We start from the raw sequence: 56833 nt of genomic DNA on the forward strand, positions 1-56833 counted from the left end.
GGCCGTCTATATGGTGACAGCGTGATGCTCATCGCGGTGTCCCGGGGTGCCATCGGCGCATCAAACAGACAAAGGCAAAAACGAGTGCTGTCCGGATCCCCGGTGATCACACCCGGCCCATCATTTTCCGACCAATACATCGGCTTCACATAGATCTGCTGATCGCCTTTGAACTTGGCGCAGCCTTCCTTGGTAAGCTCCACCATTTCACCGACTTTCATGGTCGGCTTTATACCGAGCGCAAGCGCAGAATCGTTGACGCGCAAGCAGTGCAGATCAATGTCGGGCATGACGCCATCGAAGAAACGGGCTCCGTCAAAAACACTTGACCCCAACCAGGAGGCATGGGTTCGCGGCCCCATGATAGGCGGATTGCCCGCGTGCCAAGTCCCGTCGATCCAGGTCCATGTGTCACTCCACCCGCTCATGCTTCCTCCAGTTTTTTCCTGTAGCCGACTGTCCTAGGGACCGACACAACACCGGGCACATCCCAAGGTCAATAGCTTACCGCATGCTTGAAAAAAGTTGCTTTAATTTTTCCTGAAATGGACGCAACTTGAGACAATTTACTCCATTCTTTAGTCAAAAACGGGAAATTTCTTCCTTCTGGTTGCTTTTCAGGAACTTGGACAGAATTGGAGACTGCCGCCACGCCATCGTGGTTGAGATGTTGACATCGAGATAGATATGTTCTCTATTTGTTCACATTCTTTAGAAAGAGGCCTGGGACATGGAACAGCGTATTTCAATGACAACTCTTGCAGTTCCCGATGTTGGAGCTGCCCGCAAATTCTTTGAAAGCGGCCTCGGCTGGAAAGTCAACGCCGCCCCCTCGCCTGAGGTCGTTTTCTTTCAGGTTATCGGAGGCGTGTTTGCGCTTTATTCGCGTGAAGCGCTGGCCAAGGAAATTGACCGACCGGTCACCGACAATCCGACCGGTGCGATCACCCTTGCCTGGAACGCTCGCTCCGAAAACGACGTCGAGGAGATGTTTGCCAAAGCAGTCAAGGCCGGGGCAAAACCGATAAAGACGCCCGAAAAAGCCTTCTGGGGCGGATACAGCTCCTATGTCGAAGTGCCCGGCGGTCACCTGTTGGAAATTGCGCACAATCCCTTCTGGACAATAACCCCGGAAGGAGCGGTAGAACTTCCAACATCGTAATCCGGCTTGAGCCTATGCCACTTTTGTCGCATATCAGCGTGCTTGACGCACGGTCCGCCAGAGGCTTCTCTGCCGCGGTTCATTTTAAGGCGATGGAGATCCGGGTATGGCACATGCCGCTTTTGTGTTTGACGCTTATGGCACCCTATTTGACGTGCATGCAGCTGTGCGTAAACACGCATCGAAACTCGGCCCAGACGCGCAAAAACTCTCGTCTCTGTGGCGTGAAAAGCAACTCGAATACTCCTGGGTTCGCGCTCTCATGGGTCAGTACAAAGACTTCTGGGAGCTGACACAACAGGGACTGGATACGGCTTTTGCGCTTGTTCCCTCGGCAGACCAATCACTTCGGGACGACTTGTTGAGCGCTTATTGGGAATTGGACTGTTATCCTGAGGTTCCCCAGGTTTTAACCGATCTGAAAGCGACAGGAGCAAAGATCGCTATCCTTTCGAATGGGTCACCTGCAATGCTGGAGGCAGCTGCGAAGGCCTCCGGACTGAGCGATCTGTTCGACGAGATCTTTTCGGTCGACGATCTGAAGACATTCAAGACCGACCCGCAGGTTTATGAAATGGTCACGACCCAATTCAGGATCTATCCTGAAGAGGTTTCCTTTCAGTCGTCCAACCGATGGGATATTGCCGGTGCAACTGCATTCGGCTTTCGCACGGTCTGGATGAACCGGACAGGCATGCCGGACGAATATCAGGACCTTGCCCCGAAGGCCGTGCTTGCGGACCTGACAGGCTTGATCGCCCTGGGCTAAGTTGCTGCTGAACGAGACCACCGGCAGGGTTTCCCTGCCGATGATTTTACCTGATTGGTTTTCCTTGATCAAAACGAGCGCGACAAGCCGATCATGAACCTATGATTGCCGGATGTGCGCTTGACGCTCGTGCCGCCGTAATTTGCCTTGTCGTCGACAATGCCTGTCACACTGTAGTCGGCGCGAAGTCTCCATTTGTCCTTCACGGCAACCTCAAGACCGGCTCCCAGCACAGGGCCGAGGGATACGGAGGAGCGTTCCTTGCCATTGGCTTCAAGGCTGTGTTCCGTTGCAGCCAGACCGACGCTGACATAAGGCATGAAATTTCGGATTGGCAGCCCCGCCCTCGCCTTGGCACTGGCAGTCCACTTTGCGCCGGTTTTGACATTGCCCAAAACTGAATGCCGGGTTGTCTCGCGCCCGCCGAGATAAGTGGCACTGCCCTCAACACCAAGCACAAATCGAGACACATGCCAGTTGTAACCTCCAAAAAGGCCAAAGGCAGCATCCAGTCGTGAAACGTCCTTCGTTCGCCGATTTGCCTTGACCTCCGTCACCGTTTGAGACGGCCCTGCCTCAAACCCCAAATAGGGTCCCGCCCAAATAGACGTGGGGGCTGGAATGGGATCGAAACCAGGTGCCTCGAAGTCTCCGAGATCGGCCGCCCTGGCTCCCGAGACGAGCAGGATCAGCACAACACACAAAATGACAGGCTCTATCAGCCAGTGACAGCGTAGTTTCCGCAGGACCGGGGAACGCCGCAGTTTGGCCGGAACAAAAAAAACATAATTGGCAAAAGAACTTACCATCGAGGATCTCGCTTGAGTTTTGAGTCTTACCTCGCTTCACAACTTTCATAAATTAATGTGAAACGATAATTTTAAAATTGATAGCGATAATTTTTTTGTCAATAGCAATATCAAAATTATTGCATTTCGCTGGCTTGCGCTGTAGACACACCACCAAGTGAGTTACCTATCGGAGCAACCAATGAACGATCAGGAATGGGCAGAGAGAGAAATACGGCTAACGAGAATCCGAAGGCTGTCCGCGTTCATGAAATGGACGGTGACTCTGGTTCTTGCCCTTATGGTATTGCTTGGCGCGGTAATTCTTTTTGAAGTTGCCATGCCAAGCAATCTGTTGATCGACCCGAATGAAACGATCGACATTGCAGAAGTCGAACGCAAGATTGGTGACATTCCATACGGCCAACGTTTGGGAATCGCTGCGCTTCTTTGGGTAGCGATCGCCTGCCTTTCCCTGTCGATCTGGAATATTCGACAGGTTTTCAAACGTTTCCAGATGATGGAATTTTTCTCTCCCAAGACGCTTGCCAACGTCATTTCCATTGGTGTCTGGCTGATCATCTTTGCTGTTTTTGACCTGATCAGCGATCCGATTGGTTCGGTGATCCTGACCTACGATCTGCCTCCTGGTGAACGCTCTATGGAAGTCTCGCTCGATGGCGCGGAAATTTTCTGCTTCATCCTGGGCGCGCTCATGCTTCTCTTTGGCTGGATCCTGCGCGAAGCAGCCCTGATCGCCGACGAGAACCGGCAGTTCGTCTGATGCGGGACTGGAGATCAATCAGATGATGCGAATGGAAGCGGTTGGCGGGTCTTCACGCCAGCGACGTATTCGGTTCCTTGCAAGGTCCTTGAAATGGGGTGTATCGATCTGTGTGCTGGGGTTGGTGATTATCGCTCTTGTGAGTGTGCTCTCCATCCTTGTTCCCTCGTTCGCAGCTCAGATAGGTCAGGCTGCCATTTCAATCGATGAGACAGAACGTTTGCTTGCCGACATGCCAGTTGGAATGCGCGCAGCTCTGGCGACACTCGTCCTTGTCACACTCACACTTGTGTCCGGCGCGCTCTGGAGTTTGCGAAACCTGTGTCAGCAGTTTCAAAAAATGGATTTCTTTTCCCTGAAGACTTCAGAAGCCATTGTAGTCCTCGGTATCTGGCTTATCTCCTACGCCGTTTTTGATGTGGCCAGTGAACCAGTTACCTGGCTCATCCTCGGGCTGGACTTTGCAGGTGGCGAAAGGATTATTGACGTCGCCGTTGATGGTGAGGAAATATTTTGCATGATTCTCGGAGCACTCCTGCTCCTCTTCGGATGGATCATGCGCGAGGCCGCTCTGCTTGCAGAAGAAAACAGACAAATAATATAGCAACGGTGCACCGGGAACCCATCATGCCAATCATCATTGAACTGGATGTCATGCTCGCCCGTCGCAAGATGCGTTCAAAAGAGTTGGCCGAGCGCATCGGAATCACGGAACAGAATGTCTCGCTGCTCAAATCCGGCAAGGTGAAGGGCGTGCGGTTTGAAACGCTTGAAAAGATCTGCGAAGTGCTGGACTGCCAACCAGGCGATATTCTGATCTATGAGCCAGAGCCTGATAGCTGAACCTGCACGCATCGTGAGCAAACACCTCAATACAAGGCTCTCCTGCCCCACTCCCGTTTGAGCAGCAAAGCCTTTATCCATCGAGGTCGCTATTCGGCGGCTTCCGCCGACCCGTACCCCAGCTGCTCATTCAGCTTGCCGATCAGTCCAACTGCGGCTTCGGCGATAACCGTTCCCGGCGGAAAGATCGCGGCGGCTCCGGCTTCATACAAGGCGTCATAATCTTGCGGCGGGACAACACCACCAACCACGATAATGATGTCTTCCCGGCCCTCTTGTGCGAGCGCAGATTTCAGGGCTGGGACCAGCGTCAGGTGACCTGCTGCGAGCGATGAAACGCCGACCACATGGACGTCATTTTCAACAGCCTGACGGGCGGCCTCTTCCGGTGTTTGGAACAAGGGGCCGATATCAACGTCAAAGCCAAGGTCGGCGAAGGCCGAAGCGATCACCTTCTGGCCGCGATCGTGGCCGTCCTGGCCCATTTTTGCGACCAGAATACGCGGACGGCGGCCATCATTGTCCTCGAAGGCTTCAACAAGCTTTTGCACCTTGTCCATGGTTCCGGACATCTCGCCTGCCTCCCTTTTGTAGACCCCGGCAATAGACTTGATTTCAGCCTTGTGTCTGTCAAAGACCTTTTCCATGGCGAGCGAGATTTCGCCAACCGTCGCCATCGCGCGCGCAGCCTTGACGGAAAGGTCGAGCAGATTGCCATCACCAGTTTTCGCACACGTGGTGAGAGCTTCAAGAGCGGCCTGTGTCTCCGTCTCGTTCCGTTCTTCACGCAAACGTCTCAGTTTGTCGATTTGAGCGGCCCTGACCTGAGCATTGTCCACTTTCAGAACATCGATCGGCGGTTCGTTTTCGGGCTTGAACTTGTTGACACCGACGACCGTCTGAGTACCGCTGTCGATACGTGCCTGTGTCTTGGCAGCGGCCTCCTCTATGCGTAACTTCGGAATACCCTTTTCGATTGCCTTCGCCATGCCTCCGAGCTGTTCCACTTCCCGGATATGAGCCATTGCCTTCTCGGCCAGATCGGCGGTCAGTTTTTCAACATAAAAGGAACCGCCCCAAGGGTCGATCACCTTGGTCGTTCCGCTTTCCTGTTGCAGGAACAACTGTGTGTTGCGGGCAATCCGTGCCGAAAAATCTGTCGGCAGGGCCAGGGCTTCATCCAGTGCGTTTGTGTGCAGGGACTGCGTATGCCCTTGCGTTGCCGCCATGGCTTCAACACACGTGCGAACCACATTGTTAAACACATCCTGAGCGGTCAGGGACCATCCTGACGTTTGCGAATGAGTGCGCAGGGACAAAGACTTCGGGTTTTTGGGTTGGAAGTTTTCTTCCATCAATGTCGCCCAGATCAGGCGCGCAGCCCTGAGCTTGGCAACTTCCATGAAGAAGTTCATTCCAATCGCCCAGAAGAATGACAACCTCGGTGCGAACCGGTCAATATCCATTCCCGCGGCCACACCGGCACGGGCATATTCGATGCCGTCGGCAATCGTATAAGCGAGCTCCAGGTCTGCGGTCGCACCGGCCTCCTGCATATGATAGCCGGAGATGGAGATAGAGTTGAACCGCGGCATATTCTGCGACGTGTAACTGAAGATATCCGAGATGATCCGCATCGAATGCTGCGGGGGATAGATATAGGTGTTGCGGACCATGAACTCCTTCAGAATGTCGTTCTGAATGGTTCCTGAAAGATCCTGTTGCGCGACACCCTGCTCTTCAGCCGCAACAATATACAGGGCCAGAACTGGCAGAACTGCACCATTCATGGTCATGGAGACGCTCATCTTGTCCAGCGGTATGCCGGAAAAGAGTGTCCGCATGTCATAAATGGAATCGATGGCCACACCGGCCATGCCGACATCGCCCGATACCCGGGGGTGGTCGCTGTCATATCCCCTGTGGGTGGCGAGATCGAACGCAACCGACAGTCCTTTTTGACCGGCTGCCAGATTGCGCCTGTAAAACGCGTTCGAATCCTCCGCCGTTGAAAAGCCCGCGTATTGGCGCACGGTCCAGGGCTGCTGGACATACATCGTCGGATATGGGCCGCGCAGATACGGTGCCAAACCCGGCCAGGTATCAATGTGCCTGAGACCCTTGGTGTCGTCCGCCTCGAACACAGAAGGTACGTCGATGTCTTCCGGCGTCCTCCAAGCCATTCGATCGGCTTTTCCGACATTCGGCAGTACGTTGCGGAACGGTTTGTCGGAATAATTCGGGATCCTGCTCATCCCCGGACCTCCAGATCTGTCAGCGCGGTGTCTGCAGCCGTATTGAGCCGCTTGTGCGCGGTCTCAAGCAACGAAAGCAGATCGCAGCCAGCGTAAAGGTATGTGTCAATGCCAGCTTCAGTATAGCTCTTTTCCCGCTCGCCAGGCTTGCCGGCCAGGTAAAGATGGCTCGCGCCGGCCTCCTTGAGCTCAAGAGCGACGGCTATTGCCTCTGTCTCATAAACCGCATCCGATGACACCAGACACGCCAGCGGTGTGCCGCTTTGCTTGAAAGCAGCAATCAGCTGATCTCGCGTTTCAAACATTTGCGGACCAACGGCCTCTATTCCCCCGGCTGCAAAGGCGTTCACGGACCAGGTCGCCCGTGCCGTAAACTGTGCAAGGCTTCCAAGGCTCGCCAAGAAGATTTTCGGTGGGGACGCGTTCTGTGCTTCGTAGTCTTCTGCAACTGAGCGCAGGCGTTCAAAGGGCTCTGCGATCCGTCCTGTGTCCAGTGTTCTGAGGGACGTGTCGCGTGGCACAAGATCGAGACGCATTCCAAGCTTGCGAAGAGAGTGCCCCTGCAACGCGAGGGCTTTCAGGGCATTCAGCCTTTCACCGTTTCCAGGTTCCGGCAGATCTCCCGGAGGTGCCTCCAAGTCGCTAATGTCTTGAGGTTTTGTCTGAAGAACCTCAACGGCTTTTTCTGACAGGTCCGGAAACTCGCTGACCCCGGTAACCGGCCTCTTTCGCCGCGCAACTTTCGCCTGCAAATCGGTTCTTGCAGCCTCAATCTGGTCGTGCACCAAACCGGATCGTATTGCGTTGACAAGGCCGCCAGCGGCCTCGATTTCCTGGAAAAGCTTCCAGGCCACTTCGCAAAGACTGTCGGTTCTGCCTTCAATCGCACCTGAACCAGCTGATGGGTCCATGACCTTTGAAAGACTGCTCTCCTCAAGCAAAATCGACTGGGTGTTGCGAGCAATTCTGCGCGCAAATGCATCGGGCAAACCAACTGCGAGCGTGTGCGGCAGCACACAAATACTGTCCGCTCCACCGACGCCGGCTGCAAAGGTTGCAACAGTGTTTCTCAGCAAATTGACCCAAGGGTCTCTTTGCGTGAGCATTCTGAAAGACGTGCTCATGTGCAGCTGCATAGAACTTTGCGGCAACCCAGCACCATCCAGAACGCAGGCCCACAGAGCGCGGACGGCGCGAGCTTTCGCAATGGTCCCGAATTGATCAGCTTCTGCAATCAAGCTCATTGAGATGCGGTCCGACCAGTTCTCCGGCGGGAGATGCGTGTCTTCCAGCATTCGAAGGTGTGCAGCCGCGGACGCCAGAACAAGTGCCAGCTCTTGTGCAGGTGTTGCCCCGGCTTCGTGCCAAACACGGCCATCGGCCTTCATCAGGCGAACCGGGCTGCCCAACCCATGCGCAGCCCCGACAGCATCACGAAAATGCCGAAAGACATGTTCCATATCTTCAAGCGCAACACCGTTCTCTGCAATCCAGCTGTAGGGATCGAACCCTGCTGTGATGTTCACGGTCGCTGGATCGAGTCCTTGCTTCTCAAGATGGGCGAACAGCGCTGCAAGAACCGGCATGTTCTCACGGCCTGCGTCGAACCTGAGACTGATCAGGTCCAATTGAACGTCTTTCAGCAGCGTTTCAATGGAAGCGAGATCTTCCACTTGAATGCCGCTACCATAAGAGCTCGATGCCCCGAAGAAAATGAGATCAAGGCCGCTCGCGCCACCGTTGAGGTCATCAAGGATCTGCAGATTGGCCTCGGAAGGATCGGGGATGTCTATCCTTTGGACAACGCTCCAGTCAGCATCACCCGCGCGCAACAGCTTCGAAGCCGTATCAGAGCGCCGAGGATAAAGCGGCGCCGTATCGAAGCCATCCTCAGTTTGCCCAAACAGCCGGTCTCTCGACTGGCCCTTCAGTGCCTTGTCGACGGATGCCCACCAGGCGTCTTCATCGGCGCTGTAAAAGCTGTCGGGTCCGGTGAAACTGTTCGGCATTTCAAACTCTCCCTGACCGATTACTACCTTGAAAGGTCCGGTCGCAAGTCTCGTTTTAGTCGCTCGCTACAAGGCTTGGCAACTCAGCAGAAAGGGTAGGTTCGCCGCTTCCAACAGCTGTTGACCGTCAACATTGCCGGCAAGATCGCGAACACTAGAAGAGTGTTTGCTGGAGCTCGTTCAATAATGCTGGTTCCCGGCACCAAGATTTTTTCGAAGTTCTGAGTCGATCTTGCATCGCTTCAGATCGACATCTTTCGAGCCACGCAACAAAAATTGCAGAGATGCATAGTAACTTGCCAATTTTTTGGCGGAATAAGCAAACTTTGCCAGTTTTCCCTATTGGTACGATCAACAATTGTATTGTAGCGTAATGGTGCCGACGCATGGGAAGTTCTACCCTTATAATAAATGCGCGGCATTCGGGTTCAGTCCTCTTCTCGACAGGGTTTAGGCGGAACGCGTTACTAACCCATCGGCGGACGAAATCGGCTTGCGCCCTTCGTTCGCAAAAAAAGCGGCGCAAAAGCCGCAAAGGATGTGCACAATGCTTGATCAGACAGAACTAAAGAGCAAACTGAGAGCAATTTCTGAAGCCAACGCAGCGCACCATGTACTCGACATTCTCGAGTCAAATCTGCGCCGCATGGGGGCTACCCACATACTGATCACCGGTCTGCCTATGCCAAACCGGCCGATTGACAACCTGGTGCAGCGTTTTCGCTGGCCCGATCAGCGCAATGACGGCATCGAAAGCACTTCGCTTTCGGCCAATGACAGCGCATTAATGCTGGGCCTCGGCTCGAACAGAGCACGCGTCTGGACCATCACGGCAGGCGACATGGAACATTCCGATCTCCTGGCTTCTGCAGGTGAAAGCAGCCAGATTGTCGTTGTTCCCGTAACCGAACTTTATCCGTTCCAGGCCTTTGTCTTTGCAAGCGGCCCTTCGCTTCAGGTCAACAAGTATGATCTTTCGAACCTCGAAGTCCTTGCCGCTGCGGCCTTCTCCAGGCTGCGTGAGCTCGGTGTCGTGTCAGGACAGCGCCCTGGAGCTCTTTCGACACGCGAACGCAGAGTGCTTGAACTGACGGCCTATGGCAAAACGGCCGGTGAAATCGCCGACGTTCTCGATATTTCACAACGCACCGTTCATGCCCACCTGCAAAATGCCAGCGTGAAGCTGAACGCCTCCAACAAGACACACACAGTTGTCGAGGCACTGCGCTACGGGCAGATCAGCGTTTAGACATACTTGATCGCACCAGCAAAACTGGTTACGGCTTCACAACAAAAAAGGCGCGCAAATTGCGCGCCTTTTTCTTTCAAAATCAAATCACTACCGAGATTTCTTAATAATTCATCATAGGAGGCAGTTCTTTCGCCTGCTCCACCCATTTGGTGACCTGTGATTCACTCGGAACCTGGCGCACGAGTTTTTTGTCCTCGTTGACCTCTTGCATCTTGGCTGCAAGATTGGCTGCGTTACGGTGCTTAAGTTCCTTCACCGTATCGACACCAGCGGCCTCCAGAAGTTCGGAATACTCTTCACCGACACCGCTGATACGCATCAGATCGGCCATATTGGCCCATTTCAAAATGCGCTTGCCTTCAATACCCGTCTCGTCTTCAAGCGCTTTACGGCCCTTCGGATCCTTGGCACGCTCCAGATAAGCTTCGGTCGTCTTGATACCGAGCTCACCAAGCTTGGCAGCATATGTCGGGCCGATGCCCTCGATTTCGTCGATGGAATAAGCCATCCGCACAGTACTCCCTAAATCAACCGGCAACCGAACCCTGGGACAGTCATAGGATTTGGCTCAGCCCCGGAATTTGTGAAACCACGTCATCCACAACATCGTCCCCCGCTTTTTCCTTAGCATAGGAAATGAGTTCTTTGGCAACACTTTGAACACCGTCCATATCGAGACCGGCACTATTCAACTCATTGAGAGCTGCCATGGCACCCATGCCACCGCCCATCATGCTGCCGAGGCCGCCCAGAAGACCTCCGCCACCGCCATTCTCTTCGCGTGCGTCCACCAGGGCCTGCGCTCCAGGAAGAGCATCAAAGATGAGCTGCATCTTGTCCTCAGGGCCTTCCTTGTTCAGGAAACCGAGAATAATGCCGACAGCATTGGTCGCCATGCCTTCGTCGATTCCTGCAGCTGCCATGATGCGATTGATGAGCTCTTCCATGTCGTTCTCCTAAAGCATTTCCTGCACCACAGACTTCCCGGTGCGAGTCAGACACCTCTATACAGGTCCGAAATTGGTTCCGTCGATGGGATAACACATCGCATGCGCGCATTTTTGAAAAGGCTTTGCTAGGCTGGCGTAAATCAATCGGATTCGAAGGAGGTCGGTGGGACGTGAAGGCAAAGGACAGTATCTTTATCGGTGCAAGCGGCAAGAATGAAACGCTGGCTCTTAAACTTGCAAATCGACACGGCCTGATCGCCGGTGCCACCGGGACCGGCAAAACCGTTTCCCTTCAGATTTTGGCAGAGGGATTTTCAAAGGCTGGCGTGCCCGTGTTTTGCGCCGATATCAAGGGAGACCTGTCCGGTCTTGCCGCCGAAGGTGTGTCAAAGGACTTCCTGGAAAAGCGTGCCAAGGAAGTTGGTTTGAGCAAAAGCTACGAATACAAGGCTTTTCCATCCGTCTTTTGGGATTTGCTTGGCGAACAGGGGCATCCGATCCGCACAACAGTTTCTGAAATCGGACCGTTGCTGCTGGCCCGGCTTCTGGAACTCAACGACACGCAGGAAGGCGTGCTCAACGTTCTCTTTGAGCTTGCGGATGACGAAGGCATGTTGCTCCTGGATCTGAAGGATCTGCGCGCCATGCTTACCCATGTCGCGGAAAGGGCATCGGAGCTTTCTTCCGTCTATGGCAATGTTTCCAAATCATCCGTTGGCGCTATACAGCGCCGCCTCCTGGTGCTTGAACGCCAGGGGGGAGAAAACTTTTTCGGCGAACCCGCGCTCGACATCCGCGACTTTATCCGCACGGCACCTGATGGTCGTGGCATCGTCAACATTCTGGCGGCCGACAAACTAATGACGTCACCTCGCCTATACGGCGTCTTTCTCTTGTGGTTGCTGTCTGAACTGTTTGAAGAATTGCCGGAAGTCGGTGACCCGGAAAAACCGAAGCTTGTGTTCTTCTTTGACGAAGCCCACCTGCTTTTCAGTGACGCTCCCAAAGCTCTCGTCGAGAAAGTCGAGCAGGTTGTGAGACTGATACGCTCAAAGGGTGTCGGCGTCTATTTCGTGACACAGAACCCTCTCGATATTCCCGAAACGGTGCTGGCGCAGCTGGGCAACCGCGTTCAGCACGCTCTTCGTGCTTTTACGCCAAGAGACCAGAAAGCCGTCAGAGCAGCGGCGGAAACCTTCCGGCCCAACCCGGACCTCGACACGGAACGTGTCATCACTGAGCTCGGCGTCGGAGAGGCCCTGGTTTCAACGCTGGAAGGCAAAGGTATCCCGTCTATCGTTCAACGCACGCTAATACGGCCTCCCTCGTCTCGACTTGGCCCTATCAAAAAAGGTGAACGTCGATCCTTGATCCAGTCCAGTCCAATATTCGGTCTCTATGAACGCACCAGGGACAGGACGTCAGCCTATGAGATCCTCATGGGCCGGGCCGAAGAAGAACAGCGGCAGGAGCAGCGCCGCCGCGACAAGGAAGACAGCTACGCCAAAAAACACGGCGAGCCGCGCCGTTCCCGGTCCGGATTCCAGCTACCTGACTTTGGCCGCGATGACCGACCACGCAGAGACAGCCGGCAACGCAGCAGCCGTCGGCGCAGTCAGCGCGATACCGTGCTGGAAGCAGGTTTGAAATCTGCGGCGAGAAGCCTGGGCACTTCGCTCGGAAAGGCTCTTGTGAGAGGACTTCTCGGTTCACTCAAGCGCGGCAACTGACACAAATGCCCGCCAAGTCACCTTCGCCGAACGATATTGAACGTCGCGCGCTTGGCATTTCAAAATGGTCCAATCTCTTCATGGCCGCGGCCGGGATCTTGACAGCATGGCTGTCAAGATCGGATGCCATGCTCGTGGACGGCCTCTATTCAGCAGTCAATTTCGTCTCGGCCATTGCAGCGGCACGGATTGGCGCCAGGGTCGGACTCCCTCCGACGCGGAGCCGTCCCTGGGGACAGGATTTCGACGAGGTTCTTTATGTAACCTTTCGAAGCCTCATCCTGATTGGCGTACTGGTCTTTGCCGCAATCATCTCCTGCACCAAGATCTGGACCTTTTTCAACGGCGGCACGGTTCCCGAACTCGTCTTCGGACCGATAGCGATTTATGCCGTTGTCATCGTCGCGATTTGCCTGGGGCTGGCTTACAATTTTCATCGCGCTTACCGCTTAACCGGGCGCCGCAGTGAAATATTGCGTACCGAAGCTAGGGCAGCGCTTATTGACGGCGCCTTGAGCATTGGTTCCGGAGCAGCGCTTCTATCCTTGCCATTCCTCAAGGGCACCCCGCTGGCACCTTACGTCCCGATCGGTGACGCGGTTATCGTCCTGGCTCTGATCCTTGCCATCATCTGGCAACCGCTCTCGACTTTTCGCAAGACTTTGGCTGACCTTGCAGGCGTCAGTGCACCAAGTGGCACTCACACCAAAGCCACCCGAACCGCGCGCGACCTGGCGGGTGAATATGGCTTTCATTTTCACCGTGCGGCTGCGCTTCAGGCGGGGCGCATGCACTTTGTTGCCGTCTACATAAACCCTGAGCGAGCCGTGGTTGCGAGTGAAATCGATGCATATCGAGATACTTTGTCGGCAAGGCTGGAAGACAGGATCGGCCCCACGCGCGTGGAAGTCATAGTGACGGCGAACGATCTTCTGGAAAAGAAGACGCCAAACAGCCGGCCTTCCTGACTGCGACTTAGCGGGAATTTGGGAAAGGTCGCCGTCGCAAAGGAATATCCAATTGCACTGAACGCCCGGTTGTGGCCTGTTAGGCGTTTCTGTAGGAGCTTGAGTCCCTCGGGCTTCGTGCAATCTGTTCCAATATCGGGGATCCGTTATGAGTTCCATCGACAAGGTTCTGGCGCGCATCGACGCCAACCTAGACACCAGCCTTGACCGTCTCTTTGACCTGCTGAAGATCAAGAGCATCTCCACCGATCCTGAGTTCAAGGCACCTTGCCGCCATGCCGCAGAATGGTTGGCGAAGGAGCTGACGGAAATCGGCATCGGAGCCTCTGTGCGCGATACGGCCGGACACCCCATGGTCGTCGGTCACAAGAAGTCCGGAAAGCCAGGGCCTCACGTACTCTTCTACGGGCACTACGACGTGCAACCGGTGGACCCGCTGGAGCTCTGGAAAAATGATCCGTTCGAGCCCAGCATCGAAACGAAGGATGATGGCACCAAGATTATTGTCGCTCGAGGCTCCTCTGACGACAAAGGTCAGCTGATGACCTTTGTCGAGGCCGCTCGCGCATTCATAGCCGAAACAGGCGACTTGCCCGTCGATGTGACCATCTTATTCGAAGGTGAAGAAGAGTCCGGTTCTCCCTCTCTCCAGCCCTTCCTGCAGTCACACAAGGACGAACTGTCTTGCGACCTCGCCCTCGTCTGCGACACCGGTATGTGGGACGCGAAAACACCGGCCATTGCAGTCATGCTGCGTGGCATGGTTGGCGATGAGATCATCGTCAGGGCCGCCAGCCGGGATCTCCACTCAGGCATGTATGGCGGTTCCGCACAGAACCCCAATCACATCGTGGCAGATGTCATTGCCGGTCTTCATGATGCCAACGGCAAAGTCACCCTGCCCGGTTTCTATGACGGCGTCATCGAAATGCCGGAAAATGTAAAGGCACTCTGGGAAACACTCGGTTTCTCGGTGGAGGAATTCCTCGGCGATGTCGGTTTGAAATATCCACGCGGGGAAAACGATCGAACACCGCTGGAGCATCTGTGGACTCGGCCAACAGTTGAAGTGAACGGCATGTGGGGCGGCTACCAGGGAGCCGGCTCGAAAACCGTGATCCCCGCAGAAGCACACGCCAAGTTCACCTTCCGTCTTGTCGGAGACCAGGACCCGGACAAGGTTCAGGAATCATTCCGCGCGTATGTACGCTCGAAAATTCCTGAGGATTGCAGCGTTGAGTTCATTGCGAAGGATGGCAGTCCGGCACTCAGGCTGGATTTCGATATGCCGGCCCTGGAAAAGGGCAAACGAGCGCTTCACGATGAATGGGGCAAGGACACAGCTCTCGTCGGCATGGGCGGTTCAATCCCGATCGTCGGCGACTTCAAACGCCTTTTGGGCATGGACACGCTGATGATCGGTTTTGGATTGGAAGACGATCAGATCCACTCCCCCAACGAAAAGTACAATCTCACGAGCTTCCACAAGGGCATTCGCTCGTGGGCACGTGTCCTCGACGAATTGTCAAAGGACTAAAAACCTGATCAACGGCCGTGTCGGGTGTCGGCACGGCACAGCGCCATGGAGAAGGCATTCATGAAATCCATCTGCGTTTTTTGCGGCTCCAGCTATGGCGCTCAGGAAGCCTATGGCCACGCGGCCAAGGAGACCGGCCGCGTGATTGCGGAAAACGGCTATCGACTGGTTTATGGCGGTGCCAAGGTTGGCCTGATGGGGACAGTCGCAGATGCAGCCCTGGAAGCAGGCGGCGAGGTAATCGGCGTGCTGCCACGCTCACTGCAGGAGAAGGAAATCGGCCACGAGGGCCTGAACGAGTTGTACCTTGTCGGGTCCATGCATGAGCGCAAGGCGCTTATGGCTGATTTGTCGGACGCCTTCGTTGCTCTTCCTGGCGGCGTTGGCACACTTGAGGAAATCTTTGAGGTCTGGACCTGGGGTCAGCTTGGCTATCACCAAAAACCGTGTGGATTTTTGAACATTGAAGGATATTACGATCAGCTGGTCGCGTTCCTTGATCATCAGACCCAGGAAGCTTTCACAAAACAAGCGATGCGCGACATGGTTCAAATTTCCGTCTCGCCGTTGGACCTGATCGGAAAATTCGAAAACTACAGTCCTCCTTCCACCCCTAAGTGGATCAAGAGGGACGAAACCTGACCATCCATCTTGTCCGATACCGCCAAGCCGCTACGGAAAGCGATACGAACTTTCCACAGGGGTGCGACCGGTCTTTGCAAACAAGACGTTAGTTGCTAAGTCCTCTGTCAATCGCGCGCACTATTGTGCCGCAACACCCTGTTCGAGATTGTTTTATGCGTTTCAGTGCTGTCGCTACTGCATGTCTTTTTGCTCTTATTGGAGCCGCTTGTTCGCCGACTGCTGATCTCGACGGGACTTCGGGGCGCCTGGTTCGCACGTCGGATCTGACCCTTGTTCACATCACTGAAGACAGCGTCGGAGGCATCACGCCCGCAACAGCCTACGGCTCGAAGTCGATCGAAAGCGCCTTGCCAGGTTTCACTACGGAAGGCATCCAGACCGCCGTTGAGGACAACACCGAATGGGCACTGGCCGCATTCAACAGCGATGGCTTTCAGGTCCTTCAGGTGTTCAAAGGAGACAACGGCAAGGTACGCACCGTGCACGGCGTCACGCACCATTTGCAGGGCCCCAATGGCGAGCGTATCGGCATGACCTTCTCTGAAGTGGGCACCGCCCGTTCAGACTGCCGGGTCGGCAAGAATCTCTGGCGCGGCATGGCCATTTGCAAGTCGCGCGGGCATCAAAACGTCCAGCTGGTATATGCAATTCCGGGCTACCAGGGCCCTTTCGACCAATTGCCCCCATCCAAGGACTTGTTTGACGCTCAAATGCAGAGAATTCTTTGGACGCCTAAGAGCTGACAAAAGCACAGGTGCCAGCGGCCACAGCTTCGTTGGGCCTCAAAAAACCAAACGTCTTCAGACGTGTGGTTTCGATTTGACCATCACTTCGCCAACCGGCCGCCAGACATTGCGCATCTTCAGTGTCTTTTCCGCAGTATCTGCAAGATCCATCAACATCGGCATCCCCCGGTCCTGAATGAATGGCAAAGACTTTACGTCTCCGCCTGTCCAGGGAAGGAATGGATTTCGGCGCATATGCCAGTGGATCTCAGATCGGACTGTTGGCTTGTCGGAAGGCGTTCGACCGTGAAAGGCAAAGGTATCGGCAACCACAAGCGTGTTCTCCGGAACAGCCATTTTAACCGGTTGCGGAAGACCAAGGTCTGAAAGGTCTTCCCGCTTGATCCGAAACGATCCGCTCGCATGGTGCGACCGCGGATCCTTTGCAGCCGTCAACGAACACTCATATTCCCAGTCGAGGCGGTCTTTGGTCAGCTTGTGTGACCCGGGCACAAAGAAAAAGGGACCATCGTCCTCACCGACATCTTGAAGGAAGAGCCAGGCTTTTGAAGTGGCATGGAACGTGTCCGCATGCGCATCTGATTGCGGGTCTTTCTTCTTCACCTTTTGCGGCTCAACAAGCACAGTTTGAATAAAACTGAGCGGATACCCCCCTTGTGAGGCAGCATAGCGGATCATGTTAAGCGCGCGCGAGTCGCGAACGGCCTGCGCCAGTGCCGGGTTTTTGCTCAGGAGTGATGGAGGCAGCATGGTCATCCGCGTGACGGCCTGTCCCTGCCGCATTTCGCGCGCTTCCAGCGCCTGATTGAATACTTCTTCTTTTAGCTGAGCGTAGACCTCGGCAGGCAGGAAATCATGCACAAGGAAATATCCGTTTTCATCGAAAAACGCGTGCTCTTCCGGAGCAACCAGCCGTGCAAGACGCGCCCTGCGGGCCGCAGCCATGTCTGCTGCCAGCTTCACCCGCTTTTTGTGCAAGCCCCAGGTATTCAGACGTTCGCTGCCAAGCAGTGGGTTTTTCCGTGGCGACTTGTCTGTGCCTGCCAGCCCAAGAACCCATAGCGGTGCTTTCAAAAAAGAAAGGGGTGTCATGCTGTACCTGAAAAATCGTTGATCGAATTTGGTGTTATTAACACGGCATCAGGTGAAACTGACAAGCGGGAATGAGCTTGAATCCGAATTTTGATCACACCTTGCGGACAATGCATCAACGTTCTCCCTTTTGCGGCAGTGACCTTTGCCCTTACCTGCGCTAAGCGTTGAACCATGGCTCAGACACTCGACCCTTCTCGCCTGCTAAAGGATCTCAAGAACGGCAACCGCGCCGCACTCGCCCGCGCCATCACATTGGTGGAATCCAAAAAGGCGGATCATCGGCATCTGGCACACCAGCTAATACAGGACCTTCTGCCGCTGACAGGCCGGGCCACAAGGGTTGGCATAACCGGTGTCCCCGGGGTCGGCAAATCAACAACGATCGACACGCTCGGATCCAATTTGACGAATTCCGGTCACAGGGTCGCTGTTCTGGCGGTCGACCCCTCTTCCACCCGCACCGGGGGCTCGATCCTTGGAGACAAAACGCGGATGGCGCGCCTTGCGGTAGACGAAAATGCCTTCATTCGCCCATCTCCGTCCGCCGGAACGCTTGGAGGCGTCGCCGCCAAGACGCGGGAAACGATGCTTCTTTGTGAAGCGGCAGGGTTTGACGTCATTCTGGTCGAAACCGTCGGCATCGGGCAATCGGAAACCACTGTTGCAGACATGGTCGATTTGTTTTTGGTGCTGATGCTGCCCGGAGCCGGAGATGAACTGCAGGGTATCAAGAAGGGTGTTCTTGAAATCGCTGACATGATTGCGGTCAACAAGGCAGAAGGTGAAGGGGCCTTAAGGGCTCGCTCAGCAGCTTCGGACTATCGGGCTGCCCTTCACATCCTCGCACCAAAGTCACCCAACTGGTCTCCGCCTGTGGTGACAATATCCGGTCTTGCGAATGAAGGTCTGAGAGAATTGTGGCAACAAGTCGCCCATTATCGCGACAAGATGCAGGCAACGGGTGAGTGGAATGACAAGCGCAGCCGGCAACAGGTTGCCTGGATGTGGGATATGCTGCACCAACGCACGATGGATGCCTTGAAGACCAATTCAAGAACTGCGGGACGTCTGGACGATCTGGAGGCAAGCGTAAGGGCCGGAAAAACATCCGTTTCACTGGCTGTGGACGAACTGGCGGGTTTGATCGGTCTGGAGAATTAGGGCCAATGCGAAGAGCAAACAAAACAATCCTTGTGACTGGTTTTTCACCCTTTCCCGGAAGCCCTGTCAATCCGACTGAAATGCTGATGCACCGGCTCCCAAAACGGCTGGGTGAAAGTCATCGCGGTGTTTCATTTGTTTTTGCGGTCTTGCCGACAACCTGGGCCGGACGCGAAAAGGTGACGGATCGACTGCGCAAAACCATAAAGCCGGACGCAATCATTCATTTCGGTGTTGATGGCACACGCCGCACAATCAATCTTGAAACTCGAGCCGTGAACCAGGCCGTGCGGGTACGCCCGGACGCCGTCGGGGATGCCCCAAAGCAACCCGAACTTCAGATCAACGGAGAAAGATCGCGTAGCTCTACGCTGCCAGCGCGCGCCTTGCTTGAGGCGGCCAGCAGCAGCGGTGCACCGGTAAGGCTGTCCAGCAATGCCGGCACGTACCTTTGCAACGCGACACTCTGGGATTCCATCGGCTCCGGCATCCCGAGTATCTTCGTTCACGTGCCAACGCTCCCCAAAGGAAAGATGGACACACGCCCGTCCCTGCCGCGTGTTGAGGATGCGGCGGTCCGCATCCTGCAAGAAACTGCGAGGCGATTGCAAAGCAGCTGACGTTGATCTGCAACTGTCGACGTCGCAGATCTAGTGACCATCCTGGTCGAGCAATCGCTCGACCTGACGGATACAGTCCCCCGCCATTTGACCTGCAAGGCCAGCACGTCCCAGAACTCTCAGACCAAAATAGATCGAGAGAATTCCGCGCGCAGTTTCTCTTGCAGCTGCTTCGTTCAGGCGTTGGTCGTCGAGCAGAGCGCGAAAAAAAGAATTCTCGAGCCGATGGACCATTGCCTGAAGCTTTGCTTCTGCTTCCGCGTCTTCGGCCGCCTTGTCGACAAGCGCATTACACAAAAAACACCCTAGTCGATCGCCGTTCCGCCGGACTTCTTCAGCAACCTTGCCAAACAGTCCCAAGATGCGGGCACGGCCTGATCCCTGATTGGGATCGGTCAAAAAAGCAGCTGTCCCGCTGATTACCTTGTCGTTGTATCTTTCAAGTGCGGCAAGGTAGATGGACTGCTTGTCTTGAAAGGCTTTGTAAAAGGACCCTTTCGTGATCTCCATGGCCGCAAGAAGTTCGGACAGAGAGGCCTGTTCATAGCCGACTTGCCAAAACAATCCCATGGCCTTGTCCATGGCCTCATCGGCATCAAATTCGCGCGGTCTCGCCATTCTACCTCCAAGATGGATCACTCACGGATCAGTCACGTGAGATCACGGCCTTGTGTTTTGTACCAATCGGTTCCTAATACTATATCAAATATACCGGACAGAGACAAACATTAGCGCCTTATTAGGTACCAATTAGTCCCTAATAAACGAGTTACAACCTTCTTTTGTTCGGCTGCCTGTTCAACACACGAATACTTACGTGGGAGAATTCTGAAATGTTCAAAAACCTGATCCGCGGCACCGCAGCTACACTTGTTGTCTTTGCCGGACTTGTTTCCGGTGCCCTTGCTGCCGGAGCTGATGTCAACGCGACGATTACGGGCCTTGCACTCCGCGGTGTCGACCCGGTCTCTTATTTCTCCAACGGCGCTCCGCAGGCCGGCGATTTCCAGATTACCGAAGTTCACAACGGCGCTACATATCGCTTCACTTCGGAAGAAAACCGCGACCTTTTCAAGGCCAATCCTGCTAAATACCTGCCGCAGTACGGTGGCTTCTGTGCCTTTGGAACGGCAATGGGCGTAAAGGTCGATGGCGATCCTGACCTTTGGAAGATCGTTGATGGCAAGCTGTACCTGAACCTCTCCCAGTCCATTCAGGAACGTTGGAACAAGGACATTCCGGGCCACATCACGAATGCCGACACCAACTGGACGGACATCAAGGACGTTTCCCCAAGCGATCTGTGATCCCCTCTTGTCACTTTAGCATCGCTTGAAACACCGGCCGGGCGCCCCTCCCGGCCGGTTTTTCTTATTCAACGTCATCACAAAAGCCCGTTCCGGCACGCCCTTTGCTGAGTTCAGGTCAAACCCTGACTTTGCCTCCCATTGTGGGACGCTCGAAAGCAATTGGCCCGTTAGATGACACGAGACTTAGCAAAACTGAGCCGCCGCACGTTTCTTGCCGGGACAGCACTGTGCCTTTCTGGGACAGCTGCCGCTGCGCAAATGAAAGTCGCCGATCTCAGGGGATCCATCGATTCCGCAGATCTTGGGCTGCTTCCAAATGCTGCCGATGATCAGACTGCTCAGTTTCAAAATGCTGTTAACAGGGCGGTGGAACGCGGACGGGCGCTTTTTCTACCGGCAGGAACTTATCCGGTTGCCAATCTTCGCCTTCCTTCAGGCACATTGATTGTCGGTGTCCCGGGCCGAACCCGTCTTGTCTATCAAGGTGGCGGGGGCCAACTGGTGCGCGCTGAAGGCGTTACAAATATCGGTCTCACCGGCATAACTTTCGACGGTGCTAACCGCTCGATCGGCGATTTCACAGAAGGCTTGTTGCATTTCATCGGCGTGCGCAATCTGGTGATCGACAACTGCGAAATCGCAGGTTCCGCCAAGATGGGCGCTGTCCTGGACCGGTGTTCCGGGCGGGTCGAAAACTGCCGGATTTCGGGTGCAGCGGAAGCCGGGTTGCGTTCCAACGAAGCTGCTGGCCTCGCCATTACAGGAAACACTGTTACTGATTGTGCCAATGGCGGTATCTGGATTCATCGCTGGCGTGAAGGCGAAGACGGAACCATTGTCTCCGGAAATCGGGTAGAACGCATCGGCGCCCGATATGGCGGCACCGGCCAATTCGGCAACGGTATCAACGTATTTCGCGCCCATGGTGTTATGATCGCCAACAACCGTGTCGCTGATTGCGCATTCTCTGCAATCCGGTCGAACACCGGCTCGAATGTCCAGATTATCGGCAATTCATGCCTGCGCTCCGGCGAGACGGCAATTTATTCGGAATTCGGTTTTCAGGGTGCCGTGATTTCCAACAATATCGTGGACGGTGGCACGACAGGCATCTCCATTGCCAACTTCATGGATGGCGGGCGTATGGCAGTTTGTTCCGGCAATCTTATTCGCAATATTTCCGAAACTGGCCCCTATCCGCCGGAAGTTGCAGGCTTTGGCATCGGTATTGCCGCAGAAGCGGACACGGCGTTGACCGGAAACATCATTGAAGGCGCTCCCAAGTTCGGAATGATGCTCGGATGGGGCCCCTATATGCGCAACGTGACCGCCTCTCAAAACGTCCTCAGAGAATGCGGCACGGGCATTGCCGTGACAGTCGTTGATGGCGCAGGCCCTGCGGTAATCACCGGAAACATTGTCCAGGGCTCGAAAAACGGTGGCATTAACGGCTTCCGCTGGCTGGAACGCGCCACAGGCGAATTGAACAACCACTCCGAATTTTCAAACCTGACAGTGAACGGCAACCAAGTAGCCGCTTGAAAGGCAAACGTTTAGCCGAGTGCAAATCGCAGGGACAGACAGGATAGTCCACCGTCGACTTTGCGCGCTTCATGGGTTGGCAGGACCACGGTCTTGAAGCCCGCTTTCTCAATAGCTGCCAGTGTTTTTGGGTATCCCTCCGGCACCAGGACAACATCATTCACACGAATGACATTGGCAGCGTAATCCTCTCCCTCCGCCACAACCACGATGGGCCGTCCATTGAAAAACCCACTCTCGGCCATGACACGAGTGGCAAGAATGACGCCATCGCCAAGTGTGGAACAAGCCGTCTTGAAGTGAAGAACCCCTCGGGGTGTTTCGCAGACTTCCGCTTGATACCCCCAATCACCAAGCAATTTCGCAAAGGCGTCAGCGCCATCCCTGTCGGTCCGTGCTGAAAGACCTATCAGGATAGTGTCGTCAAGCATCAGAACGTCGCCACCATCCACATGGCCATTGCCGGGCAGCACCTCCACCTTTTCAAAATGACCTTCCAGCGCGGCACGGATCTCCTTGCCTTCACCCAACCGGCTTTCTGTCCCGGGCCGCAACTGGATGGCGGCATTCGGCAGACAAAATGCCGGGTCTTCGACAAAGCAGCTGTCCGGATAGGCTTCAAGTGCAGGCAGAACGTCGACACTCAGCCCTGCCTCTTGCAGAGCCTTGATATAGAGCCCATGTTCTTCGCGAAATTTATCACCGCTCGGGTCGCCGCTATCGACCGCACGGATACCGTTGGCAACACTATTGGCCGGTGTCCGGGCAATTGCATGTGTAAACTGAAATGACAGACCGGCGCGATGCGTCATAACGGAACTCCCATGAACAAGACTTCCGCCAACACAGCCATTCGAAAGGCAGAAATGCAAGATGCTGCCACCTTGAAAACGTGCATTGAAAGGGCCTATGCACCAGTAAGACTGAAGCTGAGCGATCTGCCGGATGTTTCTGCCGGAATTGAGGAGGACATCGCCGGCAACGAGGTGTTCATTGCAGAAACCGATGGCTGCACGGCAGGCTGTGCAATTCTGTCTTTCGACGGATCAAGGGCACATTTGAGCAACATTGCCGTTGACCCGGATTTCAAAGGACAAGGCATCGGCAAGGCATTGATCGGCGCCGTTGAAGCTGCTGCAAGAGCAAAAGAAGTGCCCGTAATCCACCTTGCGACCCACGTTTCGATGCCGGAGAATGTCGCGCTCTACAGCCGGTTAGGTTGGCTGGAGACACAAAGAACCGGCAACAAGGTCCTGATGGAAAAGAGCCTTTAAAGATCGAAACCCTTTTAAGGCAGCGCCGCTTTCAAGGCACTCAAAAATTCATCAGTCGGCTTCATATGTCCCGCCTGAACGCCTTTGCGTGTCAAGATGGACGGATTGACGAGACTGTCCAGAAGCGCGGCCTCTTCTTCGTTGAGCTCAAGCACGGCTTCCAGAATGGTTGCCATGATGACCTCAGCCGCCCGTGTAGCTCCGTCGTCGCATTTGAGTGCAATTCCGAAGCCGAGTTCAGGCACTGAGCCGCAATAAACTCCCTCAGCTCCGGTTTTGACCAGGACGCGTCCGCGAAAGCCTTCCATGACCTTGGTACAGAAGCGGTCGGCACCGGCCACCATGTAAGGCTCATTGATGCAGGCGTTGTAGATTCGCTCGGCGGCCTCAGCTCGAAGTGGTTCAAGGCCTTCACCTGTGCCAAAGGATGCAAATGCCCGTGCGAAACCTCTCAAGGGCGAGGCATAGGTCGGGATGGAACAGCCGTCTGTGCCGCAAACGTCTTCTGAAAGAGTATCGCCTGTGAGTTGTTCCATCACCAGGCGGACCTCGCGCTGGACAGGGTGACCAGGCTCGACATAGCCACGCGTTTCGACACCCATGACTTTTGCAAGCCCCAGAAAGCCAGCATGTTTACCTGAACAGTTGTTGTGCAGTCCGGATGGCGTCTCGTCGGTCAAGATCAGCTTTGCCGCATCTTCCATGCGCTGTGGCCATTGCGGACCGCATTCCAGATCATCTTCGGTAAAGCCCGCCTTCATCAGCATGACCTTGGCCGAGTTGGCGTGCACTTCCTCTCCGCTGTGAGAGGCACAGGCAAGTGCCAACTCCGCGTCGTTCAGATCCAACGCATCGGCTGCTCCAGACTCAACAAGCGGGATTGCCTGCAGAGCCTTGATCGCGGACCTGGGAAACACCTTGGCATCGATATCTCCAAGGCTGCACACGATATTGCCCGAGGCATCTGAAATCGCGACGCAACCGCGATGCAGGCTCTCGGTGAGATTGCCGCGTGTGACATCGACCAGTACCGGGTTGTCCATAAAGTTTCTCATCTTGAAAACATGTCTTTTCAGGCTAGGCAGATTCGGTTCGTGCTGCAGTCAAAAAGGTCCTTAGCCGGATGAGCGCTTCGTCGATCACCGCATCCTGCTTGCAAAAACAAAACCGGATAAAGCCGGTCGGAGCCTCTCCGCCATAAAAGGCAGACACGGGAACAGCTGCAACACCTGCGTGCTTGACCAGTGTTTCACAGGCCTCCACGTCTGTCGCGCCAAGACCCAGGTTACCGATGTCACAAGTCAGGAAATAGGTTGCAGCACACGGTAGAACCGAAAAACCGAGGTCACTGAGGCCCTTGGCCATCCGATCTCGTTTCGCGGCCAGGTCTCGCACCAGACTTCCATAGTAAGCGTCATCTTTGCCAAGACCAAACGCAACGGCCTTTTGCAGATGGGGCGGCGTTGTGAACGTCACCCATTGATGTGCCTTTGCAATCGGGTCCATCAACGGCGCTGGCCCCGTGATATACCCCACCTTCCAGCCAGTCAGAGAAAAGGTCTTTCCTGCAGAACCGACACGCAATGTGCGTTCGCGCATACCGTCAAAGGCCATCAATGGCCTGTGTACCGCTCCATCAAACACGAGGTGTTCGTAGACTTCGTCGCAAATGGCATAGGCATCATGTTCTTTGCAAAGATCAGCCACCAGTTGAAGTTCGGCGTCGGAAAAAACCTTCGCTGTCGGGTTCATCGGGTTGTTGATCAGGATGGCTTTTGTCTTTTCGGAAAAAGCCTCGCGCAGCGCCGCCTCGTTCAACGCCCAGTTCGGAGGGGTCACCCGCACCCGTACGGGTATCCCGCCCGCTTGCCTGACCAGCGGCAGATAACAATCGTAAAGCGGTTCGATCAGCACAACCTCATCGCCAGGCGAGATGAGCGCGAAGATGCAGTCCGCCAGGGCTTCCGTTGCACCGGAAGTCACAATGACTTCGCTGCCGGCGTCGATATCTAGGCCATAGAACCTCTTGTTGGCCGCAGCCACGGCGTGACGCAACTCAGGTAAGCCCAACATCGGCGGATACTGATTTGGACCATCGATCAGCGCTTGAGCTGCCTTTTGTCGGATGTCTTCAGGCCCGTCCACATCAGGAAACCCCTGACCGAGATTCACCGCCTTGTGGGTCATGGCAAGCCGCGACATGGTCTCGAAAACGGTTGTATTGATACCGGTAAAGACAGGATTGGTGGGCTTCATGTTTCCTCCCGCAGATCCGGCGTTTCTACTGCGCGTCTGTCTCGCCGTCGAGCCTTTTGTCCAACGGGTTTTCACGCGTTGCGGCAATGAGCATTGGATTTGTGGAAGCTTGGTTTGACTCTGACGTGACCACGGCATCTGATACGCGGCACCAAGAAGTCGCAGCGGGAGACGGTCGATGCTGAGCGTGATCATCGGAATTCTGGCAATTGTAATCGGAGCTGCCGCGTTCATGCGCCGGACCGGTGCACCTGTTGGCAGCCACCGCCTCTTGAGGGTCGTCAGCAGCCGTGCCGTAGGTGTCGTCATGATACTGATTGGTGCCTTCATGCTTTTGTCGACATCTTTCATTCTCGTCGACGCAAATGGTGTCGGACACCTGAAACGGATCTATGCCTTCAAGGAACTGCCTGAAGGCCGCATCATCGCGCTTGATGGAGAAAAGGGCCCACAGGCGCAGATCCTTGGTCCCGGGTTTCATTTCATCCCGCTGGTCCGGGTCTTGTATGATTTTGAGGAATGGGACGTGGTGACCATTCCGGAGGGTTTCTATGCACAGCTTACTGCGCTCGATGGCAGTGCCATGCCGGCAGGCATGTTTATGGCACCTGCCATTCCCGATTCTGATGTTGGGGATATGCTCAAGGCAGAAAGCTTCCTGACAAAAGGGGGAATTCGCGGGCCACAGGAAACGGTTCTGAAGCCTGGGCAATACCGCCTCAATCGCTACCTGTTTGACATTCGCCTGGATGAGAACACTGACGCGACCATTATCCCGGCGGGCCATGTCGGCGTCGTAAAATCTAATGTCAGTCAACCCGGCATCAACTGCATCGAAGAGGAAGTCTCTGCATCTGCCGTGTCGCGCGAAGCTCTGACGGTACCCCTCGTTCCACGCGGCTGTGTTGGTATCTGGAAAGACCCGCTATTCCCCGGTGCCTACTACCTCAACCGTCAGGCGTATGAAGTTACTCTTGTAGATACACGCGTTCAGACCTGGGAATACAAGGGCGGATACACAAAAAGGATCATCGATCTATCCGTCGACCAGCAAGGCAATATTCAACAAAACGAACGCTCCGTTCAGGAACGGATACCTGAGGATGCCGCCGACAGGGCTGTCTTCGTCAAGGTGGAGGGATGGGACATCCCGCTTGAACTCAGGGCTTTGGTGCAGGTTGATCCTTCCAATGCTCCGGTTGTTGTCGGGTCAGTCGGTGGTCTGGGAGAAATTGAAAACCGGATCCTGACACCCGCCATCCGCTCAATTGTGCGAAATGTCGCCGGTGCTTCCATCAGGGTCCCCGACAAAAATGCGGACGGAACGGCCACGGATCCGCAAACTTATACCCTCCGGCCGACCCGGGTGCTGGACCTGATCGAAAACCGGGACGCTCTCGAACAGACAATCGAGCAACAGATCAAGGTGGAAGGCAACAAGGCCGGGGTCGACATCAGGGAGATCCGTCTGGGAGAACCTGCAATCCCGCCGGAACTGCTGGTTTCACGCCTGCGCGTTCAGCTCGCCGATCAGCTATCGAACGCATACGAGCGTGAGACCGACGCCCAGCAAAAACGCATCGAGACCGAGCAGGCCCGATCTACTGCGGATGAGCAGCCGAGACTGGTGGAAGCGCAAATTGCCGTTCAGGTTGCCAACCAGCGTGAACAGGAACGCGCAGCGCTTGGCCGGGCTGAACGGCAATATCTGGAGGAACTTGCCAGAGGGCAGCGGGCTCAGGTGGATGTGCTTGGCCAGGACCGCGTTGCGCTTCTGCAAGCTCTTGAAAAACTGCTGACGTCTCTGGAACGCAAACCGGAACTTGTCGGGCTGGTTGGCAAACTGGTCCCGAACACTGTTGTGGGCGGCGACAGCGGCTTTGCCGGTGCGGCTGCCCTACTGGGTGCCAGCTTGGGCGGGACTCAGGGCCAGGCTTCAAATCCCGGCCGTCCTGCGGCCCAGCAGTAACAAGGACCAGAGCCCGTCGTTAAGATGGGCCGATGTCGGGGCTGTTATACTGCCAGGCCATCGTTAGAAGGTTTGGATACGCCTTGAAAATTGCATCGCAACTGGTTCATTGGAAATGTGATCCGGTTCAGGATTTTCGGAGAAAAAGTGAATTCCTTGAAAACACTGCTGGCGATCATCCTGATCTTAGGTTCTGCGCAGGTCGTCTCCTCCCAGGAGGCCGGCGAAAGCGACTTCGTCTATGTGTCCGACCTGGCAACTGCGGGATATGAACCCTTCGCGGTCAGCAGTACCGCATCTGCCAGCTTCGGCATGAAAAAGGGAGCCACGATGTATCTTTGCTTTCTTGCCGACAACGACGCACGTTCTTTGAAGCGCCGCGAGGTCATCCGAAAGAGCTTCGAAGAAAAGGATGCGCCCAGAACGTTGCCAAACATTCCGGTTGTCTGCGTTCTTGCTCAATAGCGTCGAAAATTCAGAATCAGATCTGTTCTGGGTGCCTTTGCTCGCCTGAAGAATTGTCTACATCGCCGCGAACACCCCCGGTACAAATCCATTAGATGACATGAAGACCGGAAATCCCACATAAAGGTGTGACATGCCCGGCAGAAATCGAAAGTCTTTCAAAGACATTCCCGTTTAGTGATGACCAAGAATTAGTCGGTCTACGGAAGCACTTACCTCAGCAATGTCGGCCGGCAATTGGGGCAACAGAGCGTGAAGTCTTATGATCGGACCTTTCCATGGCTGGATAACTGCATGGCTGCTATCCCCACACAGCCTTGCTGCATTGCGGAAAATCGACTACAACGCCCTAAATTGATTTAGGTCAATAATCTTGCCGTACTCGGCCAAGTCAGACCTTCACCAGCAAACAAATACAAAGTGGAGCATGTCTTGTCCGCACGTGCCGAGGCCATTGCGCCTGTGAAATCGACAAAACTTGATGCCTCGCGCATCAAGACCGAACTGCTAGCAGGCCTGACCGTCGCGCTGGCTCTGGTTCCGGAAGCCGTTGCATTTGCCTTCGTTGCCGGCGTCAATCCGCTCGTCGGTCTTTACGCTGCTTTCTTCGTCGGATTGATCACGGCCTGCTTCGGCGGTCGTCCTGGCATGATCTCCGGTGCAACCGGTGCGCTTGCCGTCGTCATGGTCTCCTTGGTCGCCCAGCACGGTGTTGAATACCTGTTCGCCACTGTCGTGCTGATGGGCATCCTCCAATTGGGTGTCGGTCTGCTGAAATGGGGCAAATTCATCCGCATGGTACCGCACCCGGTGATGCTCGGATTTGTCAACGGACTGGCAATCGTGATTTTTCTGGCGCAGCTCGGGCAATTCAAGGTTCCGGATGGCGCTGGTGGTCTGACATGGATGACCGGCTCACAGCTCTACCTCATGCTTGGACTGATAGCGCTGACCATGGTCGTGATCTGGCTCTTGCCGAAAGTCACAACCGCGTTTCCAGCCCCCCTTGCCGGCATTCTGGTAGTCTCGGCACTGGTGCTTGGCTTTAATCTGGACACCCGCTCTGTTGGCGACCTTGCCTCCATTTCAGGCGGCCTGCCCGCGTTTCACATTCCGATGGTTCCGCTGACGCTGGAAACGCTGCAGATCATCCTGCCCTATGCCGTTATTCTGGCGGCGATTGGCCTGATTGAATCGTTGCTGACACTGAACCTTGTCGCTGACTTGACGAACACGAAAGGCGGCGCTTCCAAGGAATGTCTTGCCCAGGGTACAGCGAATGTCGTCACGGGTTTCTTCGGCGGCATGGGCGGTTGTGCCATGATCGGCCAGTCGATGATCAACGTGAAGTCCGGTGCGCGCACCCGCATTTCGGGCATTGCAGCAGCCCTCTTCCTGCTGTCATTCATCGTTGTCGCGTCTCAGCTGATTGAGCAAATTCCTGTCGCTGCCCTCGTAGGCGTAATGTTCATGGTCGTAATCGGAACATTTGCCTGGGCCAGCTTGAAGATCGTTCACAAGATTCCTCTGACAGACGCACTGGTGATGGTCATCGTGACCGGCGTAACGGTCTATGCCGACCTTGCGGTTGCCGTTGTCGTTGGCGTCATCATTTCAGCTCTCGCCTATGCCTGGAACGCGGCAAGCCGCATCAGTGCCCGCATCGGCAAGAGCAAGGAAGGATGGAAGGTCTATCGCCTGTCGGGTCCCCTCTTCTTTGGTTCCACGACCGGTTTTGTTGACCTGTTCAATCCGCAAAACGATCCCGACGATGTGGTTGTCGACTTTATCGACAGCCGTGTGGTTGACCATTCCGGCCTGGAAGCAATCGACGCGCTGGCATCGAAATATGAGGCTGTCGGCAAGCGCCTCCATCTCAGGCACCTGTCTCCGGATTGCCAGCGTCTGCTAGACAAGGCGGGCAACCTTGTTGAAGTCTCCGTCTTGGAAGATCCCGATTACGAGATTGCGGTTGATTACGGGCACACATTCGATGAACCCGAGCCGGCCAAAACAACCTGATGCTTTTGATGCATCAATCGACTTGAGTTTCAGACCCGCGGCACCATTCCGCGGGTCTTTTCTTTGCAATCCCGTTTTCACGCACCTGAGACCGCAACCCGGGCCGCATTTGATATTGGCTGACTGATCGCGTTCACTTGTCGTCGTCAATCTGCGAAAAGACAATGAAAGCAGGGATTCGGGGCAAACAGTGTCGCAGCGTAGAAAACTTTTCATCACACCGACTTTGGCGACCGTGATCGGCTCATTCGTTCTGGTGACTGCGGCTGCCATCTTGATTATCCAGGCCACAACGTCCTCGAAAGTTGTGCGACAACTTGGTGGTGAGCTTGTCGACATTGGCATGGATTCAGCCGAGCTCGCCTTTGTCGAGCAGCTTTATGCCGTGACCTTGACAGCCGAGTATTCAAGGGTCTCGGCAGAGCGAAACGAACTTTCCTTTGACAAACCCGAATTGCCGATCGTCTACCTCTACGGTGCGCTTGCGCCGCTGGAACAGGTCTCGTTCATGGTTCTGGTCGATCCCACGGGAAAAGGGGTTGATGTCGACAGAGGCGATGCTGACGGCACGCTGCTAGGCGGTGAAGTCGATCTTGCTGCAGAGATCCCCATTCTCATGCCCATGATCGAGCGCGCGGCGAAGCAAACGGAGGCTTTCTGGAGCGAAGCAGTCTACATGCCGAACCGGGAGCACACCTATTTCGTGTTCACCCAGCCGCTTTACAAGGAAAGACGCCACATTGGCACGATGCTCATTGGCACTTCGCTGGAAAGAATTTCCGAGATTGCCTGGCATATTTCAACCGACGACATCACGGTTTTCCTATTGAGAGAAAACACACACGAGGTCATCGCGCATCCTGACTTGCACAAGAAATTTGATGACCTCAGCGCAGGAACGCCACTCCTCCATGTCAAACACGTTCCGGATGATTTCCTGAAACACTTTGAGGAGATGCCGAAGCTGAACAACGCCTCGTTCGATATCGCCGATGACCTGGATCTTCATGTTGGCTACGACGATGAAGGCATCAAACGCTTCGTCATCATCGAAAATAAGAACGACAATCTCCAAGGGCTTCCCGTGCGTATCGGCGTGCACTTCCCTGCCCAGTTTCTCGATCAACCGCTACACCAGCTGGTAACCGCCGTCGCGGTTGGCACTGGTCTGCTAATGCTTTCATTGCTGGGTGCAGTCCTGCTGGCCAAACGCATCGCGCTTCCCATGCGGCGCGCATCCGGCGCAGCGAAGGACGTTGCCAATCTCGACTTGAATGCGGTTGAACCATTGCCCGCCAGTGTCATCAAGGAACTGGATGACCTGTCAAAAGGCTTCAACGCAATGGTCGGTGGGTTGAAGGCCTTCAATCGCTATGTTCCCAAGACGCTGGTGCGCAAACTCTTGAGCGAGGGCCGGGCGGAAGCGCCACCGGAGGAACGTGAGCTTGCGGTATTGTTTACTGACATTGCGGGTTTCACGTCTGCCTCAGAGGGCATGTCAGCCAGTGAAACGGCAGAATTCGTCAATCATCACCTGTCACTTCTCGGCGAGGAAATCACCCGGCAGGATGGTACGATCGACAAGTATATCGGCGACAGTGTCATGGCGTTCTGGGGAGCGCCGGAACGGTTGGATAATCCTGCCGAACCGGCTGCACGCGCGGCTCTCGGCATGGTCGGCGCCATTCGCAAAGACAATGAAGCCCGTGCAATGCGGGGCGAACAACCGGTTCGTGTACGTATTGGTCTGCATCTCGGGCCGCTGGTGGTCGGCGATATCGGGGCATCCGAACGCGTCAACTATACGGTTATTGGAGACACTGTGAACGCTGCCTCGCGATTGGAAAGCCTGGGCAAGGAAATCGATCCCTTGGCGGATGTGATCATCCTTGCTTCTGAAGAAATCACAAAAAGACTTGGTGATGAGGTCGCTCTGGAGCCCATCGGCTCCCGCAAGATAAAGGGAAGATCGGAACCCCTTGTCGTGGTGCGCCTGCTGGCATAGCAGCGCCCTGCCCTCATCCAACACGACTTCAGGCGGAATGGCGTTCAGAAAGTCATCATCATTGCGGTCATCAGGTAAGTTGCCAGACCGTAGAGGCTCAAGAGACTGACACTCATGAAGAGCCCCCTCAGACCGTCTCGACCAGCCAGATAACACCAGCTGTGGCCACAGCGCCCCACAGCAAAACCAGCGACCCAGACCCAACAGGCCGCAAGCGGCGGTGACACCAGGCTGAAAATCGCTGCCAAAAGAACAAAATAGACCGAATTTTCCGTAGCGTTGCGATGCGCATTGTGATGACGTTCGAGCTCCTGCCAACCAATTTGCGGAACCTGTTCGGGCGCGTTGGCGCTCGCCTCCCATTCTTCGGGCGTTGCATGCAGTCCAAATCGAACTCTGGTCAGCTCGGTCGCTGTCATCAACCAAGTATGATTGGCAAGGAGTAGCGCTGCACACACAATGAACGCAGTCAGCACCCCGGCGGACGGCAGCCCGATTTCAGCAGGCTGAACACCGAATGCAAACAGGTTCAGAACGAATGCGAAAAATATGAGGGCGAACGGATACCCCAGTATGAACATTCGAGCACGCTGTTTACGCGCTTCGGACACACCACTCATCTGAATTTCGCCCCTATCGACCGCAGCCGGCACATCGCCTGTCAAAATGCCGAAGAAAACCTGACTTAGGCACTAACCATGCCCGCGTCCAGTCACAGGCACGGTTTCAATTGAGCTTGCCGTGTAAAAGTCGATGGGTGCCCGTTTTCTAAAGATACTGAACGCCCGTGAGGCTCGAAATCAAGTCTGGATGCGATCATGGTCAGCCAATTCCGGCATCTGCGCAAACCGCTTCACCTGCCCCGGTCCCAGCCTGATCGGCGGCGTGAAGAACCTTGTCGAACTTGACGATGGCAAGGATCTTTTCCAGATCTTTCAACGAAATCAGACGGGCTTTCCATTTCTGGGTAAGCTGGAATTCGAACGCAACATCACTCAAGTCCTGCTCAAGCTGAAAAGCAAAGGCCTGAAGTTCTCCGTCCGCATTGGCGACCGCAACCTTCCAGTAGGACTGCGGGATGCGGACCTTCGTGACACCATCATCATCTACACCGGTGAAAATCGGGTCTTCGGCCTTGAGAACGGGCCCCGCCAACACACAGAGCTTTTCGGTCTTTGCCTGCTTGAAGATGTGATTTTCAAGTTGACCCCATTCACCACCTTCCCGGGATCTGTTGAACCCCTTGACCTGCGGCGTGCAGTTCGTGGAGTGGAACGTGTCTCCGTTTGCGAGTTGAACCTCCTCGTATGTCCGTCCCCACACCACCGCGTTGCGCCGGACCACATGGCCTTTGTCAAACGCTTTCCGGTCTTTGTTAAAGAACCTGTCCGGCAGTTGATGGTCACCGGGTATCCTCGGGTCGGCAAACCACTTCTCGCGATCATTGTCGGACGTGAAGCCGTTTAGGGCCTTCCGATTGTATTTGCGTCCAGGTTCGGGTTTCAGGCTGGATTTACGCGTGTCGACATTGGCCGCGGTGACAAGTGGCATACGTCGAAGTTTGTCCATAATTATCGAAAAATGATAATACTTCAGAAGGTTAGACCCATCGTCAAGTTTTGAAACCCGGTCCATATCGGTCACCTTTGGCACGGGAACATCAAGACCGATGAAGGACGGGTCATAGCCTGGACGGTTGGTATAGTCGTCATCATGCTTGGGTTCGACCATGCGTTCGATGGCCGGAGCCACCAGCGGCGGCCCGGCAGATATTGCAGCAGAAGTTTGCGCGCCGACCAAAGATGCAGCTCCTATCTGAACGTCTATCGTGATCGGGATGGTCCAACGGCTCGAGCCGCCGGGCCCTGCGGTCTGAACGGGTGTCTGGATTGTACCACCGCCACTGTCCAGTGACGGAGCTACCGAAGCGCTTTCGGCAATCCCATCTGCCTGCCTCCAATCTGACGACCACGGATTGGGGTCTTCGATGTTGCTGAGCGCATCTTCCCCAAATTCAAGACCCGCACCCACAACCTTGTCATCACGAGACAGTTCATAGGTTGGAACCGCAAAGTTCGCGTCCTTGTATCGTCCGGCAAAATGGAGCGCGACAATGTCGCCAGTGATGACATCCATGACGAGACTGCCAGATGCGCCACCGAGCGAACTTGCGTCATGCGTAACGCTATTGACCTGATCACCGTAACTGAGGATTTCCCGGCGGCTTTTCAAAAAACCGGGCAGCAGTCTTTTGACGTCGTAAATGCCCTTGAAGACACGGTTCTGAACCGCTGCATCGTTGCGCGGATCAAACGCCGGGTAGCCGACCAGAGAAATCTCTCGGCCTTCAAGGTCCTCCGGTTCCTGCATGGACAAAAGCAATGGGTCGACACCTTCCGGGGACCCTTCCAGCTGCAACAATGCCATATCCCAGTGCGGGTGGATCATTCGTATACCGATTACTTTCGCAAACGCACTCTCAGCAGATCCCGCTTCCTGCTTGTAATCGATCCCTGCAGTCTGACCTGGCCGGAAAGCCAAACCTTTTTCACCTAGTCCCGTTGCAAATAGCTCGGCTACATGGCGGTTGGTCATGATCAGATCATCTGCGACCAGAAAGCCTGTGCCGCCATACGGCAGATAGGGATGGTCCGGGAGTTCAATCCGTCCAGCAGCCGGCAAGGTCTTAAGAATATTTCGCCGGATGGTCTCATTCGTATTGAAATGCAGCCAGTCCTTGTGCTGGACGTTATAGGCCCCATTGGTCACAACAATTGCCGGACGTTTGTCGGGTACGATAATCGCTTCAATCAGGAAAGCTTCTTCTCGGTCGAGGTCTTGACCGCGGGCCAGTTTTTCAACGGCCGCATGAGCTTTTGCCCGCTCGTCATCGGCCCCGGCCGGGCCTTCGTCCATGCCACCGCCCATGCGCAGCGTCTCTTCGGGCTGGTCGGCCAATTCAGCAAGATCACCGCTTGAAAGCAGTGTTTCGAGATAATTCTTTAGGTCGGGCTTTTCCTTTGAAACAGGCATGTCGAGCTCTCCCTTTGCTCTAAAATGAATGGGTGGCCAAATCTTTGATGATAACTTTGGGCTCAGCGCCGAGAATGCGCCTCAGCATCTCTGTGTTTATTGTTGTGTCGTTGTCGAATGATCCGTGACGCACCGGGATTTCAGCGAGCCCGTTCGTGGTTTCGCGGTGCTCAAGAACACTGAAGGAGGCATTGATGCGCTTTAGTTGCGCAACCCAGTCCTCAGCGGACTTCCTGGTAACCCCTGCAAAAATGTCCTTCTCGAAGGCTTCCTTGAACTTGTCCTTCAAGGCCCATTCCAGACCCAGCAGCGGAGTCTTGTGGTCATCCTCGAGCGCCCGGCTGACCAGATAGAGAATAGATTTGCCGTAAAGCTGTTCCTTGCCGACGAAATCAGCCCTCTCCAACTCGTCATTCAAGAGATCGACATGGAGGCCACCATCCGCAATGACGTGTTTCTCGGTGTTGTGCCCATAGTAACGACCGGCAAAAGCAATGGTGCATGCTGGTGCCCAAAGCGTCACTGTCTTCACAGGCGGCTTTTTCTTGTCACCAAGTTTTCGCTGCCTGAGGTCTTCCAGGAAGTGTCCAAGCCAGATGGATCCGGCAGAGTGTCCGACCATATGCATCTCAAGGTCTGGAAAATCGTTCAAAAGAGTGCGCACATGTCTACTGACCTGGCGGATCGCGCCTTCGCCGAGTGCAGCCGAAGCTGCATTCTGCTTCATCTGGCCCCAGACCGCACGGCCCACCAATTGGCGGGCGGCGAGCTCGAATGTCCTGTCCCGCTTCTCCTTCAAGACATCGAACAGCCCCTCACTCCCTGCACGCCCCGGCCCCTCTGACAGGTCTGTGGCAAAACGCCTGAAATGATCTTCCCCGATAAATTTCAGGCTCTCCGCCAATCCCGTTTTCCAGACGAAGAACACAGGTGCAATTCCGTTGGCTTCAAAACAGGGGCCAAGCTTTTGCGCGTGCTTAACCGCTCTGTCTTCCCCGGTCAGGCCGCCGTGCGCAAAAAAGACGAGTTTGCGTACCTGCTTGTCTTCTAGCAACTGCCGAACGTTTTTAAACACGACGGCAAGTCCGTCATGTGCATCGGCTGCTTCCGGTAACCGGCGCAACAGCCGTCCGTCATTGCCGCTCACAACCGAGTGACGATAGGTCTTTGCCTCACTCCATCTTTGGACCGCCTCCAGGCCGGACCCGGCTGACGTACCGATTGCTTGCTCAGACACTGGGAGGTTGGCAAGTGGGGCACTGGGTTTGACGACGGCGACCTGATCGACCTCAACAGGGGCGCCGACGACCGCGACCCAGGCATCGAAGCCGTTGTCCACCCAATCCTTGTAAGGCAGCAGTCCAAAACCCTTGTAACCCCAGTCCGGTCCCCAGGAATTCTGCACGATAAAGCCATAGCGGTTATAGCCAACCAGTGCGAAGGCGTGCCCCCCTGTTGTCTTGTCACTGGTTCGTTGAATGACCGCCTTCTGCAGCGACGCGCACGTCTTGAGGCTCCAGCCGTCATGTACTTTGGCAGAAGCATAGATTGCATGCGTTTCAACGATCGCGGCCTGCATGTCGGCTATAGAACGTGAATCCACGCGGTAATAGGCACCCAGCGGGCGTTCGATCGCGTCAATTTCCCAGCCCGCCTTGGGCGGCACAAACTTGCTGTCGTCATAGGGAAACAGGTCTTTCCGGCAGACACCATGTTTGTGCCAGCCTTTCATGGCCCCCCGGCAACTTGATCCGCTGTAGTCCTCGCCGTCCCACTCATCATAGAGTTTGGCATTGTTGTAGAGCATGCGCTCGCTCACAAGGTGAGGCTTTTCAGCGGCTCTGCCGCGCTCGGTTTCCTCTAAGTAACGTTCCCAAAAGACATAGTTGATGACAGCCGCCAGGCCAAAGCCTGTGCACGCCCCTTCTGAGCCCTGGTTCAATATGTATCCGTCTTCGAGAAATCTCGGCAGAAACTGCTCCGCCAGCTCTTCCGGCGGATACTGTGGCGGCAGGAACGTCAAAGGCGGGCGATAGGGACGATCCCTGAAATCAACCCGGTCGGGTCTTACATCGAGGCCACGAAGTGTTCCAGAAAATGAATGCTTGACCGATGCCATTACCGATCACCTAAAGTAGTGTAAAAACAAATAAGCTACTTGAAGAGACTAGATCACTTCAAAGACAATCAGCAACCTTTGATAAATAAAATTTCAAAATACAACCTATTACGCAACGTCAGGTAGGTCTGCATTCTCAGCCATATCACCTGATCCTCGCCCTGATGTGACGTTGGTTGACCACGCAGGGCCTTCAATCGAAATGCCTCAAGCGCCACCTCATCAAGCAGCGGCGGGAACCTTCATCTGCGCCGATAAAACTCGTCTTGATGAAAAGGAACACGTCTCATGTTGAACCGTCGGCACTTCTTGTCACTGTCTGCCGGGATGGCGGTAGCCACGGCCACCGCGTCTCTTCCCGCTCTTGCGCAGGATCGCGCCAGATCCGGGCGCTTCAAGGGAAAAAGCCGTCATGTGACGACGGGGCATGCGGAGCTGTCCGGCAGCCGCGTCGTCTTGCAGAGAGATTTCACCTTTGATGGTGCCCCGGACGCCCGCATAGGACTTGGACGGAACGGGCGATACGATCCAAACACGGATCTCGGAGCCTTGAAGAAGTTAAAAGGCCAACAGTCCTACCGTTTGCGCGGTGGTATCGATGTCTCGAAATACAACGAAGTCTATGTATGGTGTCGCAAATTCGAGGTCCCGCTCGGTGTTGCGAAACTTGGCGGTTAAAGGCGCTCTGCGGAAGTGCTTCCCTATTCACAGGGGACACTTCCGCAAAAAGCCTGATCTTAGCGGCCCCAGTCCTTCGAAGCTGGTACCGGCACGGAAGCGTTGCGACTGAAAACAGCAAAGACTGCCTGTGCTGCGAGTACAGCCGCAACAACTGAAGCCAGACCAATTCCAAGGTCAACATATTCAGAAAACGGCAATCGGAAAGCAAAGTCGAATATCTCGATGAAGCTTGCCGTGAAGGCAATGAAAAGACCGCCTGCAATCAGAAGCACACCGCCGTCTCCAGAACGGTTTTCCGACTGAAAAGACTTCGACGCCAGGAAATAGCCAAGAACGACTGCTGAGAAGATGACTGTCGTCAACAACAAAATCCCCAAGGTGACGTACATACTCATGGCCCAACCTTTCAATGTTTTGTTGGTGCCGTTCTTTCCGCATACTTCGAGTTGGAAATCCCGACAGAAAAGATCGCATGGCATCAGAAAAGATCGATCTGCGCCGCGCGGCAGTTGGGAACCAATTGTGGCGATTTCTGGTTTGGAGGAGTTAATTGGTTTGCCGCAAATCATTAAATTTACGAAAGAAATCTGAATTTCCCCCAGCCTCTACAGGCGGACGAGGCTCCTGTGCTCGACAGGAACCCCGTAGTCCAGCCCGAGAACTTCTAGCGAACCAGAATGTTGCGAAACTGCCAGGGGTCATTCGGGTCGATATCTTCGGGAAAGAAACCCGGCCTGTTATCGAGCGGCGTCCAGTCGGTGTAGTATCCCTTGACCGGACCAAGGTAGGGAAGCTGGATCGCAAGGCAGCGTTTGTAGTCCATCTCGTCGGTTTCAACGATACCAGCATGCGGATTTTCCAGAGCCCAGACCATCCCGGCAATCACGGCCGACGTCACCTGCAAACCAGTGGCATTCTGATAAGGTGCCAGATTGCGCGTTTGCTCTACCGACAGCTGGGAACCGTACCAATAAGCGTTCTTCTTGTGCCCATAGAGCAAAACGCCAAGCTCATCGATCCCGTCCTGAAGTTCGTTTTCCTCTAGGACATGCAATTTGTCCTGGATCTTGCCGGCGGCGCCAAAAAGCTCATGAAGCGACAACACTGCGTCATTTGCTGGGTGGTAAGCGTAGTGACAGGTCGGCCGGTAGCTGACCCTTTTGCCATTCTCCAGCGTGAAATAGTCGGCGATTGAAATGGCTTCGTTGTGGGTTACCAGATAGCCGAACTGAGCTCCGGGTGTTGGACACCAGGTTCTGACCCTCGTATTGGCACCTGGCTGCTCCAGATAGATAGCTGCATTGCAGCCCTTCCTATGGCTTTTGGCGTTTTTAGGCTTCCAGGTCTCGTGCGTTCCCCACCCGAGTTCGGCCGGTTGAAACCCTTCTGACAGAAACCCCTCTACAGACCAGGTGTTCCAGAATGTATTTGCAGGCTTCGGTTCCTTGGCACGTTGTGTGTCGCGTTCAGCAATGTGGATGCCTTTGACCCCGGTCTTTTTCATCAATTTCGCCCAGTCTTTCTTTGACTTGGGCTCCTTGAATTTGACACCGGTTTCAGTTGCTACATCGACAATAGCCTTTTTGACGAACCAGGACACCATCCCCGGGTTTGCACCACAGCAGGAAACGGCGGTCGTTCCACCAGGTTTCTTCTTCTTTTCCCGGCGCACAGTTTCGCGCAGGGCATAATTGGTGCGATCGGCTGCCGTTGCCGTGTCGTCGAAGTAAAACCCGGGCCACGGCTCGACCACTGTATCGATATAGAGCACTCCAAGCTTGCGGCACAGCTTCATCAGGTCGAGCGATGACGTATCAACGGACAGATTGACTACAAAGCCCTGTCCCTCGCCTTCGCTCAGCAGCGGTGTGAGAACGTCTTTGTAGTTCTTTGGCGTCAAAGCCGTTTTCTGAAATTTGTAGCCACGATCTGTCACCAGTTTGGCGTCTGTGTCCACCGGGTCAATCACAGTGAACCGGTTCTTATCGAAATTGAAATGCCGCTCGATCAATGGCAGGGTCCCCTTACCGATCGATCCCAACCCAATCATCACCACGGGACCTGAAATAGTTCCATGCACCGGCCAGCTCTTGGCGGTTGCAGCCGGCCGAGGGGCGACTTTTTTGGCGACAGTCTTTCGTGGTGCGGCTGATTTGGCGGCCGACTTGCTTGCGCTCGCCTTCTTTGCAGTGACCGGTTTTGCCGAGGCTGGCTTGGTGCTTGCCGGCTTTGCAGCAGCGGGTCTGGAGCTGGAAGGCTTGGCTGTCGTCGGCTTGGCTGTCGTCGGCTTGGCTGTCGTCGGCTTGGTCGCCGCTGGCTTTACGCTGACTGGTTTGGCCGTTTTTGAAATCGCAGTTGCCGCCTTTGTTGCTGCAGGTCTAGCGGTTTGAGGCTTTGCGGCAGCTGCCACTTTTGCAACGCTCTGCTTTGTCGCTGCAGGTTTTGACCTACTGGTTACCTTTGGCGAACCGGCTCGCGCTTTTGTGGCCCTGTTTGCTGTTGCAGCCTTTGTCGCGGCTGGCTTGGCCGCCGCACGCTTGGTTGCCGCGGTATTGGCCGCCGCAGTCTTTTTCTGAACACCTGACGTTCCAGCACCTGCTTTGGCCCGCGCAGGCTGCCGTGCAGCAGTCGTCCCAGAGGCGTTTGCCCGTTTTGATGAAGCTTCGGTCGCTGCTGCCTTTGGTGCTGCCGGCTTTCGGCTGGCTCCAGTTTTGGATGCGTTGGTTTTGGAACCGGCTGCCTTTGTTTCAGAGGCTTTGGCGGCCGTCGGTTTCGGTGCTGCTGCGGCTTTCCTGGCTGCTGCTGGCTTCGCGGCCGCCGTCTTCACACCGGCGGCTTTGGAAGACGGCGTCTTTGCGGCCGCAGTTGGCTTTGGGGAAGCCTGTTTGGCAGGTTGCTTTGCTGCTGCAGGCTTCGCGGTTTGCTTGGTATTGGATGATTTGGCTGCAGCAGGTTTGCGCGCAGGAGATTTATTTGTTGCCGCCTTGTCGACAGCTGTTTTGGTTGACCGTGCTTTTGCTGCGGTCGTGCGTCGTGCAGCAGGTTTGGCGGCAGCTTTTGTCGTCCGGCTCTTCGGGGCGCCGCCTTTGGTATCATCGGTCATTCTCAAAACTCCAAATCTCTTCGTTTCGTCTCAGCGTTGTGTCAGCAACATCAGACGAGAACGTGGCATGAAAGCGCACTGATTGCACTTTTCTCAGGACTTGACGGTTTTTCCCTGAAATTTCAAGTCTGAAACGCCAATTATTAGGCAAACACAGTTCGCGCCGGCCGTCTTGGATCACGAGATTACGGGCAACACATACTTGAAAGGAACCAGCCCGGCCTGCTCTTGCACTAGAAGAACAGACCGTGCTGATGAAGAAACACGATAGCGCAGTCAGTCAGATAACAAAGGACGCAAGCGGCGCGAAACCGTTAAAACCAACCGAAGAGTACGTCGTGGTATAGGCCCCGCACGCTTCGATCAGAACCTTGTCGCCAATGCATAGGCTGACCGGCAGCTCATAGGGATCTTTTTCATAGAGAACATCAACGCTGTCGCAAGTGGGACCGGCAAGGACGCAAGGCGTGGTCCGGTCTCCGTCATGCGGTGTCCGGATCGGATATCGGATGGCCTCGTCCATAGTCTCAGCCAGACCGTGGAACTTGCCAATGTCCAAATAAACCCAGCGGGTTTCATCTTGTGCTGATTTACGCGAAATCAGAACGACTTCAGCCTCGATCATGCCGGCATTGCCGACCATGCCCCTGCCCGGTTCTATGATTGTCGAAGGCAGACGGTTGCCGAAGTGCTTCGTCAGCGCATGGAAAATGGCGTCGCCATAGCTTGGGACACCGGGAACATCCTTCAGGTAACGGGTAGGAAATCCGCCACCCATGTTGACCATCTTTAGCTCGACACCGCGATGCGCCATTTCCCGGAAGACTTTCGCCGCCATGGCAAGAGCGAAATCCCAAGCGTTGAGGTTCGCTTGCTGGGAACCGACGTGGAAGGAGACACCATGGGCCTGAAGACCCCGCCTGTGTGCATGTTCAAGCACGTCGGGCGCCATCTCCGGGTCGCAACCGAACTTGCGGGACAATGGCCACTCGGCTCCCTCTCCGTCGCACAGGACCCGGCAGAAAACTTTGGAGCCTGGGGCAACGCGGGCAATTTTTTCCACTTCTTCGACGCAGTCGACAGCGAAGAGCCGGACACCGTGTTGGTAAGCGCGCGCAATGTCCTTCTCCTTCTTGATGGTGTTGCCGTAAGAAATACGCTCGGATGCAGCACCTGTTGCCAGAACCATTTCGATCTCGCCGACCGAAGCACAGTCGAAGGACGATCCGAGGCTTTCCAGCAATGACAGGATTTCCGGTGCAGGGTTTGCCTTGACCGCGTAATAGACGGACGTGTCGGGCAAAGATTTGGCAAAGGCCTGGAAGTTTTCGCGCACAACATCCAGGTCAACAACCACACAAGGGCCGTCTTGGTCGCGTCGTCGCAGAAATTCGCGGATTCGCTCGCTCATTTGGGGGGCTCCCCTTTCAATCAAGGCTGCGGATACGCGCGATCTTTCAGCGCTCCGCAGGTTCACGTCGCAGGGTGCTGCGTGACGCACCGGGCCTCCTCCGGGATGGAACCGGAGGCCGGGTTGGACGCAGCGACGGTTGGGCAGCGCAACTGGAAACAGTGCAATGCTTTCCCGCGTCGGGAATGCCGTTGATTGGATCGGGAATACCGAGCCGCACGTCGGGCAATGATGTAACAAGTGCCTCTTCAGTGACACCGGAGATTGGAAACCCCGGCCGAGACCAAAAAAGCCCTCTTACGTCGTTGCTTTAAGCCGTCCGGATCTTGTCTGCCCCGCCCCTTGGCGGTTTTCCTGGCAGTGACCCCTTAAGAGATGTCCTGTTTCAGCATCCCATGAACGGCCTCGGGCACGTGCGAATTTGGGCGAGGCGTGTATGCGCCCGTTTGCTTTTCAGCGCAAGCAGAAATTTGAAATTCAGTGAAAAAGATCGAGTTGCTAAGTCACCCTCGTCCTATTCAAATGCCTTGAAACTTGTTGCAAGGTACTCGGCAAAGACTTTCACTCGGTGTGATTGCGAACGCCCGGGTGGAAAGAGCATCTGAAGCGGCTGTTTTGGTGTTTCGTGTTCCTGCAAAAGCCTCACAAGCCTGCCGGATCGGATGTCACTCGTGACGTCAAATTCAGACTTCAGCATAATGCCGCGGCCTTCCAGGCCCCATTGGCGCACGAGGGCACCATCATTGGCAGTCAGCGAGCCGTCAACACGCACCGATTGCTTTTCATCCCCTGAGATGAATTTCCAGACATTGTCTATCGATTGACCGAAACGCATGAGGATGCATGTGTGCTGTCGCAGATCGCTTGGTTTTAACGGCGCCCCTCTTCTTTCGACATAGGACGGTGACGCGCATACCAGCCTCGGCCTTGCCGGAAGTGCACGGACGCGCAAAGTGCTGTCCCCGATTTCGCCGAACCGGACAGCCAGATCAATGCCGAGACCGACAATATCGGCATATCCGTCTGAAAGATGCAGATCGATGGAGATGCCGGGATGTTCGGCCTGAAATGCCGCAATGGCTTCTGAAACGAGTGTCCGGCCAAGGTCGAGCGGCGCACTTAGACGGATAAGACCGGAAAGGTTTTGAGCTCCCAGTCTAATACGGCCATCAAGATCGGCTGCCTCGTCCAGCAGCTGGCGCGCACCAAGCATGAGTGTGCGGCCTTCTTCGGTCAGGCTCAAAGAACGGGTTGTCCTGTTAAGCAGAGCGACGCCATAGTGCGTTTCCAGCGCTGAAAGACGTTCCGATACTGTCGTCGGCGACAAGCCTGTTTGCCTTGCCGCGGCAGCCAGGCTGCCATTCTCAACGATTTTCACGAACAGGGCGATGTTATCAAGCAGCATTACTCGGCATTTCCGGATTATGAAATCGAAAAATGCCTCTTTATCCGTGAATGTCAAGTGAATAGGTTAGCGGCACTGACGAACACCAAACAGGAGATCAAACATGTCCCGACTGACAATTGTCGCCAATATCAAGGCTAACCCGGATCAAATTGACCTGGTGAAAGCCGAGTTGCTGAAACTGATCGAAATTACGCGCGCTGAAACCGGCTGCATCAACTACGACCTGCATCAGGACAACGAAAATCCCGCACATTTTCTCTTTTACGAGAACTGGGAAAGCCGTGAGCTGTGGCAGACACATATGAATGCGCCGCATCTTGCTGCGTATTTGAAGGCCACAGAAGGTGCCGTTGCCGATTTCACCCTCAACGAAATGACCCTGATCGACTAAAGCCAGCCGACATGTTGTGCGGGGCTTGGCAGGCACGCTACGGCCAATCCCCGCACCGGCAAAGGTATCTTCACCTGAAAAATTCTGTGCTATGTACCTGCGGTCTAATGGAGGACTTCATGGCTGCGCTTTCTCCCCCGGTTTGCGACTTCAATTGGCCCGCCCCGGCATTCAAATTGCCGGGCACTGATGGCAAGACATATGAACTCAACGACCTCAAGGATGAAAACGGCACCTTGGTCATGTTCATTTGCAACCATTGCCCTTTCGTACTTGCGATCCTCGACAAGATCGTGCGCGATGCCCAGGATTTGAAGGCAATGGGCATTGGCGTTGCTGCAATCTGCTCAAACGACCCGGTCGCCTATCCGCAAGACAATTTCGCCAACATGAAAAGGCTCGCGGAAACACGGGGCTTTCCGTTTCCGTATCTGCACGACGAAAGCCAATCCGTAGCGCAGGCTTATGGCGCGGTTTGCACTCCTGATTTTTTCGGCTTCGACAAAAACCTTGGGCTGCAATATCGCGGCCGTTTGGACGCAACGCGCATGAATGTCGTGGGCATTGACATGCGCCGAGACCTTTTTGAAGCGATGAAACAAGTCGCAGAGACCGGAAACGGTCCGCTTGAGCAGATCCCCTCGATTGGTTGCTCCATCAAATGGAAACATTGACGCCATGCAGATTGAAAAGCTCGACCACGTCAACTTGAGAACGAAGCAGCTCCAGACCATGGTTGTCTGGTACGAAAGCGTTCTTGGTCTGATGTCCGGTCCCCGGCCCGATTTCCCCTTCGCAGGAGCCTGGCTTTATGCGGGCGAACAGGCGGTGGTCCACCTTGTCGAAATTGAGGGCGATCATGCAGTTGGCTCTGAAAAAGAGCTGAGACTGGAGCATTTCGCATTTACCGCGACAGGTCTTGAAGAATTCGAACATCGCCTGCAGCACAGTGGTGAAGAATACCGCCGCTCCGGGCCACCTGGCCTTGATCTTGTCGCCTTCAATCTCTGGGACCCGGATGGCAACCACATTCACGTGGACTTTGTCTCCAACGGTTGAACCATCCGAGCATTTCTCAAGGTTTCAGGTGCTAAAATGTTTCTGAATGGATCAGGGCCTCTGGCACTCCCAGATGTTCGAGTTCAGCCTGTATCCCGGCCAGAAAGGCAGCCGGGCCGCAGAGCAGATAATGCACGTCATTTCGGGCAACCAGTGCCTTCAAGGCCTCACCTGAAATACGCCCTTCGACATCGAAGTCGCGCCCCTGTTCCTCGCCTTCGTTCGGCCTGCTGTAAAACGTCAGCGTCGAAACGCTGCCGCTTTCGCTGGCAATCCGGTCAACATCGCGTTTGAACGGATGATGTGCGCCATTGCGAGCCCCGTGCACGAACCAGCTTGCCCGATTGTCATCGCTTTCCACCAGCCAATGCACCATGCTGAGCATCGGTGTTATGCCGATCCCGGCACTCACAAGAACAATCGGCCTGTCATCATCTGGCAGTATAAAATCACCTGCGGGCTTCCGGCTTTCAAGTATGGCTCCCGGTTGCAAGGCATCGTGCAGATAGCGTGAAGCGAGCCCGTTGGTCTCCCGTTTCACGGAAATTCTATAGTGCATCCCATTCGATGAATTCGACAGCGAGTAAGTGCGCTGGACTTTTTCATCAAAGCCCGGGATTTTCAGCTCAATGGGAAGATGCTGACCCGCCCTGAAGGGCTCGAGAGTGCCGCCATCGCGGGCCTCAAACAGGAAGGACACCACGTCTTTGCTTTCCCGGTGTTTTTCAATCAACCGCAATGAGCGGGCATTTTCCGCATCCGCCTGCCAGCGCAGCCTCAAAGCCGCCGTCGTTTCGACAACGTCCTCTATGTCCAACGTGACAAGCTGGCGGGCCCCGGCAAAACGGCGCACGTCGTCGGATCCAAAGTCAATCGTTGCGCGCCCTGTCAACTGTAGCAGACTACCGCTTGCGAAATCCAGAAACAGGAAGCCGGCGCGACCGTCCTGCACGATGTTGCCCAACGTGTTGTAAAACCTGTTTCCCGCATAATCCGGGAAGCGGATTTTCCGATCGCCGAGCACCTCCACGAAACCTTTTTCACCGCCTCGATGGGAAGCATCCATCCCATAAGCGGGATCTTCGCCCTCCCCCTGGTATCCTGTTGCGATGAAAAACGTGTCGGCAGTTCGGATCCAGTCGATTTGCGACGGTGTCAGATCCTGCCCGCGCTGGACCATGGTCTCGAGCGGACCTTCATGCCACCAATAAGAGCGCTCACGGATGTATTGCGGACAATTTCCGAACGATTGACCAACGACGAAATTCAGTTGCCCTTCCGTGCCTCCAACAACGTGCCCATTGACCCTGTTGCGGCGTCGGGTGGCCAACTCAATGCCCAGAATGCCAATATTCGTTCCCGCTCTCAGAGCTTCTGCAAGCGGGTCCCCAGGCGTTGGCGAGGCGTCAATATCAAGGCGTGTTGCCTCCGGCGATGCAACGAACCCGGTATCGCCTTCCAGAACGGTCGCCCATGGTCGGCCCTGCCGATCGCGCGCGGAAACGATTAGAAACGGTTGAGCCTCAAAGAATTCGCGGTGTTGGTCCGGCATATGGTTACGAATTGCGCCTTTTGCCCAGCGCTCTATATCACGCTCCCCCATATGCTGCTGGACTTGCTGCTCGCCCTTGTGAAAGGGAGACCGTCCGCTGTCTGCAACAAAGCCGATGTCAGTCTTAAGCATCTGATTGTCTCCCACACGTGGAAAAAAGGGCCGGTCACCCAGTTTAGAGTGACCGAAAGTCCTTATGTCAGGCAGCCAGGCCAACCTTTGTTGCTGGCATCGCCACGAAACCCGGCAGATTTTCAATGCGCTTCAGAAGCGCTCTAACGGCGGGGTAAGGATCGAGAGACACGTTACCTTCCGGAGCATGCGCCACATAGCTGTACATCGCCACATCGGCAATCGTCGGACGGTTGCCGACAAGCCAGTCGCGACCATCCAGTTGGTCTTCCAGGAAGCTAAGCGCCTGTGCAGACACTTCTTTCGCGCGCTCTGGATCAAGCGGCACACCAAAGACGGTGATCAAACGGGCCGCACAAGGCCCTGCAGCCAATTCGCCAGCGGCAAAAGACAGGAATTTTTGAATTTCAGCTTCCTCAACCGCATCAGTCGGCAACCATTCGGGTGCGTATTTGCGAGCGAGATAAACAAGGATTGAATTTGAATCGGCAAGCACGGCCTCGCCGTCTTGGATGACCGGGACCTTGCCGGCCGGATTGAGTTTCAAAAAAGGGTCCCGCTTGTGCTCGCCACCCGCCAGATCAACATCAACCAGCTCATGCTTGATGCCTGTCAGATTGCAGAACAGCTCAACCCGATGGCAGTGCCCGGACAATGGAAAGCGGTGAATTTTGATAGAATTGGACATGATCATACCCTCGCGATCTTGAACCTCCTGCGGCTGCCGACCTCAATGCCGGACCGCTGATCGCAATATGCCAATTCTCCGATACGGAAATAATCCTCAATCTTGTTCAATAATTATGTACTATTTGGCGATAATATTGCCTGATGCTCCAATCAAGAGGCAGATTATGGACAAGATTGAAACGATCCGGGCCTTTGTGGCTGTGGCTCAGGAAGGCTCATTCACGGCCGCAGGTCGCCGCCTCGGGCATTCAACAAAGCTGGTCAGTAAATATGTCCGACATCTGGAAGGCCAGCTCAAAACCCAGCTTTTCAACCGGACCACTCGAAGCGTATCTTTGACCGATGTCGGAACGGCCTATCTGGAACGAAGCCGCCCGATCCTGGAGCAGATCGATGATCTGGATTCTCTTGTCAGCGAACGACAGAGCGCCCTTGCCGGCCCGATCCGGCTCACCGCACCGACAGGTTTCGGAAGCACCAAGCTGACGGAAGCTCTGGTACCGTTCCTGAACCGTCACCCTGAAGTTGAACTCGATATGTTTTTAACGGACAACCGAGTGGCGGTGGTTGAAGAGGGGCTGGATCTGGCAATTCGTATCAGCACACTCCGGGACTCCACTTTGATCGCGCGAAAACTGTCCGATATGCCCCTGGTCATGTGCGCCTCGCCGAATTACCTGGAACAGCATGGCCGGCCTCAACATCCTAAAGCCCTGCAAACGCATGTCTGTCTGGTCGACAACAATCAGCAGGACCTGAACACCTGGCGTTTTTATACCAACGGACAGGAGGAGACCGTCCGGCTAAGCGGTGCCGTCAGGGCCAATGCTCCCAGAGCATTGGCTGCGCTGGCAATTGGAGGATTGGGAATAACACGCGCTCCGCTCTATGCAGTCGAAGAGGCGTTTCAGGAAGGGAAGCTGGAAAGAGTGCTGCCTGACTTTGCGACGGAGAACTTCGGTGTCTATGCCCTCTACCCGCCCAACAGGCACCTGACACGCAGAGTGCGTGCCTTGATTGATCATCTTGCAGGCGAGTTCAGCTCTCGTTGGACGATTTGATTGGGCGTGCCCTTGGCGGAAACCAGATTTCGAAACATGCCCCTTGCACTTGCGGGCCAAGACGTATCGTTGCGCCATGCGCCTTGAGAAGGGCCTGAACAATCCCAAGTCCCATACCGGTGCCACCACTGTCGCGCCGGGTTGTGAAAAACAGGTCGAAAACCTGTTCGGCGTTCCCTGAGGAAATGCCTTTCCCGTTATCGCTGACACTTACCTTGAGCCCGTTCCCCTCAGCTTCCGGTGTAACAACCACACGATCCGCACCGTGCTGGCGTGCATTTTCGACGAGATTTGAGAATACGATTCTGGCGTTTTCCGCAGACATTGGCAGGTCTCCGTCTCCCTCGCAGTCAATCGCGAAACCTTCGGTATTTGTCTGTACCTCGGCGAGAACCATCTGAAGACGCGAGTCTCCTCCAATCTCGACACTGTCGGCGCGCGCGAGATCTCGGAGCCTGTTCAACAACAGAGACGCGCGCTCGGTATCGCGGAGAATATTCTTCAGGAACCTCTTTCGATCTTCGTCACTCAGACCATCGCTTTCTGCAAGCAGTTCCGCTGCGCCCTGGATGGCCGTCAAGGGAGACTTTAGCTCGTGGGTGACATGATTGGCGAATGTGTTGATATAGTCATTGCGATCAAACAGCTTGCGGGACATGTCGAGCATGCTTTCAGACAAGGCATGGATTTCCCGGTTGCCATGGATTTTCAACGGCATCAGTGCTTCGCGATCTCCCGCGCCAATCCGTAGAGAACGGTGTGTCAGTGCCTTGATCGGGCCTGAAATCGCGCGTGCAAAAATGTAGCCGACAACAAAGGTTGCTCCGAGAATGAAAAGCGATACCCAGAACACGGTTTCGCGTTTCCAGAACATTTCTTTCAAGATGTTGCTCGGCGTGCGCGAAGCATAAACAACGCCCGCAACCCTATCGCTCACGATAATCGGCAGCGCGATAAAAACGCGAACGCTTGTGCCGCGGCTTATGGAATATATCGGTTGCGGATTTTCAACGGCGCGCTCCCTGAGCACACTGGCATAATTGCCTTCCAATGCCGACCGAATTTCAGCGACATGCGCAAGGGATTGGCCAAGTTCATCCCGGCCGGCGATGACGGTTCCATTGGCGTCCAGAACACGAAAACCGGCAAGCGTCAGTTTTTGTGTGTTCCTGAGAATGGGGCCAAGTTCTTTTCCCACCAGTGCCGTTCCTGCATGCACTTCTGTCTGCGGCGCCAAGGGCTTGGGTCGTCTTGGCAGAACAAACGTCTTGTTCAGATCGAGGAGCGGCAATTGGGGCGTCCAGTTACCGCCCCCCCGACGCCCGGATGTTGTCCTGTCGTTGGAAGATGTGCCCGCGCGTTCAACCACTGGGCCCAATGGCAAATCAACGCCACCAATTTGTTCCAGACGCTGAGCCGCCATGGACGCAATGGCAGCCGATTGTGCGATCAGCTCGGCCTCCGTGGTCTGAACCAGCTGATTTTCATAAACCCTGAAAAACGCAATGCCGGCGAACGGCACAAGCAACATGATACAAAGCACGACAGCCACCACAAGAAAAAGTGGTGGTCGCCATTTGTCCCGGAAAGCACGCGATAGCAGCATTGGCGAGATTTATCCGGACCCAGCGGAGCAGTCGCCGAGGCGAAACCCGACCCCATGTACAGTTTCAATCGCATCTGAACACCCGGCAGCGGTTAGTTTTGCCCGGATGTTTCGAATGTGACTGTCGATGGTTCGGTCCGAGACGTGAATATTGTCCTTGTAGGCACTTTCCAGTATGCGCTCGCGGGTAAAAACGATCTTGGGCCGGCTCAACAGTGCAGCCAGAATATCGAACTCGATAGCCGTGAGGCTGACGCTGGCGTCGCTCACCGTAACCAGGCGTTGATCCTTCTCCAGCAACACAATGCCATGAGACATCGATGCTTCCGCCAATGAAGGTTCCTTGGGAGAAACGCCATAGCGTTTCAAAATGGCACCAACCCTGGCAATCAGTTCGCGCGGGCTGAATGGCTTGGTGACATAGTCATCGGCACCGAGCTCCAGCCCGACGATTCGATCTATTTCGTCGTCGCGTGCGGAAAGAAACAGGATCGGCACATCCGTGCTTCGCCGAAGGTGTCGACACACATCCAGCCCGTCCATTTCGGGCAGACCGATATCCAGAACGATCAGCGCAGGGTCCAGAAGGCTGGTTTTGTCAATCGCCTCCTTGCCGTCAGCTGCCGTTTCAAATGCGTAAGAAGCCTTTTGAAGCGCGAAACAGATCACTTCACGAATATTGGGATCGTCGTCGACGACAAGAATGGTTTTGCTTGGCAAAATTGACTTCCCGAAAAAGATATTTCCGCAAAATGCAGTGGAATAGTTACAAATAACTAAGGCAAGATCAGGTTTCCAGCCACCAGCCGTCTCGGCGTAGGCTGCGTGGAAGCGTTTTGTCCATCGTCTGGTTGTCTGGCGAGATCGGCCAGAGGGCCGACAGGGTGCAGCTGCCGTTGCGCGATCGCCAACTTGGCCGGTAAACACAAGGCCGTTCAATTGAATATCGGGCGAAAAAAGTGGTCTTTGAAGCTGGATATCTCATAGGTCCAGCGTGGCGACTTGGGCTGCAGTCGTCCCTGAGACGATGTGCAGATTTTGCACATTTGTCACCGATCGGGCAATGATGTACAAAATCGGCAGGCACCGCCCTGATAACACGAGAGAGACCCGTTCGTCGGCACCGACCGACCCGGATTGCTGCTCGTTTGGCCAACACAGTGAGAGTGCCATGTCCGAAACAAGTTCATCCTGCCTGACGCTCGGCCGCATCGCCGCGACTTTGGGTGTCAGCGACATTGCGCGCGCAAGTTCTCTCTACAGGTCCGTCTTCGGACTGGAGAAAGTCTTCGAAAATGGCAATCCCGTCGGCTTTGTCATCTTGCAAAAGGACGATGCCGAGCTGCATCTGACCTTGCAAAAGAACTACAAGGCTCCGCCATTCAATCAGGCGCATATCATGGTTTCAGATGCAGCAGTTGCGTTGCGGGCCTGTGAAGACAACAAGCTGAGGATCGTCAAGCGGCTCCAGAACAAGGACTATGGCCTGCGCGCCTTTGTCTTTGAAGATCCCGACGGAAACCGCATAGATGTCGGACAAGCAATCTGACCTGGGTGCTGCGTATTTTTGACCCAAATACCCGATTTGGTTTTTTGGCCCTGAGCAGCGATGCAGTGAACTGCAGCTCTTCGAAGATCCTGCGGCATTCCTTGCGCGCGTCCTCACCTCAAGTCAGCTCATCCTTGGCATTGTCCCGGTAACAAAACGCGCTAGCTCTCTTTGAAACCGAAGGCCAGAGCCCTTGAGAGGACGCGATGAAAAAACTGCTTGGAAGCCTGTTTGCCATTTCGATCGCAGCAACCCCTGCACTTGCAGAGCCACATCGCTATGAACTCGACCCGGAACACACAACAATCGCCTTCATGGTCGATCATCTGGGCTATGCCGACACGCTTGGCGTGTTCTTGGATTTCGCAGGCAGCTTCAGCTACGACATGGAGACGCAGACACTCACTGACGTAGAAATCACCGTCAATACCAAGAGCGTCGAATCATTCAACGAAGCCCGGGACAATCACGTTCGCAACAAGGATTTTCTGAACGTTGCAGAGTTTCCAGTCATGACATTCACGGCGTCGGAGGGAACCCCCTCCAGCGAGACGGCCGGCACGATTGAGGGCGAGCTTGAGCTGCTCGGGCAAAAGCACCCGCTTAAGCTTGAGGTGACCCTCAACAAGGCGGCGAACTACCCGTTCGGACATAGCCGCTTCACGCTCGGGATCAGCGCACGCGGGACGGTCATCCGTAGCCAATACGGAATGAACTATGCAGTCGACAACGGATTTGTCGGCGATGAAGTCAAACTGATCATCGAGACTGAGGCCATGCGAATGGAATGAGCGAATGACCGGTCAGAAGGTCAGATTGCCTTTTCCATCAGCGGCTTCAAAAGAGGATGAATGTTCGGGCTTTCCTCGCGGATGAACCGCAGCAGAGATTTCTCGTTCTCGTGCAACACGCCGTCCTGGCCTATACGGTTCACCAACCAGGAAGCCTCTTCTTCCGTGACGATTTCGTTTCGGGCGATTTCCTCTTCAATCGAAGCGCCTCGTTCAGCATATGCAGACGGCTTGCTCTCATAGGCATCGAGAACCCCGCCAAGGCCTCCACCAATCATTTTCTTGAAAAAACCGCCAAGTCCGCCATCAATGCCGCCCGGCGTCTCCAGCCAGTTTTCACGGGCCAGTGCGACATCCCGGGAGGGCGGAGTGAAACCCGACATGGCCATCATGTAGTTGGCAACGGCTTTCACGAAGAGTTCTGACCAGGCCGGGGCGTTTTCAGCCTCGACGGTCGCGTCGTTCAACTCAAACAGGATTTCAGCTTCAGCCCTGGATATGGCAGAGCCGCGGCTGCCAGAACCTGCATAAAGCACCCTGCGCAGCAATTCGACTTCAGCATCGCCGATAACACCCGGTTTCAGTTGCCCACCGGAACGTGTGGCGCCACGCCCGGTCAAGACGCTGTCCTTGACTGTGTTCAAAGCAAACAACTCAAGGCCTTCAGGCACTTCGCGCGCTTTCTCAAGCACATGCAAAACCGCATCCAGTTCGGTTGCCGAACACACCTTGCCGTCTGCGGTGATCTGACCGATCAGCCAGTCGGCATTGTCATTTGAAACGTAGCCCTGAGGACTGGCCTGATTGACGAGAATGTCGGCAATCGCCTCGGGAAAGAGCACAAACCACGCCTCGCAAAGATCGGGCGACGCGTTGTTCAGGTGAAAGAGTGCCGCGCCCTCTTCCAGCGACACAGCCATATCGCCGTAGATATATCTGCGCAACGTGACGACATCGTCTTCACTGACGCGTCTTTCGGCAATCTTTGCCGCAACGAAGTCGTTCAATCCTGGCTTGGCCATGGTGATCTCCCAATTTTGACGCGCGGACTATCGCGGGAAAATCTTGAGATTCACGTAACACGGGCAAAATCAGTCAAAAGGGGGAGCCGCAATTGCGGCTCCCCCTCTGTCCCCCCGCGGGTGTGGGTAGGAAGTGCGGGGAAATTCTGACAGACCATTTGATCAGAAGCGACTTATCCTCGCTGCTGTTTGCCGTGGCCCCGGCCTTTTCCCTTCATTTTCTTGCCGCCTTTGAAGTCGGCCTTGGTGATCACGCCATCCTTGTTTCGGTCAGCGCGATCCATCAGACGGTCAAGGCGCTTTCCATGCTCTTCGGCTGTGACACCAAGACTTCCGTCGGCATCGGCACGCTGGAACATGTCGACGATGCGGTTCTCATTGACCGACATCCAGATCGGCCCGAAGTCTTCCAGGGTGAACGATCCGCTTCCGCTCGTGTCGGCAAGTGAAAACAATTCAGCACGCTTTGCATCAAAGTCTTCACGGGTGACGGATCCATCTCCATCCGTATCAAATAGGCTCAGGAACATCCGGCCGGAACCGCCTCGTCCGTGCCCGCCACGACGTCCGCCGCGTTCGCCGCGCTCAGCCCGTTGGCCGCCTTCGCCAGCATTCTGTCCCCGTTGACCGCGGACACGTTCAACTGTGCCGTTTCCATCACGGTCAAGCCGGTTGAAAAGACGGTTGGCGGCTGCATCGTATTCTGCCTGTGTCACCGTACCGTCGCCGTCCGTATCCAGGAACTGGAACGCACGGACCATGCGATCGTTCGATCGGGTCAGGAATTCAGCCTTGAATTCTTCCAGGCTGATTTCGCCGTTTCCATCGGTATCCGCTGCTGCGAAGTTCTCAGACCGGACTTCGGCGATCTCTTCAGCTGTAATAACTCCATCCTTGTCCACGTCAAAACGCTCAAACAGGCGTTCGGCACGGCGTTCACCCCCGCGATGGCCCCGGCCCCAGCCGCGACCGCTTCGCTCACCCTTGTGGGCCATGCGCTCGCCGACCGGCTGTTGAATTTCTTTGCCCCCGTCCCCCGATGCAGGGCCACTCTGGGCAGACGCAGACATGCCGGCGGTTAGCGCGGTGCCCGCGACGCTCGCAGCCAGGGCGGCAATTGCAATCTTCTTGAACGGTTTCATTCCAACAACTCCTTGTTCGTTGATGAGCTGAACGTAGGAAGCAATTGTCGCAGGAATACCCTTCTATGCGGCTCGAAGTGTCGCCAACTGTCCCGTTTGGCCCCTGCGACACACTTTGATACAAACTCGGCTCGCACGTGGGTGCGCTTGTTATTATTTAGGCTTTAGACACAATGAAGTGGCGGATGGATACCAACCACGGGACCCGCCGCCAAACCGGAGACAAACGTGAGCGACCCGAGCCCGCATATTCTGGTGGTCGACGACCACCGCGACATTCGTGAAACGCTGGCCCGCTATCTGATCAAGAACGGCATGCGTGCAACGAGCGCGGAAAATGCCGCGCATGCGCGCAAGGCATTGAAAGCGGCATCCATAGATCTCGTCGTTCTGGACATCATGATGCCCGGAGAAGACGGACTGTCGCTGTGCCGGCACCTTGTTGAAACAGGCTCCTTGCCGGTGATCCTGCTAACTGCCATGGCCGACGACACTGATCGGGTCATTGGACTGGAAATAGGCGCGGACGATTATGTCACCAAACCGTTCAACCCGCGGGAGCTTCTTGCCCGGATTCGGGCCGTGCTCAGGCGAACGTCACTGGTACCAAAGGAGCGGGATCCGATTGAACAGGAGTTGCTGTCTTTTGACGGCTGGTCGCTCAATGTTTCTCGCCGTGAGCTGATGGACCCTGAAGGCGTGACCGTTGCGCTTTCAAGCGGCGAATTCCAGCTGCTCTGCGCATTCCTGAAACGGCCGAAGATGGTTCTCAATCGAGACCAGTTGCTCGACCTCACCACGGGACGTACACCGGCGGTTTTCGACAGGTCCATCGACAATCAGGTGTCGCGCCTGCGCAGGAAGATAGAAACAGATCCCAAAGACCCGAAACTGATCAAGACAGTCTGGGGCGGTGGATACATGTTTACCGCTGAAGTCAAAGACGGGACCGCATGAGCGCTTCTCAACGCATTAAAACAACGCTCTACCGGCTATGGCCCAAATCAATTGCCGCGCAATTGATTGTACTGCTCCTGGCAGCAATCGTTGCCGCGCAGGCACTCAGTGTATGGATTTTCCATGATGAGCGCCGCATCACCATGGTTGCCGCTGCACGGGACAATCTCCTGTCGAGAGCCATCTCGATCGCGACGTTGCTTGAAGAGACCCCTGAGGAGCTTCAACAGAAGATCCTCGACGCAAGCAGCAGCCGGTATGCCATTTTCTGGATTGGGGACACCCCTCTCGCATCGAAGCCCGGCGCCTCCCGGTTCGAGCAGCGGCTGCAAGGTTACATCAACAACAGGCTCGGGAGCGATTACATCGCGCATATCAACATACACGCGGACGAAAAACGGGGGCCGCGTGACCGTGACAGGAATGCCGACGGGAACCCGAGCTGGCGTGATGTTCCCAAGGGGGAAAGGCCCCCCAACCTCAAACGGATCATGAACAAGCCTGAAGATCTGTCGCTTTCCATTCAGCAAGCCGATGGCCGCTGGCTGAATGTTGCAACCAGTTATCGCCCTCCCAAGGGGGCCATCATACCGCTTTTGGTGCAACTCGGCCTAACGGCTTTGGCAGCCGTCTTGATCATTGGGTTCGCGGTTCGTCGAGTTACGAGACCGCTGAAGGATCTGGCCGTGTCAGCCGAGAAGCTCGGCCGAGGCGAAGACCTTGAAGCGCTCAAGCCCACTGGGCCGAAGGAAGTGCGTGCTCTCACAAGTTCTTTCAACGACATGCAGGATCGACTGACACGCTTTGTCAAAGACCGGACCCGCATGCTGGCGGCCATCAGCCACGACCTCAGGACTCCCATCACGTCGCTTCGGATAAGGGCCGAGTTTATCGATGATGACGAGAACCGGGAAAAGATGATCGAGACACTGGAAGAAATGGCGGCGATGACCGAGGCCACGCTGCGCT

55 protein-coding genes (2 of these 55 only partly in view) are annotated in these 56833 nt (G+C 55.2%); 31 read left to right on the forward strand and 24 right to left on the reverse strand.

Annotation, left to right across the window (positions count from 1 at the left end):
- Positions 1-428, reverse strand: partial view of a branched-chain amino acid aminotransferase gene (locus Q0835_RS25060; RefSeq protein ID WP_298965366.1) — the 5' end (the start) only. Its footprint begins 430 nt before the window's first position; the window shows 428 of its 858 coding nt (coding positions 1-428); the start codon lies at positions 426-428; the stop codon falls past the left edge of the window.
- Between the two features lie 302 nt (positions 429-730).
- On the opposite strand from Q0835_RS25060, the gene Q0835_RS25065 reads away from it, so the two are divergent.
- Positions 731-1162, forward strand: a complete 432-nt coding sequence (locus Q0835_RS25065; protein ID WP_298965369.1) for a VOC family protein — start codon at positions 731-733, stop codon at positions 1160-1162.
- Between the two features lie 106 nt (positions 1163-1268).
- The gene (locus Q0835_RS25070) at positions 1269-1931 is read left to right on the forward strand and encodes a haloacid dehalogenase type II (RefSeq protein WP_298965371.1); all 663 of its coding nucleotides are present in this window, start codon (positions 1269-1271) and stop codon (positions 1929-1931) included.
- Between the two features lie 68 nt (positions 1932-1999).
- Here the strand turns inward: Q0835_RS25070 and Q0835_RS25075 are convergent, their stop codons facing one another.
- A complete protein-coding gene (locus Q0835_RS25075) occupies positions 2000-2740 on the reverse strand; it encodes an outer membrane beta-barrel protein (protein WP_298818467.1) in 741 nt (246 codons plus the stop codon).
- A 181-nt stretch (positions 2741-2921) separates the two neighbouring features.
- On the opposite strand from Q0835_RS25075, the gene Q0835_RS25080 reads away from it, so the two are divergent.
- From Q0835_RS25080 to Q0835_RS25090, 3 genes are read left to right on the forward strand one after another with little or no spacing between them, the layout of a single operon-like run.
- Complete coding sequence (locus Q0835_RS25080) at positions 2922-3503, forward strand: DUF2975 domain-containing protein (protein WP_298818465.1); 582 nt, start codon at positions 2922-2924, stop codon at positions 3501-3503.
- A 22-nt stretch (positions 3504-3525) separates the two neighbouring features.
- Positions 3526-4107, forward strand: a complete 582-nt coding sequence (locus tag Q0835_RS25085) for a DUF2975 domain-containing protein (RefSeq protein WP_298965373.1) — start codon at positions 3526-3528, stop codon at positions 4105-4107.
- Positions 4108-4130: 23 nt separating this feature from the next.
- Positions 4131-4346, forward strand: a complete 216-nt coding sequence (locus Q0835_RS25090; RefSeq protein ID WP_298818461.1) for a helix-turn-helix transcriptional regulator — start codon at positions 4131-4133, stop codon at positions 4344-4346.
- A gap of 89 nt (positions 4347-4435) precedes the next feature.
- Here the strand turns inward: Q0835_RS25090 and scpA are convergent, their stop codons facing one another.
- The gene (scpA, locus tag Q0835_RS25095) at positions 4436-6601 is read right to left on the reverse strand and encodes a methylmalonyl-CoA mutase (protein ID WP_298965376.1); all 2166 of its coding nucleotides are present in this window, start codon (positions 6599-6601) and stop codon (positions 4436-4438) included.
- Entirely contained in the window at positions 6598-8610 is a 2013-nt protein-coding gene (locus Q0835_RS25100; RefSeq protein WP_298965379.1) for a methylmalonyl-CoA mutase family protein, read from the reverse strand. The genes scpA and Q0835_RS25100 overlap by 4 nt, the downstream gene beginning before the upstream one ends.
- Positions 8611-9157: 547 nt before the next feature.
- Here Q0835_RS25100 and Q0835_RS25105 point away from each other — a divergent pair.
- Positions 9158-9859, forward strand: coding sequence for a helix-turn-helix transcriptional regulator (locus Q0835_RS25105; RefSeq protein WP_298965381.1), 702 nt, complete (start codon positions 9158-9160; stop codon positions 9857-9859).
- Between the two features lie 103 nt (positions 9860-9962).
- On the opposite strand, the gene Q0835_RS25110 is transcribed toward Q0835_RS25105, so the two are convergent.
- Positions 9963-10370: a DUF4332 domain-containing protein gene (locus tag Q0835_RS25110; protein ID WP_298965383.1), complete on the reverse strand. Its 408-nt coding sequence runs from the start codon at positions 10368-10370 to the stop codon at positions 9963-9965.
- A gap of 46 nt (positions 10371-10416) precedes the next feature.
- Complete coding sequence (locus Q0835_RS25115; protein ID WP_298818451.1) at positions 10417-10809, reverse strand: DUF2267 domain-containing protein; 393 nt, start codon at positions 10807-10809, stop codon at positions 10417-10419.
- Positions 10810-10982: 173 nt separating this feature from the next.
- Between Q0835_RS25115 and Q0835_RS25120 the strand changes: the two genes are divergently transcribed.
- The 5 genes from Q0835_RS25120 (at position 10983) to Q0835_RS25140 (ending at position 16435) form a co-directional block, all read left to right on the forward strand.
- The gene (locus Q0835_RS25120; RefSeq protein WP_298818450.1) at positions 10983-12542 is read left to right on the forward strand and encodes a helicase HerA-like domain-containing protein; all 1560 of its coding nucleotides are present in this window, start codon (positions 10983-10985) and stop codon (positions 12540-12542) included.
- 5 nt (positions 12543-12547) lie between these two features.
- Entirely contained in the window at positions 12548-13510 is a 963-nt protein-coding gene (locus tag Q0835_RS25125) for a cation transporter (protein WP_298965385.1), read from the forward strand.
- Between the two features lie 148 nt (positions 13511-13658).
- Positions 13659-15047: a dipeptidase gene (locus Q0835_RS25130; RefSeq protein WP_298965388.1), complete on the forward strand. Its 1389-nt coding sequence runs from the start codon at positions 13659-13661 to the stop codon at positions 15045-15047.
- 60 nt (positions 15048-15107) lie between these two features.
- Positions 15108-15689 carry a TIGR00730 family Rossman fold protein gene (locus tag Q0835_RS25135; RefSeq protein ID WP_298965389.1) on the forward strand — a complete coding sequence of 194 codons (582 nt, stop codon included), beginning with the start codon at positions 15108-15110 and terminating at the stop codon, positions 15687-15689.
- A 155-nt stretch (positions 15690-15844) separates the two neighbouring features.
- A complete protein-coding gene (locus tag Q0835_RS25140) occupies positions 15845-16435 on the forward strand; it encodes a DUF1131 family protein (RefSeq protein WP_298818442.1) in 591 nt (196 codons plus the stop codon).
- Positions 16436-16492: 57 nt separating this feature from the next.
- Here Q0835_RS25140 and Q0835_RS25145 read toward each other — a convergent pair whose 3' ends face one another.
- A complete protein-coding gene (locus Q0835_RS25145; protein WP_298965393.1) occupies positions 16493-17530 on the reverse strand; it encodes a phytanoyl-CoA dioxygenase family protein in 1038 nt (345 codons plus the stop codon).
- 174 nt (positions 17531-17704) lie between these two features.
- Between Q0835_RS25145 and meaB the strand changes: the two genes are divergently transcribed.
- Positions 17705-18694 carry a methylmalonyl Co-A mutase-associated GTPase MeaB gene (gene meaB / locus Q0835_RS25150; RefSeq protein WP_298965396.1) on the forward strand — a complete coding sequence of 330 codons (990 nt, stop codon included), beginning with the start codon at positions 17705-17707 and terminating at the stop codon, positions 18692-18694.
- A gap of 5 nt (positions 18695-18699) precedes the next feature.
- Positions 18700-19314, forward strand: a complete 615-nt coding sequence (locus tag Q0835_RS25155; protein WP_298965400.1) for a peptidase C15 — start codon at positions 18700-18702, stop codon at positions 19312-19314.
- Positions 19315-19344: 30 nt separating this feature from the next.
- On the opposite strand, the gene Q0835_RS25160 is transcribed toward Q0835_RS25155, so the two are convergent.
- A complete protein-coding gene (locus Q0835_RS25160; protein ID WP_298965401.1) occupies positions 19345-19932 on the reverse strand; it encodes a TetR/AcrR family transcriptional regulator in 588 nt (195 codons plus the stop codon).
- 215 nt (positions 19933-20147) lie between these two features.
- Here Q0835_RS25160 and Q0835_RS25165 point away from each other — a divergent pair, with 215 nt between their 5' ends.
- Complete coding sequence (locus tag Q0835_RS25165) at positions 20148-20621, forward strand: YHS domain-containing (seleno)protein (RefSeq protein ID WP_298965404.1); 474 nt, start codon at positions 20148-20150, stop codon at positions 20619-20621.
- A gap of 174 nt (positions 20622-20795) precedes the next feature.
- Positions 20796-22166, forward strand: coding sequence for a TIGR03808 family TAT-translocated repetitive protein (locus tag Q0835_RS25170; protein WP_298965406.1), 1371 nt, complete (start codon positions 20796-20798; stop codon positions 22164-22166).
- Between the two features lie 11 nt (positions 22167-22177).
- Here Q0835_RS25170 and Q0835_RS25175 read toward each other — a convergent pair whose 3' ends face one another.
- Positions 22178-22978 (reverse strand): dimethylarginine dimethylaminohydrolase, encoded by an 801-nt coding sequence (locus Q0835_RS25175; protein WP_298965408.1) that lies wholly within the window; start codon positions 22976-22978, stop codon positions 22178-22180.
- Between the two features lie 12 nt (positions 22979-22990).
- On the opposite strand from Q0835_RS25175, the gene Q0835_RS25180 reads away from it, so the two are divergent.
- Entirely contained in the window at positions 22991-23440 is a 450-nt protein-coding gene (locus Q0835_RS25180; RefSeq protein ID WP_298965410.1) for a GNAT family N-acetyltransferase, read from the forward strand.
- A 14-nt stretch (positions 23441-23454) separates the two neighbouring features.
- Here the strand turns inward: Q0835_RS25180 and Q0835_RS25185 are convergent, their stop codons facing one another.
- Together Q0835_RS25185 and Q0835_RS25190 are read right to left on the reverse strand one after the other, a co-directional pair.
- Entirely contained in the window at positions 23455-24483 is a 1029-nt protein-coding gene (locus tag Q0835_RS25185; RefSeq protein WP_298965412.1) for an asparaginase, read from the reverse strand.
- Between the two features lie 34 nt (positions 24484-24517).
- Complete coding sequence (locus Q0835_RS25190; RefSeq protein ID WP_298965414.1) at positions 24518-25696, reverse strand: aminotransferase; 1179 nt, start codon at positions 25694-25696, stop codon at positions 24518-24520.
- Between the two features lie 178 nt (positions 25697-25874).
- Here Q0835_RS25190 and Q0835_RS25195 point away from each other — a divergent pair, with 178 nt between their 5' ends.
- The 4 genes from Q0835_RS25195 to Q0835_RS25210 all read left to right on the forward strand — a co-directional run bounded on the left by Q0835_RS25195 (position 25875) and on the right by Q0835_RS25210 (position 32157).
- Positions 25875-27665, forward strand: coding sequence for an SPFH domain-containing protein (locus tag Q0835_RS25195; RefSeq protein WP_298965416.1), 1791 nt, complete (start codon positions 25875-25877; stop codon positions 27663-27665).
- 147 nt (positions 27666-27812) lie between these two features.
- The gene (locus Q0835_RS25200; RefSeq protein ID WP_298965418.1) at positions 27813-28130 is read left to right on the forward strand and encodes a hypothetical protein; all 318 of its coding nucleotides are present in this window, start codon (positions 27813-27815) and stop codon (positions 28128-28130) included.
- A gap of 432 nt (positions 28131-28562) precedes the next feature.
- A complete protein-coding gene (locus tag Q0835_RS25205; protein WP_298818414.1) occupies positions 28563-30152 on the forward strand; it encodes a SulP family inorganic anion transporter in 1590 nt (529 codons plus the stop codon).
- A 190-nt stretch (positions 30153-30342) separates the two neighbouring features.
- Positions 30343-32157: an adenylate/guanylate cyclase domain-containing protein gene (locus Q0835_RS25210; RefSeq protein ID WP_298965420.1), complete on the forward strand. Its 1815-nt coding sequence runs from the start codon at positions 30343-30345 to the stop codon at positions 32155-32157.
- Positions 32158-32201: 44 nt separating this feature from the next.
- Here the strand turns inward: Q0835_RS25210 and Q0835_RS25215 are convergent, their stop codons facing one another.
- From Q0835_RS25215 to Q0835_RS25225, 3 genes are all read right to left on the reverse strand, one after another.
- Positions 32202-32777: an MAPEG family protein gene (locus Q0835_RS25215; protein ID WP_298965423.1), complete on the reverse strand. Its 576-nt coding sequence runs from the start codon at positions 32775-32777 to the stop codon at positions 32202-32204.
- A gap of 202 nt (positions 32778-32979) precedes the next feature.
- Entirely contained in the window at positions 32980-35190 is a 2211-nt protein-coding gene (locus Q0835_RS25220) for a DNA/RNA non-specific endonuclease (RefSeq protein WP_298965426.1), read from the reverse strand.
- 19 nt (positions 35191-35209) lie between these two features.
- Entirely contained in the window at positions 35210-37309 is a 2100-nt protein-coding gene (locus Q0835_RS25225) for a C1 family peptidase (RefSeq protein ID WP_298965428.1), read from the reverse strand.
- 288 nt (positions 37310-37597) lie between these two features.
- Between Q0835_RS25225 and Q0835_RS25230 the strand changes: the two genes are divergently transcribed.
- Entirely contained in the window at positions 37598-37987 is a 390-nt protein-coding gene (locus Q0835_RS25230) for a DM13 domain-containing protein (RefSeq protein WP_298965431.1), read from the forward strand.
- A gap of 59 nt (positions 37988-38046) precedes the next feature.
- On the opposite strand, the gene Q0835_RS25235 is transcribed toward Q0835_RS25230, so the two are convergent.
- Positions 38047-38385: a hypothetical protein gene (locus Q0835_RS25235; RefSeq protein ID WP_298965434.1), complete on the reverse strand. Its 339-nt coding sequence runs from the start codon at positions 38383-38385 to the stop codon at positions 38047-38049.
- A gap of 269 nt (positions 38386-38654) precedes the next feature.
- Positions 38655-40040 carry a homospermidine synthase gene (locus Q0835_RS25240; protein WP_298965526.1) on the reverse strand — a complete coding sequence of 462 codons (1386 nt, stop codon included), beginning with the start codon at positions 40038-40040 and terminating at the stop codon, positions 38655-38657.
- A gap of 73 nt (positions 40041-40113) precedes the next feature.
- Here Q0835_RS25240 and Q0835_RS25245 point away from each other — a divergent pair, with 73 nt between their 5' ends.
- Positions 40114-40380, forward strand: a complete 267-nt coding sequence (locus Q0835_RS25245; protein WP_298965438.1) for a hypothetical protein — start codon at positions 40114-40116, stop codon at positions 40378-40380.
- Between the two features lie 210 nt (positions 40381-40590).
- A complete protein-coding gene (locus Q0835_RS25250) occupies positions 40591-41175 on the forward strand; it encodes a hypothetical protein (RefSeq protein ID WP_298965441.1) in 585 nt (194 codons plus the stop codon).
- A gap of 198 nt (positions 41176-41373) precedes the next feature.
- Here the strand turns inward: Q0835_RS25250 and Q0835_RS25255 are convergent, their stop codons facing one another.
- Positions 41374-42504: a type III PLP-dependent enzyme gene (locus tag Q0835_RS25255; RefSeq protein WP_298965444.1), complete on the reverse strand. Its 1131-nt coding sequence runs from the start codon at positions 42502-42504 to the stop codon at positions 41374-41376.
- A 514-nt stretch (positions 42505-43018) separates the two neighbouring features.
- The gene (locus Q0835_RS25260; RefSeq protein WP_298965446.1) at positions 43019-43909 is read right to left on the reverse strand and encodes a LysR family transcriptional regulator; all 891 of its coding nucleotides are present in this window, start codon (positions 43907-43909) and stop codon (positions 43019-43021) included.
- A gap of 103 nt (positions 43910-44012) precedes the next feature.
- Here Q0835_RS25260 and Q0835_RS25265 point away from each other — a divergent pair, with 103 nt between their 5' ends.
- From Q0835_RS25265 to Q0835_RS25275, 3 genes are all read left to right on the forward strand, one after another.
- Positions 44013-44303 carry a putative quinol monooxygenase gene (locus tag Q0835_RS25265; protein ID WP_298818388.1) on the forward strand — a complete coding sequence of 97 codons (291 nt, stop codon included), beginning with the start codon at positions 44013-44015 and terminating at the stop codon, positions 44301-44303.
- Between the two features lie 119 nt (positions 44304-44422).
- On the forward strand, positions 44423-44977 hold the full coding sequence (locus Q0835_RS25270) for a thioredoxin family protein (RefSeq protein WP_298965448.1): 555 nt from the start codon (positions 44423-44425) through the stop codon (positions 44975-44977).
- 4 nt (positions 44978-44981) lie between these two features.
- Positions 44982-45362 (forward strand): VOC family protein, encoded by a 381-nt coding sequence (locus tag Q0835_RS25275; protein WP_298965451.1) that lies wholly within the window; start codon positions 44982-44984, stop codon positions 45360-45362.
- Positions 45363-45393: 31 nt separating this feature from the next.
- On the opposite strand, the gene Q0835_RS25280 is transcribed toward Q0835_RS25275, so the two are convergent.
- Together Q0835_RS25280 and Q0835_RS25285 are read right to left on the reverse strand one after the other, a co-directional pair.
- Positions 45394-47046, reverse strand: a complete 1653-nt coding sequence (locus Q0835_RS25280; protein WP_298965454.1) for a pyridoxamine 5'-phosphate oxidase family protein — start codon at positions 47044-47046, stop codon at positions 45394-45396.
- 67 nt (positions 47047-47113) lie between these two features.
- Positions 47114-47722 carry a glutathione S-transferase family protein gene (locus tag Q0835_RS25285; protein ID WP_298965528.1) on the reverse strand — a complete coding sequence of 203 codons (609 nt, stop codon included), beginning with the start codon at positions 47720-47722 and terminating at the stop codon, positions 47114-47116.
- Positions 47723-47900: 178 nt separating this feature from the next.
- Between Q0835_RS25285 and Q0835_RS25290 the strand changes: the two genes are divergently transcribed.
- Positions 47901-48797, forward strand: a complete 897-nt coding sequence (locus tag Q0835_RS25290; RefSeq protein ID WP_298965456.1) for a LysR family transcriptional regulator — start codon at positions 47901-47903, stop codon at positions 48795-48797.
- Here Q0835_RS25290 and Q0835_RS25295 read toward each other — a convergent pair.
- Positions 48775-50403, reverse strand: a complete 1629-nt coding sequence (locus Q0835_RS25295) for an ATP-binding protein (RefSeq protein ID WP_298965459.1) — start codon at positions 50401-50403, stop codon at positions 48775-48777. The genes Q0835_RS25290 and Q0835_RS25295 overlap by 23 nt on opposite strands.
- A 9-nt stretch (positions 50404-50412) precedes the next feature.
- Positions 50413-51123 (reverse strand): response regulator transcription factor, encoded by a 711-nt coding sequence (locus tag Q0835_RS25300; RefSeq protein WP_298965462.1) that lies wholly within the window; start codon positions 51121-51123, stop codon positions 50413-50415.
- Between the two features lie 451 nt (positions 51124-51574).
- On the opposite strand from Q0835_RS25300, the gene Q0835_RS25305 reads away from it, so the two are divergent.
- Positions 51575-51952 (forward strand): VOC family protein, encoded by a 378-nt coding sequence (locus tag Q0835_RS25305; RefSeq protein WP_298818375.1) that lies wholly within the window; start codon positions 51575-51577, stop codon positions 51950-51952.
- Positions 51953-52158: 206 nt separating this feature from the next.
- Complete coding sequence (locus tag Q0835_RS25310; protein WP_298965465.1) at positions 52159-52743, forward strand: YceI family protein; 585 nt, start codon at positions 52159-52161, stop codon at positions 52741-52743.
- A 20-nt stretch (positions 52744-52763) separates the two neighbouring features.
- On the opposite strand, the gene Q0835_RS25315 is transcribed toward Q0835_RS25310, so the two are convergent.
- Together Q0835_RS25315 and Q0835_RS25320 are read right to left on the reverse strand one after the other, a co-directional pair.
- Positions 52764-53765: a hypothetical protein gene (locus Q0835_RS25315; protein ID WP_298965467.1), complete on the reverse strand. Its 1002-nt coding sequence runs from the start codon at positions 53763-53765 to the stop codon at positions 52764-52766.
- Between the two features lie 173 nt (positions 53766-53938).
- Positions 53939-54907, reverse strand: coding sequence for a calcium-binding protein (locus tag Q0835_RS25320; RefSeq protein ID WP_298965469.1), 969 nt, complete (start codon positions 54905-54907; stop codon positions 53939-53941).
- A 228-nt stretch (positions 54908-55135) separates the two neighbouring features.
- Between Q0835_RS25320 and Q0835_RS25325 the strand changes: the two genes are divergently transcribed.
- The gene (locus tag Q0835_RS25325) at positions 55136-55864 is read left to right on the forward strand and encodes a response regulator (protein WP_298818368.1); all 729 of its coding nucleotides are present in this window, start codon (positions 55136-55138) and stop codon (positions 55862-55864) included.
- Positions 55861-56833 carry the 5' portion of an ATP-binding protein gene (locus tag Q0835_RS25330; protein ID WP_298818366.1) on the forward strand. It continues 464 nt past the right edge of the window, so the window shows 973 of its 1437 coding nt (coding positions 1-973); its start codon is at positions 55861-55863; its stop codon lies off the right edge, out of view. The genes Q0835_RS25325 and Q0835_RS25330 overlap by 4 nt, the downstream gene beginning before the upstream one ends.

Origin of the sequence: uncultured Roseibium sp. (assembly GCF_947499295.1) — a bacterium.
Classification (GTDB): domain Bacteria; phylum Pseudomonadota; class Alphaproteobacteria; order Rhizobiales; family Stappiaceae; genus Roseibium.

Coding starts and splice junctions, on each gene's coding strand:
- Q0835_RS25275 (WP_298965451.1), top strand. CDS start 44,982: ATGCAGATTGAAAAGCTCGACCACGTCAACTTGAGAACGAAGCAGCTC.
- Q0835_RS25185 (WP_298965412.1), bottom strand. CDS start 24,483: ATGGACAACCCGGTACTGGTCGATGTCACACGCGGCAATCTCACCGAG.
- Q0835_RS25315 (WP_298965467.1), bottom strand. CDS start 53,765: ATGGCCAAGCCAGGATTGAACGACTTCGTTGCGGCAAAGATTGCCGAA.
- Q0835_RS25075 (WP_298818467.1), bottom strand. CDS start 2,740: ATGGTAAGTTCTTTTGCCAATTATGTTTTTTTTGTTCCGGCCAAACTG.
- Q0835_RS25105 (WP_298965381.1), top strand. CDS start 9,158: ATGCTTGATCAGACAGAACTAAAGAGCAAACTGAGAGCAATTTCTGAA.
- meaB (WP_298965396.1), top strand. CDS start 17,705: ATGGCTCAGACACTCGACCCTTCTCGCCTGCTAAAGGATCTCAAGAAC.
- Q0835_RS25220 (WP_298965426.1), bottom strand. CDS start 35,190: ATGCCTGTTTCAAAGGAAAAGCCCGACCTAAAGAATTATCTCGAAACA.
- Q0835_RS25155 (WP_298965400.1), top strand. CDS start 18,700: ATGCGAAGAGCAAACAAAACAATCCTTGTGACTGGTTTTTCACCCTTT.
- scpA (WP_298965376.1), bottom strand. CDS start 6,601: ATGAGCAGGATCCCGAATTATTCCGACAAACCGTTCCGCAACGTACTG.
- Q0835_RS25255 (WP_298965444.1), bottom strand. CDS start 42,504: ATGAGCGAGCGAATCCGCGAATTTCTGCGACGACGCGACCAAGACGGC.
- Q0835_RS25265 (WP_298818388.1), top strand. CDS start 44,013: ATGTCCCGACTGACAATTGTCGCCAATATCAAGGCTAACCCGGATCAA.
- Q0835_RS25240 (WP_298965526.1), bottom strand. CDS start 40,040: ATGATTGGGTTGGGATCGATCGGTAAGGGGACCCTGCCATTGATCGAG.
- Q0835_RS25290 (WP_298965456.1), top strand. CDS start 47,901: ATGGACAAGATTGAAACGATCCGGGCCTTTGTGGCTGTGGCTCAGGAA.
- Q0835_RS25305 (WP_298818375.1), top strand. CDS start 51,575: ATGTCCGAAACAAGTTCATCCTGCCTGACGCTCGGCCGCATCGCCGCG.
- Q0835_RS25230 (WP_298965431.1), top strand. CDS start 37,598: ATGTTGAACCGTCGGCACTTCTTGTCACTGTCTGCCGGGATGGCGGTA.
- Q0835_RS25090 (WP_298818461.1), top strand. CDS start 4,131: ATGCCAATCATCATTGAACTGGATGTCATGCTCGCCCGTCGCAAGATG.
- Q0835_RS25175 (WP_298965408.1), bottom strand. CDS start 22,978: ATGACGCATCGCGCCGGTCTGTCATTTCAGTTTACACATGCAATTGCC.
- Q0835_RS25270 (WP_298965448.1), top strand. CDS start 44,423: ATGGCTGCGCTTTCTCCCCCGGTTTGCGACTTCAATTGGCCCGCCCCG.
- Q0835_RS25310 (WP_298965465.1), top strand. CDS start 52,159: ATGAAAAAACTGCTTGGAAGCCTGTTTGCCATTTCGATCGCAGCAACC.
- Q0835_RS25085 (WP_298965373.1), top strand. CDS start 3,526: ATGATGCGAATGGAAGCGGTTGGCGGGTCTTCACGCCAGCGACGTATT.
- Q0835_RS25135 (WP_298965389.1), top strand. CDS start 15,108: ATGAAATCCATCTGCGTTTTTTGCGGCTCCAGCTATGGCGCTCAGGAA.
- Q0835_RS25320 (WP_298965469.1), bottom strand. CDS start 54,907: ATGAAACCGTTCAAGAAGATTGCAATTGCCGCCCTGGCTGCGAGCGTC.
- Q0835_RS25260 (WP_298965446.1), bottom strand. CDS start 43,909: ATGCTGCTTGATAACATCGCCCTGTTCGTGAAAATCGTTGAGAATGGC.
- Q0835_RS25295 (WP_298965459.1), bottom strand. CDS start 50,403: ATGCTGCTATCGCGTGCTTTCCGGGACAAATGGCGACCACCACTTTTT.
- Q0835_RS25065 (WP_298965369.1), top strand. CDS start 731: ATGGAACAGCGTATTTCAATGACAACTCTTGCAGTTCCCGATGTTGGA.
- Q0835_RS25070 (WP_298965371.1), top strand. CDS start 1,269: ATGGCACATGCCGCTTTTGTGTTTGACGCTTATGGCACCCTATTTGAC.
- Q0835_RS25160 (WP_298965401.1), bottom strand. CDS start 19,932: ATGGCGAGACCGCGCGAATTTGATGCCGATGAGGCCATGGACAAGGCC.
- Q0835_RS25110 (WP_298965383.1), bottom strand. CDS start 10,370: ATGGCTTATTCCATCGACGAAATCGAGGGCATCGGCCCGACATATGCT.
- Q0835_RS25145 (WP_298965393.1), bottom strand. CDS start 17,530: ATGACACCCCTTTCTTTTTTGAAAGCACCGCTATGGGTTCTTGGGCTG.
- Q0835_RS25125 (WP_298965385.1), top strand. CDS start 12,548: ATGCCCGCCAAGTCACCTTCGCCGAACGATATTGAACGTCGCGCGCTT.
- Q0835_RS25170 (WP_298965406.1), top strand. CDS start 20,796: ATGACACGAGACTTAGCAAAACTGAGCCGCCGCACGTTTCTTGCCGGG.
- Q0835_RS25180 (WP_298965410.1), top strand. CDS start 22,991: ATGAACAAGACTTCCGCCAACACAGCCATTCGAAAGGCAGAAATGCAA.
- Q0835_RS25165 (WP_298965404.1), top strand. CDS start 20,148: ATGTTCAAAAACCTGATCCGCGGCACCGCAGCTACACTTGTTGTCTTT.
- Q0835_RS25140 (WP_298818442.1), top strand. CDS start 15,845: ATGCGTTTCAGTGCTGTCGCTACTGCATGTCTTTTTGCTCTTATTGGA.
- Q0835_RS25100 (WP_298965379.1), bottom strand. CDS start 8,610: ATGCCGAACAGTTTCACCGGACCCGACAGCTTTTACAGCGCCGATGAA.
- Q0835_RS25215 (WP_298965423.1), bottom strand. CDS start 32,777: ATGAGTGGTGTGTCCGAAGCGCGTAAACAGCGTGCTCGAATGTTCATA.
- Q0835_RS25130 (WP_298965388.1), top strand. CDS start 13,659: ATGAGTTCCATCGACAAGGTTCTGGCGCGCATCGACGCCAACCTAGAC.
- Q0835_RS25115 (WP_298818451.1), bottom strand. CDS start 10,809: ATGGAAGAGCTCATCAATCGCATCATGGCAGCTGCAGGAATCGACGAA.
- Q0835_RS25195 (WP_298965416.1), top strand. CDS start 25,875: ATGCTGAGCGTGATCATCGGAATTCTGGCAATTGTAATCGGAGCTGCC.
- Q0835_RS25235 (WP_298965434.1), bottom strand. CDS start 38,385: ATGAGTATGTACGTCACCTTGGGGATTTTGTTGTTGACGACAGTCATC.
- Q0835_RS25080 (WP_298818465.1), top strand. CDS start 2,922: ATGAACGATCAGGAATGGGCAGAGAGAGAAATACGGCTAACGAGAATC.
- Q0835_RS25280 (WP_298965454.1), bottom strand. CDS start 47,046: ATGCTTAAGACTGACATCGGCTTTGTTGCAGACAGCGGACGGTCTCCC.
- Q0835_RS25190 (WP_298965414.1), bottom strand. CDS start 25,696: ATGAAGCCCACCAATCCTGTCTTTACCGGTATCAATACAACCGTTTTC.
- Q0835_RS25225 (WP_298965428.1), bottom strand. CDS start 37,309: ATGGCATCGGTCAAGCATTCATTTTCTGGAACACTTCGTGGCCTCGAT.